We start from the raw sequence: 57671 nt of genomic DNA, 5'->3' as shown, positions 1-57671 counted from the left end.
AGCGCTTGTCCCCCGAGCAGATCAGCGGCAAGCTCAAGCGTATGAATATCCCTGACCTCCGAGACTCCTACGTCTGCCGTGAAACGATCTACAACGCCATCTATGCGTTGCCCGTCGGCGAGCTACGAAAAGAGTTGATCCACTGCCTACGGCAAGGAAAAGCGACTCGCAAGCCGCGGCGTGGGCAAGTTGACCGGCGCAACAAGATTCCTGATATGGTCAGCATCCACCTCCGCCCTCCCGAGGTAGAGAAACGTGAATTCCCAGGGCATTGGGAAGGTGATCTGATCAAAGGCAAGGGCAATGCATCGGCTATCGGCACCCTTGTCGAGCTGAAAAGCGGTTACCTGATCCTGGCCAAGATGCACGATGCGACCGCTACCTCTGCCGTGGAAGGCTTTAGCGCTGCGCTGAACCGCATGCCGTTGGCTGCACGGAAGAGCATGACGTATGACCAGGGGCGCGAAATAGCGCAGCACGCTCAGATTACCCAGAATACCGGTGTTGCCATCTATTTCTGTGACCCGCATAGCCCGTGGCAGAGAGGTGCCAACGAAAATATCAATGGGCTCATACGGCAGTACTTGCCCAAGGGAACGGATCTATCGGTCTACAGCCAGCAAGAACTGGATGAGATAGCGCTTGAACTCAATATGCGCCCGCGGAAGCGCTTCGACTTCACATGTCCCATTGAAATGATGAGCGAACTGATGGCGCAGTACCATGAGGCTCCGTCATCAATGCATTGACGGTGTTGCACTCAGAAGCTGCATCCGCCCTGCTTCTCTATAATCTTCCGTTCATCCGGAAAACTAAACTCAGATAAGCTAGAGTCGTTCGGGTCAATCTCTAGATGTAAATCGTAGAATCTTTTCGTGGTCTCAAAAAAAACTCACGCCAGTAGTACCTGCCTATCTTTGATGTTGCACCATGCATGGGAGCCTTTGGAGCAGCTTCGGGCTTTTCTCCTCTGCACTCCGGACACGTGTTCTCTTGGAATCCAAGTGTGACGGGCACCCTCTCTCTGGAACCATACCAAGAGCCAAATTTAAGCTGGTGAGGCAAGAACCGCTCGCCGTGCTCCCTGTCACAGGTGCAAATCATTATCGCTTTACAAAACTCGCACTGGTATTTGCGAATCAAGTCGTATTGATTTAGGCATTTCAGCGATGGATGCGTGCAATTCTTATTCATAACTTATGCATAACAGGTATTAGATTTCATTAAACCTCATAGCTGGAGCTCTCCATAGCGTTTTCCTCTTGCTACATTCAACCAACATACCCGCACCCCACCGAGGAATCCTGACAGATCCTTCTATGGATTCGGGATACAGAACTTACATTCATCCCATACGCCTGAAATCCACTTTTATTGCCTCCGCTTCGGATTTCCATGCTTGAAACCTCTGTTGGCTTTCGCGGCTCTGATTGAGCATCTGCTCTACCTCCGCGACTTTCTGCCGGAGCTCAAGATAGTTCCCAAAGAACATTTCCTTGAACTGGTCCGAGTTGATTAGTGTCAGCAGCTCCTCCCGCTGCTTCTCGAAATTACTCACCATTTTGGCAATTGCGTTCTGGAATTCGGTCTGGCGCTTATGTTCTTCCCAGCTATCCCATAGCTCAAACGCCAAACCTACTGCAGCAAGAGCCCCGTTCGCACCTTTGGCAAATTTGGTGGCCCCCCAGGGCTTGAAATTAAGATACTTACCAAGATCGACCCCAACGGACTTCGCAACATTCACAACTCCGTCCCGGGCCGCAAGGACCGAGTCTCTATTGATGAAATTTCCGTTCAGGACATGGTTTACACCCTGCTTGCCCATCGACTTGATCGTGGTATTGAAGTGACTGACCTCGTTGTCAAAGCCAATCTGCATTTTTTCAACTTCCAGCGTAATCGGCTGAACCTGACGGCTAAATTCATTCTGTAACCGAGTGGCGATCACAATACCTTCAGAGCCAATTTCCCGCTCAAAGAAATCACCGAAAGTTTCGAGACTACAACCTTTCGCTTTGAGGATCAGATCGGAAAAATATCGGGCAACGAACTCCCGTAGCCCTATCCTCGCGTCTTCGATATCCCGCTCGGTGGTCGCCAGCTGCAGCTTTAGATGGTTATTAAGCTCGTCCAGCTTAGTGACTTCCTGTGAGATCTTCTGGTCGTTCTCTATCGCTATCGGCAACTGCTTACTCAAAACATCGCGGATGACACTGGCGCGCATTTCTTCTGCAAGGGCCGCTGCGCCGCCGCTGTTATGAATCTTCTGCGCCGTCTCCACCTGAAGCTCAGCAATATGCGACAGCTTTTTAAACTCATCGGGGTTCTGAAGCCAGTGGTCAACGCCCAGGTCAAACGGATTTGCCGCCACAGCAACTACCGATAGTTTTTTCTCTTCTTTATCGTCAAGCTCTATTGCCGTGCGAAGTCTACCAACGACATTGTCATATTTAACTTTGAGGTTATCCCGGTAATCATCTTCATCTTCCACATCCGCCACTTCGTCGAAGCGGCTGAGTACGAACACTGTCCTGGACAGGAGCCCCAAGGTGCGGAACAGCCAGGGCAGATCATCCTCGTGGCTCTCCTTGATCGGGTTAGTCGGGTTCATGACATACAGAACCAAGTGTGCTTCACTCACGTATTTTCTGGTGATGTCCTTATATTTTTCTATAGCCTGCTTCTCGGCGTTGTACTTTTCCTTGAAGCCAAACAGACCCGGGGTATCAATAAGAACAAAGTCCTCACCCACCTCGTAGACCTTTACCTCATTAGAGGATTCACTGTGACTGATTTTCATACTGGACTTATCGAGCTGCTCCATCCATGCGGCGGCAATAGACGTTTTGCCCTCTGAAAAACCGCCTATGAGTGCGACCTTGAGCCGTTCGCCAGACACGGATTGGATGGCTGCCTGAAGCTTTGATCGCAACTCCTGATCAATCGGAACCCCGGCCTTCTCACCTTGCGTCAAAAACTTCGAAAGTCTGTTCAACAGCTCCAGAGAATCGTTCTGCTGGTCTTTGAAGGTATTGAGTGTGTCTTTCATTACAGAGCTCCTGAAGCTTCGATCATGCTCGACAACGTCTTGATTTTTGTATTCGACTGGTTAATCAGGTCTGCGTGTGCCCTCGCCTTGCCCGCAGGTATGGCGAGTGCCTGCTCAATCTCAGTGACTTTTTCTTTCATCTCCGGGAGACCTTGTTCGAGACTTTCTTGCAGTGATTCGCGCAATTGGCCGGTAATGTTTCTGAGGTTTTCATCAGCAGCTTTTCGTTGCTGCGATTTTTTGTAACTGGAACTCAGAAATCCACGTACGGCCTTGTATGCACCGATTGCAATACTGGCTGCTCCCATACCAATAACTAACCAGCCTGCTGGGTTCCACCAAAGCAATGCTCCACCAGCGATGACTGCCAGAAGGTTCGTCAATCGCAAACCATTGTCGATATCCAGTTTGAGGTCGAAATCACGATCAATATCGGCACTAGCAATCGTGGTGTAAATATCCGTCAACTCGCGACTTTTATCCTCGAAACGCTTGACTATGTTCTCGGTCTCTTTTTTAAAACGCTCGATCTGCTGCGCCATCGCCTTCTTCAAACTTTCATTCAGCCGCTCCTGATGAGTTTTAATCAGCTGTTTCAAAATCGCTTTAAAGGCATCATTGCTGATATCGTCGTCAATTTCTGAATACACTTCGTTCAGAACATCGCTGCTGAAGCGTTCAATTGAGGTCTCGGCGGAAGATTCAAGACGCTTCCTGAATGACGAAAAGCCACTTCTGATTTGCTTCTTCGAACTCTGCTCGCCGAGGCGGAGATCCGCCGCCAACTCTGAAATTCCCTGTCTTACGTGGTCGAGGACGACGGTGGTCTTGTCCAGAGCATCCTTGACCTTGAAGAGATTGGCCCTCTGAATCTTTTGCTGACTATCCTCGAGCACGCTGTCCTGAATAAAGCGGATAAATGCCTCCACCCCGGATAACTCGATCAGCAGGTCTGTTTCAAACTCGGATAGAGCTTTCTTGCGGCGTCTCGCGTTCTGCGAATCGGGAGCAAAATGATCTGTTGCTGCCAGGAAGGCCGGGAGCGAGGTCAACGGGCGCACACCCTGAAAATGCGACCCGAGCTGTTCTTCCATTTTCTCTTCAAGTTCTTGCAAGCTGGCATGTTCATCTTCAGAGATAAGCGGGCGATCTTTCAGCGCATACCTGGAATTTATAACTTTTTTATTGAAAACACACCAGACCTCTGTTGAGGCCCCAAGGTGCATTTTGATTTTCTCGAGAGTACCTTTCCTTCGTTCCTGGTCCCCCGTTTGTGGAGGTGCGGGCTGGTTCGTGACGTAGAACACAGCATGGGCTGCCTGAAGGGCTTTTTCAATCTCCTCCGCGATCAGGCGCTCAGTGCCTTCTATTCCCGGTACATCGAGTAGTGTAAATTCTTGGCCAGCTACGCTGAAGTCGAATCGTTGCGTCCTTCGAGTGAAATCTGAGCGGCCATCTCCTATGATTCCGCCGTCAGACAAAGCTTCAAGCTCCGGCAGGTGTTCCCTGAACTCCTGCAGCTTGTCCCTGGTTTCTGCCAGCTGGTTTTCCAGTCCTATTTTCTGTTCGTTTAGAACCGACAGCTCGCTCTCGCGTTCTGTTTCGATCTTGCATAACTGCTGTTCTTCACGGGCAAGAGCCAGCTCCTCTTCCGTTTCCCTGAACAAGTGCAGAAACTTCTGCCACAAGGACGCCGTCCGTTTTCGCTCCAGTACCAGCTCACGATATTGGACAATCTTGTTCCTGGACTCCGCACTTAGCTGCTCATAGTTCGAAGACGTTTCTTCACATTTTTCGCGGAGATCTTCAATTTCCCGGCCAAGTCGCTCTGCCTCATACTGGAGCGCACCCAGCCTGTCACCTGTCAGCTCGTATTTGCCCTGAAAATCCCGGAAGGCTTTTTGATCTTTCAGCTTGCTGTCTTCTTTAAGCAATATCCTCATGGTCTCTATGATTGTGGATTTTCCCGCCCCCGTTTCGCCATAAAACGCGATAGTGAAGGTATCCCACTCAGCGTTGGCCTCAAGAGCTTCCAGCTGATCCTGAAGGTTCGACCGATGCTCCCGCAGTAACGAATGGGCCTCACGCTGGGCGCCGTTCAATTGCTCATCGTCTGACTCGGTGGCTAGCTCACTGATTATGTCATCTAGTTCAGCGTTAACCCCGCGATACAGTTCACGTGGATCATCTATGTTCAGCTTCATGTAGTCATCTTCTATTTTTACCGCCTTCCAAAGTACTGCTTGCTGGCTACGATACAGATTGTATCCGCACCGGTAGTTAGAGGTTGCAACCGAGCCGTGTCGTGAAATCTAACGCGAAGCTTTGCGGCAATTTGGAGCCGCAAAGCGGTGTAAAAATTATCCAACAACAGCGCTTTGTTAGGGGTTTTCAACCTGAGCTACCGCATTTAACTGATCGAACAGCAGTCTGAAACTCTCAAACTCTGCAGGGGAAATATTGGAACAGATTTCAGAGAAGCTATTTTTATTACCCTTAATATTGAACACATCAGTTCCTTGAAGTATTGGGTCGTCTTTCAAGTTATTTGCATCGAGAATTTCGTCAGAAAAATAGTGCTCCATTACAAAATACCTTTGTGTTAGCACGGCTTCATTTACAAAATGGGAGCGAAAGGCAGGAACAGGCAATGTCACACCATATATTTCTTTTGTTCGGTGTTTTCTTACCTGCTTGGCTATTTCATGATCTTCAAATATTTGTTTATTTAGCCCTCGAAAACACTCATTTCCCTCGCGATCGTTATCAAACAACCCAATTACTTTGTGGTCAACGATATTTGCAAGATACTCAAGTGATCTTCTTACTGTATCAGCATTTCCTGTTCGGCTATTTTCATCAAAATGAATCCCGGATGAAACAATTGAAAAAGGCATTTCAGCGTCGCCGTTCAACTTGCCCCATGCCACTTCCAAGATTTTTTGATCAGTTTTACCCTCAGTTAAAACAATTGGCTTATCTCTGGAATTTTCAATTTCATTTAAAACGCTAGCAAGGCCCTCTTTAACGGTGGAAAAATTATCAATACGCAATGCAGATAGTACTCCTTGATTTTTAACGGTCTTATTAAGGTAAAAAAGCTCTCCCTCATCAACTTTATTAATTAGCCGGTCATTATGGCTTATAACATAAACTTGACTTTCATCATGAGATTTCAATTCATCAATTAGATGTGATTGTAAATCCGAATGTACATGAGAGTCAGGTTCATCAATCAGTATAAGGCAAATTCCACCTTTGCTTTTCTCTATGTATTCAATAGTTGAGAAAATTTCAACAACCTGCAAAAAACCACTACCCATCATTGAAATTTCTAATTCTCTATGGGATGAGCACTGGGCTGTTATCCTAACATACTCCTCATCAATTCTATTTTTGTTTTTAAACCTTATCTGATAATCAGATTTGAGAACTTTGTTTATTCTACCTTCAAGCTTATCGAACTTTTCAGCAACTTTACTAGCTTGAATGTTTTCTGTTTTTAATATTTTATTTCTTAAAACATCATGAGATTTACCGATGCTTATTTTTTTCTCAATCTGAGCATCATTATAAAAGGGTTCGTTTTTGAATATTGTTGAAATTGGTCGTGTTTGATAGATAAATATTGCATTTTTAAGTGAGCATTCCTTGCTCTCTATATGTGCCGAAAAACGTTCAAACTCAGAAAACCCTTCACTGTTGAAAACTCTAAGATATGAGTTTTTTATCCCTGGCTTTTCAAACCTTATTTTGAGTGAAAAACTCTCATTGCCATCAGCAATGGTTAATGTTATCGAAGCATTCCCCAAGCTATGATCATAAAAAATATCATCATCATTGACGAGTCTAATTTGACTCAGCTCAGAAAAAGGTATGTAATAATTAGCGTTTGCTTTATAAAACTTTTTGCTATTCCGCGTCTGTATCAGCGTATTATAAGCATACTTCCATAAGTTTAACGCCTCAAAAATAGTACTTTTTCCAATATTATTCTCACCTACTATAACATTAAAATTCTCACTGCAATTAACCTCGATTTTTTTAAATGACTTAAAGTTATCAAGCTCAATTTTTGATATGTACATTTACTACCTACAAATTCGGTGTTGAACTTTTGCCTAACGCCAGCCAGCATGCGCGGCTACGGAATGGAGGCGAAGCCGCAATGCAGTAGGCGTCGCGTGCCAGGCCTTGTTATATGTACTTGGACACGTTTAAGTCCATGACTCGGACCGATTCAATAATCTTTCGAAACATTGCATACTCCTGACCATGAACTGTATCCCAATCGATACCCTTGCCCCGAAATGCCGGATCTGTACCGACTTCCATGTAAGTGCGGTAGTTACTCAATTTAAACTGAGCTTTATCGACTTTTTCTAAAAGGGGCAGATGGCTATTGGGCTTGATGTGAAGAGCCTTTGGCAGTTCATGAGCCACCTCATTTCTGTGCCGACGAAGTGCTTGAATTGTCAACACATCCTCAGAATCTAAAGCCTCCATGAAATCGCGCAAGTAAAGCAGAAAAGCCTGTAACTCACTTTTATCTCTGTAGCTTACATCGTCTTCATAGGAGCGAAATGGCATGCCCTCTCCGAACGAGGTGTCGGCATAAAAAGCTTTTATTGGACAGACAACTAGACTAGTCACCAGCTCGAAAGCTAATAGTATAAAACCGGCGTAAGTTAAGCCTTGAGTTAGTTCACTCTCGGACCAGTCATCCACCCTATTCATCAAACCTTCCTCTGTTTCTCCAGAACATATAAAAGGTATTAGACAGCTTGCTCTGATAACAACTTGAACGCGCGCGCTCGTTCAAGCTTCTTATATTGCACGGCCAAACCATTGATTTTTTCAAGACTATCCGATGGATCTCGCTATATAGCACCAATAAAAGCGCCTACCACCTTGCCACTATGCGGGCCTCGGACCGGCTTCCTACCCCACAAGCACCGCTACCATTTCCCCACGCTACCGCCAGGCGAAGCATTGAACGCTCCACCGTCTGGGCCATTAGGTTGTATCGGCAAGATCAAACGATACTTAACCTATCGCGGCTCGGCGTCGAGCGACAGTTGGTCGCATGAACGGTGCGTACACGAAAACACCCGCGCCGCCTGGGCGGCGCGGGCGTGGGGGTCAGGCTTGCGGGCTTGGGTTACGAGGGGAAGTTGAACTGCGCGCTTTCCTGGGCGCTGTGCTGCGGCCAGCGTTGGGAGATGGCCTTGCGGCGGGTGTAGAAGCGTACGGCGTCGGGACCGTAGGCGTGCAGGTCGCCGAACAGCGAGTCCTTCCAGCCGCCGAAGCTGTGGAAGGCGACCGGCACGGGCAGCGGCACGTTGATGCCGACCATGCCGACCTCGATGGCATCGGCGAAGCGCCGCCCCGCCTCGCCATCGCGGGTGAACACGCAGGTGCCATTGCCGTACTGGTGGGCGTTGATCAGGGCGATGGCTTCGTCGAGGGTTTCGACGCGCACCACGCACAGCACCGGGCCGAAGATCTCGTCACGATAGATGCTCATTGTCGGCGTGACGCGGTCGAACAGCGTGGCGCCAAGGAAGTAGCCCGGCGAGCCGTCCACCAGCGGATGCTCGCGGCCGTCGACCACCAGCTCGGCACCGGCGGCGGCGCCCTGCTCGATGTAGCCGGCGACCTTGTCGCGCTGGCCGGCGTTGATCAGCGCGCCCATGTCGAGGCGCTTCTCGGTGCCCGGGCCGATCTTCAGCTCGCGGGCCTGGGCGGCCAGGCGCTCGACCAGGGCATCGGCGGTGGCGTCACCCACGCACACGGCGACGGAGATCGCCATGCAACGCTCGCCGGCACTGCCGGATGCGGCACCGATCAGCGTATTGGCGGCGTTGTCGATATTGGCATCCGGCAGGACCACGGCATGGTTCTTGGCACCACCGAGAGCTTGCACGCGCTTGCCCTGTTGGGTGCCGCCCTCGTAGATCCTGCGCGCCACCGGGGTGGAGCCGACGAACGACAGCGCCCGCACCTCGGGGGCCTCGATCAGCGCGTCGACGGCCTCGCGGTCGCCGTTGACGACGCTGAATAGCCCCTTGGGCAGCCCGGCCTCGTCGAGCAGCTCGGCCATCTTCACGGCGGCCGAAGGCGCCTGCTCGGAGGGCTTGAGGATGAAGGCGTTGCCGCAGGCCAGCGCCATCGGATACATCCACAGCGGCACCATAGCCGGGAAGTTGAACGGCGTGATGCCGGCGACCACGCCCAGCGGCTGGTGGTTGGACCAGGTGTCGATGCCCGGCCCGGCGTTGTGGGAATACTTACCCTTGAGGAGTTCCGGCACGCCGCAGGCGTACTCGACGTTCTCGATGCCGCGCTTGAGTTCGCCCATGGCGTCCTCGTGCACCTTGCCGTGTTCCTCGCTGATCAGCGCGCAGATCTCGTCGGCGCCGCGTTCGAGCAGGCTCTTGAAGCGGAACATCACCTGGGCGCGCTTGGCCGGCGGCATGTCGCGCCAGGCGGGCTGGGCCTCGCGGGCGGCGTCGATGGCGCGCTGCACGGTGGCGGTGTCGGCCATCGCCAGGCGGCGTACCGGCTCGGCGGTGGCCGGGTTGATCACGTCTATGGTGCGCTCACCCGCCAGGCGTTCGCCGGCGATCCAGTGGCATACGTCTGTCATAGCGTCTCTATATTCTTGCGAATAGTTGCGAATCGTTGGCGTCGGTCAGGGGTACGGGTCAGCCTTAGAATTCTCTGCCGAGCAGCGCCTCATCGAACGGGTAGCGAGAGAGCTTCTCGATGCCGGTCTCGGTGACCAGCACCTCTTCCTCCAGCTTGACCCCGTCGGCGGCGCCGACCTCGCCGATGTAGCTCTCCACCGAGACGACCATGCCCGGCTCGAGGATGCCGTCCTTGGAGAAGCGGTCGAAGTCCATGTGATGGGCGACCAGCGGCGTCTCGCCGTGCATGCCCACGCCGTGGATGATCGACGGATAGCGGCGGTCGAGGAAGCGTTCGGGGATCTTCCAGGCGCGCTCGGCAATCTCGCGATAGTTCATGCCCGGGGCGAGGATCGCCATGTTGTGATGGACCTGCTCGTAGGCCATCCGGTAGAGGCTCTGCTGGTAGGCGGTGGGCCTGCCGGGGCCGACGTGGAAGGTCCGCGAGAAGTCGGAATAGTAGCCGTGGCAACCGATGGTATCGGTATCCAGCGCCACCAGTTCGCCGGGGCGGATCACCCGGTTGCTGGCCTCGTTGAACCAGGGGTTGGTGCGCGGGCCGGACGACAGCAGGCGGGTCTCGATGAACTCGCCGCCCTGCTGGATGACGTTGCCGTAGAGGATCGCGAACAGGTCGTTCTCGGTCACACCCGGCTTGATCGCCGCCTCGACCTCGGCCACCGCGGCCTCGCTGCCGGCCATCGACTGCGCCAGACAGGCGATCTCTTCCGGGGTCTTGATGCGCCGGCAGTGCAGGGTGTCCTGCATGCAGTCGAAGACCTCCAGCCCCTGGGCCTCCAGCGAGCGGGCCAGGTTCAGGGCGCAGCGATCCAGGCCGATCTTCTTGTTGCCCTTGCCGTGTTCTTCCATCAGCTCGGCGATCTCGATGCCGAACGGGTCGGAGGACAGGTTGTCGCGCTGGTTGACCGCCGACCACACCACCTTGGAGGTGCGCGATTCGTCGATGGTCTCGAGCCAGGTCGAGACGTGGGCGCTGCCGGGGTATTCGAAGAGGATCACCGGCCCTTCCAGCGGCACGTAGATGTAGCGCGTGGAGTTGCGCAGGAAGTAGCCGAACATGTTGCGCGAGCCGGTCGCGTAACGCTGGTTGTAGGGGTCGAACAACACCACGGCGGCGTAGCCCTGCTCGGCCATCATCGCGCGCAGGCGTGCCAGCCGCCCGGCGCGCAACTGCCTGGGATCGAAGGCGGTGGGAATACTGTCGCCGTTGGCCATCGGCGCGGAGGGCACGACCGGGATGCTGTCCGGTTCGTTGTCGGTCAGTCGATCGGATTCGATGGTGTTCATGGTCGGTCCTTGCAGACAGACACCCGGCACGCCGCAAGACGTGCCGGGTGTCTCGGAATGGGGATCAATCGGCGAGGCTGTCGCTGCGCCGTGTGGCGCCCTCTTCGAGCAGGCGCTCGTGCACCGGCGCCATGCGCCCGAAGATGCGCTGGGCGCGCTCGGGCCGGCCGACGAAGCCCGGCTCCTTGGCGTAGGCGAAGATCACGGTGTGGCGCTCGCGGTCGCCGACCACCGGGGTGACACGGTGCAGGGAGTAACGGCCGAAGAAGACCTGCAGGTCGCCCGGCTGGAGAGCCAGCGACTTCAGGCGCGACCGGTCGCCGTCGAGCACCTCCTGCACACCCTCGAAGTTCTCGCCCTCGGGGCTGCGGATGCCGGGGGCGTATTCGAAGCGTCCGCCACCCTGCGACTGGCGGGTCATCATGGTGACGATGAACTCGTTGGTGTCGTAGTGCCACGGGTGCTGGCAGCCCTCGCGCAACACGTTGACCACCAGGTCGGCCAGCGGGTCGGCGTATTCGTGAATCTCGTCGACGCCCACCACGGTGGCGATGAAGCGCTGGAAGTCCGGGTTGCGATAGATCTGGCGGATGATCGTGGTCTCGTCGATCCGGTCGCCGGCGACGAAGCCGTTGGTACGATCGTCGAAGCGGTTGCGCGGATGCGAAGCCGGCAGGCTCGGATCGCCCGACGAGTTGTAGGGGTTGGTCTCGTTCTGGTTGTAGTGCGCCTCGGGCGAGAGCCGCTCGGTCTCGCGTTCGAGACGCGCCAGCGCCTCTTGCGGCACGAACTGCTCGAGCACCACGCAACCATCCTCGGCGAGTTGCCGGCGGCAGCGTTCGATCAGCGCCTGACCGTCAGCCTGGTCGAGCCGGGCGATGGGGTACTGCGCGAGGTCGACGAGCCCGTCCAGCGACGTCTCGCGTCTTTCTGCCCCGGCGGTGGCGTGCATGGTGAAATCTCCTTTACATCGTGGTTTCACCTGGACAGCCTAGAGCCGGCAATTTCATAATGAAAATGAATGATTAAGATATAATTAATTACGGGGTCTCATAGATCATGGATACCGACCTGCTACGCGCCTTCGTCACCGTGGCCGAGTGCGAAGGCTTCAGTGCCGCTGGTAAGATCCTCTGCCGGACCCAGTCGGCGGTCAGCCTGCAGATCAAGCGCCTCGAGGACCGCATGGGCGAGGCGCTGTTCGAGCGCACCAGTCGCAGCGTGCTGTTGACCGCGGCCGGGGGGCGACTGTTGCCCTATGCGCGACAGATCCTCAAGTTGCAGGACGAAGCACAACGGGTGATGGGCGCCGACCGCAAGGGTCAGTCGATTCGGCTGGGCATATCCGAGGAACAGGCCAGCGCCTACCTGCCCGGGCTGCTGCCCCAATTCGCCGAGAGTCATCCCGACGTGCGCATCGAGATCGTCTGCGACATCAGCGCCAGCCTGGTGGAACGCTTTCAGGAAGGCCTGCTGGACGTGGTGCTGGCGATTCGCCACGCCCCGACGCACACCGGCGAGCTGCTGGGCCGCGAGCCGATGGTCTGGGTGGCCGCCGAGCACGTCGACCCCACCGGCTGGTCACGCCTGCCCCTGGCGCTGAACCCCGAGGGCTGCATCTTCCGGGCCCACGCCTTCGCCGCGCTGGGCCGGGAATCGCGCACCTGGGACGTGCGCTACACCAGCCCGTCCCCCACCGGCATCAACCTGGCCGTGCAGGCGGGCCTGGCGATGACCGTGAAGACGCCGCGCAGCGTCCCCGCCGGGTGTCGCGTCCTGGGTATCGACGAGGGCCTGCCCGAGCTGGGCCACGTGGAGATCGAGATCCACCGCAGCCCGGGGCAGATGAGCGAGGCCTTCGACAGCTTCTGCAACGCCCTGCGCGCGACGGTGACCGGCACCGACTGCGTGGAAGACGTCGGGATGTTGAGCGAGGAAACACCCCGCTAGAGGTAGGTCCCCTGCCGATTGGTTGGCCTCTGTGGGAGCGAATTTATTCGCGATGGCGGCGGGCATTGTAGTTTCTCCGGCCATGCCGGGCGCCTGCGGCGCCAATCGGGAACGAGTTCCCTCCCACAGGAGACCCCATGCGCCAGTGGGCCATCCAAGCTGGTTTTCGCGGGAGGGATTTCATTCTCCGTAGCGGGGCCTTGACGTTTCACGCTGTCCGCGAAGAACCCGGAGTTAGCCCGAAGCCCGCAGGCGTTCGATTCCGGTCTCCCCGGCCCGCGCCAGATAGATACGCAACCAGGGCGTGAAGGCGTCCGGGTTCATCGCCACTTCCTCGCGCAGCGTCGTCACGTCGACCCAGCGATAGGCGTCGACTTCCTCGGGGTCGGGAGCCACCGTCGGCGCCGGCGTCGGCCAGTCGGCCGCGAAGAAATGCACGCGTTCGTTCTCCACCAGGCCACCGCCCACCTCGGCGCGATAATCCATCACGGCGGCGGGCCTCAGCGGCAGTTCCAGCCCCATCTCCTCGCGCAGCCGGCGTGCCGCGCAGGTGGCGATAGCCTCTTGCCAGTCCGGGTGGGAGCAGCAGGCATTGGCCCACTGGCCCGGCGAATGATACTTGCCCGGGGCGCGGCGTTGCAGCAGGGTCTGCCCGCCGCGGAAGACGAACACGGAAATCGCCAGATGCGGCAGGGCCCGACGGTGTGCCTCGAGCTTGCCGACGGGATAGACGCCTCCGCGTTCATCGATGGCGGTGATGAGTCGCTCGCTCAAGGGTAGCCTCCCGCTTCGTCCGTGAGGTGCCAGTGTAAACCACCCGTGCGCGACAAGCTCCGTGACTGGCCGGCAACGCCGGCGATGACTAAGCTCGGGGCTCGGCAATCGCAACGCAAGCAAGGAGGCTCGAATGACCGTACTGCTGGGGTGCCTGCTGGTGGTGGCACTGATTCCCTACGCCCTCGCCATGCTCGGCGGGATCTGCCGTCGCCGTCAGTTGGGCAGCTTCGACAATCACTACCCGCGCGCCCAGTATGCCGAGATCACCGGGCTGGGCGCCCGGCTGTGGGCCGCCCAGCAGAACGCCTGGGAGGCGCTGATCCTCTTCACCGCGGCGATCGCGGCCGCGCTGCTGGCCGGCGTTCAGGGCGCCGTGGCCGAGGGCGCCGCCCTGCTGTTCGTGGCGGCCCGGCTGCTGCATGCCCTGTGCTACGCCGCCGACTGGGCGACGGCCCGCTCGCTGGTGTTCATCGTCGGCTTTCTCGCCGCCATGGCCCTGTTCGCCCTGGCGCTATCGTGAATGGCGACTCACCGTAAGAACCCCCAGCGAAGGGCAACCTTGCGCTAGGATGGGAGAACAACGACGCAAGAGGCGACCAACGCCCGATAACGACGAGCCTGGGTACGCCGGGGCGGGAACCGTAAAGCAAGGAGGCCTGCATGGGATACGACATTCGCCTCAAGCGAATCTACGCTGACGCCGACACGGAGGACGGCGCGAGGGTGCTGGTCGACCGGCTGTGGCCACGCGGCAAGCGCCGCGAATCGCTGCAACTCACCGACTGGTACCGTGACGCCTCGCCCTCCAACACCCTGCGGCGGCAGAAGCATCAGGGCGAGATCAGCGACGCGGTCTTCGCCCGGCGCTATCGCTGGGAGATCCAGGATGCGCCGGACTGCCTGCTGCCGTTGATGCGCTGGGCCCGGGAGGGTCGGCTGACCCTGCTGAGTGCCGCGCGGGATCTCGACGACTCGCACCTGCCGATCCTGCGCGACATGGTGAGCGAGGCCCTGGAACACGAGGACGACGCCAGCCGGGATTCACCGAGTTCGTCGCCCTGCTACGCCAGCCATCGATAGGTAGGCGATCCCACGAAAAAGGCGACACCCGTCACGGGTGTCGCCTTGTCGTTTGGGGCGGGCCGTGCGCCGAATCACGCGGGCGCGGGCCGCGGGAACTCGCCCACTGCCAGACGATGGGCCTCGGGGCCGGCCAGCGTCGCCGCCAGCCGCGCCAGGAAGCGCTCGCAGCGGTCCAGCTGGTCGCGGGTCACGAACTCATCGGGCTGATGGCCCTGGTCCATGCTGCCGGGCCCGCAGACCAGCGTCGGAATCCCCAGCTCGCGCTGGAACAGCCCGCCTTCGGTGCCGTAGCCGATGCGTGTCAGGGCCCGGTCGTCGAGCAGCGCCATGATGAAGTCCACCAGGGCATGATCGTCGGCCATCGACAGTCCCGGGTAATCGCCGAGCCGTTCCAGGCGAATGTTCGCCTCCGGCGCGGTCTCGGCCATTTCGGTTTCCAGCGTGGCGGCGACGGCCATCAAGCTGTCGAGCAGCGCCTCGGGGTCGTCGGCGGGGACGTTGCGGATCTCGATATCCAGCTGGCAGTCCTGCGGCACGATATTGAGCGCCGCCCCGCCCTGGATGGTGCCGACCTGCAAGGTGGTGTGGGGCACCGCAAAGCGCGCGTCGAAGGGGCCCTGACTCGCCTTGGTTGCGGCCGTCTGCTCGACCCAACCGATCAAACGGGCAGCGGCGTGGATGGCATTGACGCCCTGGGGCGCCATGCCGGAATGACAGGCCTTGCCCCGCACATGCAGGCGCACCGCCAGTTTCCCCTTGTGGGCGGTGGCCGGTCGCATGGACGTCGGTTCACCGACCAGGCAGGCGACCGGCAGTACCGGCTGCTGGGCCAGGTCCGCCAGCAGCGTGCGCACGCCCAGGCACCCCACCTCTTCGTCATGGGAGAACGCCAGGTGCACCGGCACCGCCAGTTCGGTCGCCACCAGCGTGGGGACGGCGGCCAGCACGGCGGCCAGGAACCCTTTCATGTCGGCCGTGCCACGGCCGAACAGGCGCTCGCCCTCGACGCTCAAGCGAAACGGATCGAAGCGCCACTGCTGGCCGGTCACCGGCACGGTATCGGTGTGCCCGGAGAGCATCACGCCGGGACGATCCGCGGGGCCGATGGTGGCATAGAGATTGGCCTTTTCCCCGCTCGCGTCGGGCACGCGGCGTGACGCCACGCCGTGACGGGCCAGGTAATCCTCGATGAAGGCGATCAGCGCCAGGTTGGAACGCTGGCTGGTGGTGTCGAAGGCCACCAGGTCGGCAAGCAGGTCGACGACGGTGTCTCGGGCCATGATATCCCCTCGAACGCGGTCAGGATGGGCATCGCCCGGCACTGTCGGACGACCGTGCGCGGGATGCGAGGCGTCGGCGCTCGTCTCCCGGCACCCCGGCGTTGGGTGACGACCATCATAGAAGGCGCGCCCGAGTCGTTAAATGATAGTTATCGACGCCAGAGGATCAGAAAAACCGATTCAAGGCCGCCCCACGAACGCCAACGGCGCCCCGCGGGGCGCCGTTGGTGTCTGGCTGGCTAGACAGGCCGCAGCGGATTACTTCAAGCGCTCGAAGACCGTCGCCACGCCCTGGCCCATGCCGATGCACATGGTCGCCAGGCCCAGGGTGGTGTCCTGCTGACGCATGACGTTGAGCAGCGTGGTGCAGATACGCGCCCCGGAACAGCCCAGCGGGTGGCCCAGCGCGATCGCCCCGCCGTGCAGGTTGACCGCCTCGTCGAGCCGGTCGATCAGCTTGAGATCCTTGAGCACCGGCAGCGACTGGGCGGCGAAGGCCTCGTTGAGTTCGACGGTCTGGATGTCCTCGATCTTCAGCCCCGCCGCCTTGAGCGCCTTCTTGGTGGCGGGCACCGGGCCGTAGCCCATGATCGAGGCGTCGCAACCGGCCACGCCGGTCGAGACCACCCGCGCCAGCGGCTCCAGCCCCAGCGCCTGGGCGCGTTCGTAGCTCATCACCGCCAGGCCGGCCGCGCCCACCGACAGCGCCGAGGAGGTCCCCGCGGTCACGGTGCCGCTGCGCGGATCGAAGGCCGGCTTGAGCTTGGCCATGTCGTCGAGGTTGGCGTCGGTGCGCACCACCTCGTCGCGATCCACCCGGCAGCGGAAGCCGTCAGCGTCGTGGCCCTCGACACCGATGATCTCGTCGTCGAAGTAGCCCTTCTCGTTGGCGGCGAGCGCGCGCTGGTGTGAGCGCACGCCGAACTTGTCCTGCTCCTCGCGGGTGATGCCGTGCATCTTGCCCAGCAGTTCGGCGGTCAGGCCCATCATCATCGCCGCCTTGGCGGCGTACTTGCTGGCCGCCGGGTTGACGTCGACGCCGTGGGTCATGGGCACGTGTTCCATGTGCTCGACGCCGCCGATGATGTAGAAGTCGCCCATGCCCGCGCGGATGTTGGCGCTGGCGATGTGCAGGGCGCTCATCGACGACCCGCACAACCGGTTGACGGTCTGCGCCGGCACGCTGCGCGGTATGCCGGTCATGATCGCGGCGTTGCGGGCGATGTTCATCGCCTGCTCGAGGGTCTGGTTGACGCAGCCCCAGATCACGTCGTCGACCTCGGCGGGGTCGAGCCGGTCGTTGCGATCGAACAGCGCCTGCATCACCGCCGCCGACAGGTTCTCGGCGCGAACGTGACGGAAGGCACCGTTCTTGGCCTTGGCCATGGCGGTACGCACGGCGTCGACCACCACGATATCCCTGGGATTCAAACTCATCGTTGCTCTCCTGAAAATCGGATCCGAAGTGGTGGTCAGGCCGAGGCGTCGGCCGGGTCGGCGTAGAAACGCTCGCCCTTCTCGGCCATGTCGCGCAGGCGCTGGGTGGGCCGATACAGGGCGCCGAGTTCATCGGCGAGACGGTCGGCCAGGGCCACGAACTCGGCGAGTCCGGTGGCATCGATGTAGCGCAGCGCGCCGCCCCGGAACGGCGGGAAGCCGATGCCGTAGATCAGCGCCATGTCCGCCTCGGCGGGGCTGCCGACGATGTCGTCTTCCAGGCAACGCACCGTTTCCAGGCACAACGGCACCATCAACCGGGCGATGATCTCGTCGTCGCCGAATTCCTGCTTGCCCTTGGCGTGCTCGGCGACCAGCGAGCGGGCCGCGTCGTCGGAGACCTTCCTGGGCTTGCCCTTCCTGTCCTCTTCGTAGCGATAGAAGCCGCGGCCGTTCTTCTGGCCCAGCCGGTCGTTGTCGACCATCACCTTGATCACGCTCTCGCCGTCCTGGGCCATCCGGTCCGGGAAGCCCTCGGCCATCACCTCGCTGGCGTGCAGGGCGGTGTCCATGCCCACCACGTCGAGCAGGTAGGCCGGACCCATCGGCCAGCCGAACTTCTCCATCACCTTGTCGACGCGTTCATAGTCGGCGCCCTGCTCGACCAGCTTGGTGAAGCCGCCGAAATAGGGGAACAGCACGCGGTTGACCAGAAAGCCCGGGCAGTCGTTGACCACGATCGGTGTCTTGCCCATCTTGCGGGCATAGGCGACCGTCGCCGCCACCGCCGCGTCCGAGGTCTTCTCGCCGCGAATCACCTCGACCAGCGGCATGCGGTGCACCGGATTGAAGAAGTGCATGCCGCAGAAGTTCTCGGGGCGCGTCAGATTCTGCGCCAGCCGCGAGATCGAGATGGTCGAGGTGTTGCTCGCCAGGACGGTGTTCTCGCCGACGGCCTGTTCCGCCTCGGCGAGCACCGCGCCCTTGATCTTGGGATTCTCGACCACCGCCTCGACCACCAGGTCGACGTCACCGAAGTCGCCGTAGGACAGCGTCGGGCGGATGTTGGCCAGCCGCTCGCCCATGCCATCGGCATCCAGCTTGCCGCGCTCGACCTGCTTGGAGAGCAGCTTGCGTGCCTCCTTCAGGCCCAGCTGGATCGCCTCCTCCTTGATGTCCTTCATCAGGATCGGCGTGCCCTTGTAGGCGCTCTGGTAGGCGATGCCGCCGCCCATGATCCCGGCACCCAGCACCGCGGTACGTTCCACCGCGGCGGCCTGCTTCTCGTAGGCCCCCGCCCGCTTCTTGACCGCCTGGTCGTTGAGGAACAGCCCCACCAGGTTGAAGCAGACATCGGTGAGCGCCAGCTTGGCGAAGGCCTTGGCCTCGATCGCCTGGGCCCGCTCGCGGCTCTCGCCGGCGCCCTTCTGGATCACCTTGATCGCCTCGATCGGCGCCGGATAGTGCGGCCCCGCCTTGCCCGCCACGTAGCCCTTGGCGGTCTCGAAGGCCATCATCTGCTCGATGGCGTTGAGCTTGAGCGGCTCGATCTTCTCGGCGCGCCGGGCGCGATGGTCGAGTTCGCCGCGATTGGCGCGGGCGAGGATGTCGCGCGCCGCCGCCTCGAGCCGTTCGCCGGGGACCACGGCGTCCACCGCGCCGATCTTCAGTGCCGCCTCGGCGTCGTTCTGGCTGCCGGCGGCGATCCACTCGATGGCATTGTCGGCGCCGGTGATGCGCGGCAGGCGGACACAGCCGCCCCAGCCCGGCAGGATACCCAGCTTGGTCTCGGGCAGGCCGACCTGGGCCGAGTCGGCCATGACCCGGAAATCGGTGGTCAGGGTGATCTCGAAACCGCCGCCCAGCGCCAGCCCGTTGATGGCGGTGACGGTGGGGAACGCCAGGTCCTCGATACGGTTGAACAGCGCATGAACCCGCTGGTTCATGTCGACCAGATAGTCCTCGCCCTTGGCGAACAGGCCATGGAACTCGGTGATGTCGGCACCGACGATGAAGGCCGGCTTGGCGCTGGCGATCACCAGGCCCTTGAGCCCTTCGTCGGCCTCGATGGCCGTCACGGCCTCCTGCAGCTCGCCGATGACGCCGCTGGATAGCTTGTTGACCGACTCGTCGGCCAGGTCGAAGGTCAGCGTGGCGATGCCATCGCTGTCTTTGGCCACCGTGAGGGCACTGCCTTGGTAGATCATGGACCTATCTCCACGGGTTGGAGGGGAACGGTATTCATACAAGCGTTTGAATACGGCTAGCTTGAGCCAAGCCCGGCCACGCCGTCAAGCACGGATCGCGGATTTCATCGCGGCCGGATCACGGCGAGAGTGTAGCGATCCGGCGACTCCCGCCGCTTCCCGACACCTGTTAGCATGCGCTGCGTCCTGGCCCCGGAGACTGCAGTGAGACTTCATCGATGACGACCGCCACTTTTTCGCGGCTGCTGCGCCTGCAACGCGTCACCGAACGGGTCGTAAAGCGGCTGCGCCCCTACGCCTGGCTATGGCCGCCGCTAGCATTCCTGATCGGCGCGTTGAGCTTCTTTCTGGTCGATCGTCAGCAGTCGCTCGGTGCCCTGCTGGCGCTGGGGTTGCTGGTCGCCTGGATCCTGCTGCTCTCCGAGAGCATGATAGGCCGTCTTCTGGCACGCCGCGGCTACCCGACGCTGCCACGCGGCGTGACCACCTTCATCGCCCAGATGATCCACCAGGAGACGCTGTTCTTCACCCTGCCGTTCCTGCTGGCGACCACGGTCTGGGCCAGCGGCCAGGCGTTTTTCACCCTGGCGATGATCGCCTGCGGGATCGTATCGATCCTCGACCCGCTCTACTTCCATCTGGCCGAACGCCACCGCTGGCTGTACTTCGGCTTTCACGCGCTGTGCGTGTTCCTGGTGATCCTGGTCACCCTGCCGATCATGCTCCAGTTGACCACCGGCGAGACGCTGCTGCTGGCGGTGCTGGCGACCATGGTCTTCAGCCTGCCCAGCCTGATCCATCTGCTGCGTCCCAAGGGGCTGTTACGGTGGCTGGCGATGATCGGCCTGGCCATGCTGCTGGGTGGCGCCGCCTGGGCGGGGCGTGCCTGGATCCCGCCGGCGACGCTGTGGATCACCGGCAGCGCCCTGTCGCCGGGCTTTGACACCGGGCAGCGTCGGCCCGAGGGCAGCCTGACACTGACCCAGTCCGCCCTCCAGGCCCAGGGGCTGTATGCCTACACCGCGATTCGCGCCCCCCGGGGGCTGCGCGAGAAGATCTATCACGTCTGGCGCCACGAGGGCGAGGTGATCGACCGCATTCCGCTGATCATTCACGGCGGTCGCGACAAGGGCTATCGTGCCTGGACCCACAAGCAGCACTTCCCCGGCGATTCCGCCGGTGACTGGCGTATCGACGTGATGACCGCCACCGGCCAGCGGCTCGGCGTCATGCATTTTCGTGTCGCCACCTCGCCCCAGGGCGCCGAACGGGCCGACGGCGCCATCCGTCCGCCGCCCGGGATTCCGGGTCTTGACGTTCGTCAGCTTTTGCCCGGCGGCGATTGATTCATGCACCGTGCAGGGGGTTGCAATGCACGGTGGTTCACGGACAATCTAGGATGATATTAGCCTGCGAAACGACAACTCCAATGCCTGAGACTATCGGATTCAAGCTCACACGCCTGCCTCGCCTCTGGCGCGCCATCCTCGATGAACGCCTGGCGCCGCTCGACCTCACCCAGACCCGCTGGGTGACGCTCTACCATCTATGGCAGATGGGCGACGGCCAGCCCCAGTGCGACCTGGCTCGCGCCATCGGCGTCGAGGCACCGTCGCTGGTGCGCACGCTCGACCAGTTGACCGACCAGGGGCTGATCGAACGCCGCCCCTGCGCCAGCGATCGACGCACCAAGCGCGTCTACCTGACACCCCAGGCAACGCCGCTGCTGGAAAAGATCGATGCCGTCGCCAGCCAGGCGCGCACCGAGATGTTCGCCGGCATCAGCGAGGAAGAACTCGCTACGCTGGACGACCTGCTCTCGCGCATCGAGAAGAACGGCCTGCGCCTGCAGACGCGGACACCCGATCACGACGACTGCTGACTGCCCGGCGGGGCCTGTTGGCCCCGCCAGCCTCTTTCAGGGCGGCGTCGCCGGCCCGCCACGGCGGGGCGCGTCACCCTCCAGCGCATCGCGCAGCCCGGCGATCGCCGGCTCGTGATGGGCGAACTGTGTCGCGTTCCATGATTCCCTCCACCAGACCCAGAGATGATCGCGGGTCGACTCCAGCACCAGCGCATCCTCCGGCAACGCAGCCAGCACCGCCTCGAAGGCATGACGGGCCGATTCGCCCATCGGCCGCAGCGGTTCGATGCGCCAGCGCCAGCCGTCGGCGCAGGGCTTGAGCGCCTCGCTGGCGTGAGCATCGCGCACCGCGACGAAGCGCGACCCCGGGCGGGTCTGCGGATAACGCCAGCGATAGGCCACCAGCCCGCTCGATTCGTGCAGCGGCGCCTTGCCGAAATCCACGCTCACCCCCGCCTCGCGCGCGGCCCGGCGCAGGTCGATCAGCCGCCGATCGCGCGGCGAGGGACGCAGCCACAGGACCGGCGAGAGGATCGCCAGGATGGTGAAGGCCAGAACCAGCCAGAATGTCATCGACATGTCCTAAAACGTTGATATGGATCGTTGTGAAGCGCAAAACCACGCCTTAGAGTGAAGGCATGTTTCGTCGAAAGGGAGGGCTTTCCCATGAGCAGTGAATACCATCACGTCCTGGTGGCCGTGGACCTCACCAAGGATTCCACCCGGGTCCTGGAGCGCGCGATCCCCATTGCCCGCCGCAACCATGCCAAGCTGTCCATCATCCATACGCTGGAGCCCCTGGGCTTCGCCTACGGCGGCGACATCCCCATGGACCTGACCAGCATCCAGGACCAGTTGGATGATCATGCCAAGCAGCGCCTGGCGGAGATCGCCGACCCCCACGACGTTCCCCGCGAGGATCAGCACGTCGTGGTCGGCATGCCGGACACCGAGATTCACCGCTTCTCCAAGGAGAACGACGTCGACCTGATCGTGGTCGGCTCCCACGGCCGTCACGGCTTCGCCCTGCTGCTGGGCTCGACCTCCACCGGCGTGCTGCACGGCGCCGAGTGCGACGTGCTGGCGGTACGTGTCGGCAAGGACGGCGAAACCACCGCCGAGTAACGCCGTCGCGGGCACCGGCATCGACGCCGGTGCCCGCCGCTCAGCCGTCGCCCTAGGCCATCGCCTCCAGTTCCATCCAGCGCTCCATGGCGGCATCGAGTTCCGCCTGCTTGGCGGCCATCGCCTCGAGCGTCGCGGTCACCCTGGTCGCCTCCTGCTGGTAGAAGCCCGGATCCCCGACCGTGGTCTCGTAATCGGCGATCTCCGCCTCGAGCCGTTCGATCGTCGCCGGCAGCGCATCCAGTTCGCGCTGCAGCTTGTAGGAGAGCTTGACCGGCCGCTTGGGTCGCTTGCCATCGTCCGCCGCCTGCGCTTCGCTCGCCGTGTCGTTCGCTTCGCCGGCCCCTGCCTGAGCGCCCTGACGCGCCGAGCCCTCGATCCCCTGCGCGTCGAACGCCCAGGGCGCCGGCGGCAGCTTGCCGCCCTGACGAATCCAGTCGCTGTAACCGCCGACGTACTGGTGGACCCGGCCCTCGCCCTCGAAGGCCAGCACCTCGGTGACCACGTTATCCATGAACACCCGGTCGTGGGAGACCAGCAGCAGCGTGCCGGAGAAGTCGAGCAGCAACTCCTCGAGCAGTTCCAGCGTCTCGACGTCGAGGTCGTTGGTCGGCTCGTCGAGTACCAGCACGTTGGCCGGCTGAGTGAACAGCTTGGCCAGCAGCAGGCGGTTGGACTCGCCGCCGGAGAGCGCCTTGACCGGCTGGCGCGCCCGCTCGGGGGTGAACAGGAAATCCTGCAGGTAGCTGATGACGTGCTTGTCCTTGCCACCCACGGTAACCCGGTCGCGGCCCTGGGCGACGTTGTCGTAGACGCTCTTCTCCGGCTCCAGCCCCGCGCGCAACTGGTCGAAGTAGGCCACCTGCACGTTGGTGCCCAGACGCACCCGACCCTCGGTGGGTTCGAGCTCGCCGAGCAGGATCTTGAGCAGCGTGGTCTTGCCGGCGCCGTTGCGGCCGATCAGGCCGACCCGGTCGCCGCGCTGGATCTCCAGGTCGAGGTCGCGGATGATCCAGTCGTCGCCATAGCGCTGGCTGACGCCGGTGAGTTCCACCACGCGCTTGCCGCTGCGCTCGCCGGTATCGACACGAATCGTCGCCCGCCCCTGACGCTCGCGCCGGTCGGCACGGTCCTTGCGCATCTGCTGGAGGGCCCGCACGCGCCCCTCGTTGCGGGTCCGCCGCGCCTTGATGCCCTGGCGAATCCACGCCTCTTCCTGGGCCAGCTTCTTGTCGAACTCGGCGTTCTCGCGGGCCTCGACCTCGAGTTCATGGGTCTTGAGTTCCTGATAACGGGCGTAGTCGCCCGGGTAGCGGCCCAGCCGGCCACGGTCGAGCTCGAGAATGCCGGTGGCCAGCCGCGACAGGAAGGCGCGGTCGTGGGTGATGAACAGCACCGCCCCGGTGAAGTTCGCCAACTGCTCCTCGAGCCAGGTGATGGTATCCAGATCGAGGTGGTTGGTGGGCTCGTCGAGCAGCAGCAGATCGGGCTCGGCGACCAGCGCGCGAGCCAGCGCCACGCGCCGCCGCCAGCCGCCGGAAAGCCCGCTCATCGCTGAGTCGGCGGGCAACCCCAGGCGGGTCAGCACGGTGTCGATGCGCTGATGGAACGACCAGCCGTCGATCGACTCGAGTTCGGTCTGCAACTGGGCCAGGCGCGACATGTCGGGGTCGTCGGCCTGGATCAGGTGGTGATATTCGGCCAGCAGGGCCCCCGCCTCCGGCAGTCCCTGGGCGACGACGTCGAAGATGGTCTCGCCGCTGGCCACCGGCAGGTCCTGCTCGAGCACGCCGATGCGCAGCCCCGGGGCACGCCAGATATGCCCGTCATCGGGCAGGTTGTCGCCGGCGACCAACCCCAGCAGGGTCGACTTGCCGGTACCGTTGCGCCCCACCAGGGCCAGGCGTTCGCCCCGCTCGAGCACCAGGTCGGCGCCGTCGAGCAACACGTGCGGGCCATAGGCCAGGTGCAGCTGTTCCAGACGTAGCAGCGTCACGCACTACCTCGCTTCGCGAATGTCAAAAGCCCATTGTAACGCAGCCACCGCGGCGCTGTGGCCCCGCCTTGCATCGCGTTACAATGGTCGGCCCATGCACCGAGGAGCGGCGAATGTCCCCAACGACGCCCGACACCCGCGACGAGATGCCCCTGCCGGAGGCGCTGCGCTTCACGGCGCCGGCCCCGCTGGTCGACATCGGCGCCAACCTGACCCACGACAGCTTCGCCCGCGATCGCGAGGCGGTGATCGAGCGTGCCCGCGACGCCGGTGTCGAGACGCTGATCGTCACCGGCACCGACCTGCGCCATGCCCGCGAGGCCGTCGCCCTCGCCGACGCCCACCCGGGGCTCTACGCCACCGCCGGCGTTCACCCCCACGAGGCCAGCCAGTGGAACGCCGAGCTGGCCCAGGGCTTCGCCGAGTTGTATCGCCGCCCCGAAGTGGTCGCCGCCGGTGAATGCGGCCTGGACTTCAACCGCAACTTCTCCGCGCCGGCCGACCAGGAGCGCGCCTTCGAGGCCCAGCTGGGCCTGGCCGCCGAGGCCGGGCTGCCGCTGTTCGTCCACGAGCGCGACGCCGGCCGGCGGATGCGCGAGATGCTGGCGAGCTGGCGCGACGACATCGCCGATGCGGTGGTGCACTGCTTCACCGGCGACCGCGAGACGCTGCACGGCTATCTGGACCTCGACCTGCACATCGGCCTGACCGGCTGGCTGTGCGACGAACGCCGCGGCCACCATCTGCGCGAGCTGCTCGCCGACATCCCGCTCGAACGGCTGATGGTCGAGACCGACTGCCCCTACCTGCTGCCGCGCAACCTGCCGACCAAGCCCCGGGCGCGCCGCCACGAACCGGCACTGCTGCCCTGGATCGTCGACGAGATCGCCCACTGGCGCGGCGACGACGCGACCACCATCGCCACGGCCACCACCGCCACCGCCCGGCGCTTCTTCCGACTCGAGGCTTGCCACCATGAGTGATTTTCCCGGCTTCATCGCCGTCGAGACCGGCGAGGACGACGCCCTGCCGCTGGCCATCGCCTGGGCGCTGCCCGACGGCCTGATCAAGCACACCCTGATCCAGCCCGACGACGACTGGCTCGACGACGAACTGCTCAAGCTCGGCGACTACAGCCTCGACGAGCTGCGCACCTTCGGCCTGAGCCCCCTGGACGTGCTCAAGGAGCTCGAACAGGATCACTTCAGCGCCACCCTCTACACGGCGGGAGTCAGCGACGACGAGGCGGCGCTCTCGCGGCTGTTCGACGACTTCGGCGTCGACCCGTTCGTCGAGCTGGCCCCGGTGGACGATCTCTATCCCGATCTGGCGCCGGGGGAATGGGCGCGGGCGCGCAACGAGCTGTTCGCCGACCTGGGTCTCGAGCCGCTGCGCCCCGACCACGAGGTGCAGGTGATGCTCTACCTGCACCAGCGGCTGGCGGAGGCTTCCCACGCCTGAGCCGAAAAACGCGGCCCGGCGGGACTCACGGCGATTCGGCCAGGGCGACCCTCAGCCCCTCGCGTCCCGCCGCGATCGCCGCCTCCCGGCGCGCCCCGCGCCGGTAATAGGCGTCGAGAGCGTCGCGAAACGCCGCGGCACGGACCGGCAGCCCTTCGCGCTCGTAGCGCAGCGCCCGCGCCTCGACCCGCGCGCGGAAGGCATCACGATCGACGGGCACGTCGCCGAGGTTGTCGACGCTGACATGAAAGCGCCGCCCGCAGGCCCGCGAGAACAGCAGTTCCAGCGCCTGGGGCGCCACCTCGGCGTTTTCGAAGGCAGCCTGCTGATCGGCGTCGCGCCCGTCGGGCAGGTACCAGTAGCCGTAATCCTCCTGCTGGCGGCGTCGGGCGCCGGCGATGCACCAGTGACTGATCTCGTGCAGCGCGCTGGCGAAGAAGCCCCGGGCGAAGATCACCCGGTGCCAGGGGCAGTCGGCATCCGCCGGCAGATACAGCGGTTCGTCACCGCCGCGCACCAGGCGCGTGTCGAAGGTGTCGGCGAACAGGCCGTCGAAGAGCGCCACGGCATCCGTGATGCGGTGGGGGGTGGAAGGCGTGTCGTTCATGGCGCGCATTATACGGCGCCGGGCGACGCGCGGAAATGTACCGCGGTTGTTAGACTGGCCCTTTCATGACCTGCGTCGATAGGGAGCATCGACATGACCGAAACGTGGCGTCGACACTGGCGAGAGAGCCGCCGCGAAACCCGTGACCTGCTGCGCCTGGCCTTGCCGATCTGTGGCGCCCAGCTCGCCCAGTCGGGGATGAGCGTGGCCGACGTGATCATGGCCGGGCGGGCCAGTGCCCGCGATCTCGCCGCGGTCTCGGTGGGCTCCAGCCTGTGGCTGCCGCTGATGCTGTTCATGACCGGCACGCTGATGGGCCTGACGCCGATCGTCGCGCAATTGCTCGGCGCCCGGCGCGACACGGCGATCCGCCCCTTCGTGCATCAGGCCCTGTGGCTGGCGCTGCTGCTCGGCGGGCTCGCCGCGGTGCTGCTCGTCTGGGGCGTCGCGCCGGTCTTCCGGCTGATGGCCGTCCCCGGCCCCGTCGCCGAGCTTTCCGGCGATTACCTGGCGATGGTCGCGCTGGGCATGCCCGGGGTGGCGATCTACCAGGCCCTGCGCGCCTTCTCCGACGGCATGAACCATACCCGGCCGACGCTGTGGATCAGCCTGGTGGGCCTGGCCGCGAACATTCCCTGCAATTACCTGCTGATCTACGGCGGCGATGGCCTGGTCGCGCTGTTCGGCGACGCCCTGCCCGCCCCGCTGGCGACCCTGCCGGCACTGGGCGCCCAGGGTTGCGGTATCGCCACGGCGATCGCCATGTGGGTGATGTGCCTGACGATGATCGGCTTTACCCGGCGCAGCAAGGTCTTCGCCCCGATTCAGCTGTGGCTGACCTGGCATCGCCCGCAGCGCGAGCAACTGGCCGAACTGCTGCATGTGGGCATTCCCATCGGCGTGGCAATCTTCGTCGAGGTGACGCTGTTCACCCTGATCGCCCTGCTGATCGCCAGCTTCGGCGAGATCACCGTGGCGGCGCACCAGGTGGCACTGAACTACACCTCGATTCTGTTCATGCTGCCGCTGTCGCTGGCGATGGCGCTGACGGTCCGCGTCGGCAACACCCTGGGCGGGGGCGCGCCGCGCCGGGCACGCTTCGTGGCCGCCAATGGCGCGCTGGTCGGCCTGCTGGTGGCGCTGCTCAACGACCTGCTGCTGTGGCTCACCGCGGGGCCGGTGGTGGCGCTCTACACGCCCAATCCGGCGGTCCAGGAACTGGCGCTGTCGCTGATCTACCTGGCCCTGCTCTATCAGGTCTCCGACTCCCTGCAGGTCACCCTGGCGGGGGCGCTGCGCGGCTACAAGGACACCCGGATCATCATGGCCATCACCCTGATCTCGTACTGGCTGGCGGGGTTGGGCAGCGGTTACCTGCTGGCCGGCGGGCACTGGCCGGGAATTCCCGCGCTGGGCGTCTACGGCTACTGGATCGGCATGATCGCCGGACTCAGTGTCGCCGCCGTGCTGCTCGGCTGGCGGCTGTGGCGCATCAGTCGGGAGTGGTGCCATGACGCGCCGGCCATGGCAGGCGATTGAACGGCCGAGGCGTCGCCGGCTGCCGGCCCTGCTGCCGGGTGTTCTGCTGCTCGCTGCCCTGCTCGCCGGTTGTCAGGGCGGCAGCGAGGCCGACCACCGGCTCATCGACTACCAGCAGCGCCTGGCCGCGGCGTTGGGGGTCGAGGCGCCCGCCACGCCGCCGCCCCGCAACATCGCCGCCTTCCCCGGACGAGACGCACGCCGGTTCACCATCGACGAGATCCGCGAGGGGCTGCTCGACGTCTACGCGCTGCGCCGCTGCGGCATCGTCCGCCTGGTCGCCCAGCGCAACAGCCAGCTCGGCAAGGTGGCCGCCCCCAGCCAGCGCTGGCTCTACGAACTCGCGCTCTGGCGCCAGTTGCAGGCCTGCTGGAACGATACCAGCGCCGGCGACCTGGCGAAGGACGACCGCCAGCGACTCGCCGACCTGCTCGCGCGCAAGACGCGCCAGTTGCCACGGGCGAGCTGGAACGGCCTGTTCGACTCCAGCGAATGGACGGGCAGCTTCTCGCGCGCCAGCGCGCCGCTGCCCCTCGGTGGAACGCCTTCCCTCGAGGCACAACTGGCGGCGCTGGGCTATCTGAGACGGATGGTGCTGCATCAATACGATCCGCGCTGGACGCCCGACTCCGCCACGCTCGAGAACCACCTCAAGGCGCTGCGCGACGCGCCGCTGACCGCACGGATCCTGCGCAGCCTGCTGCTCGCCACGCGGCGCCTCGATGACCTCGACCCGGTGATTGCCGCACGGCTCGCCGACCCGGCATTCTGCGCGCCCGACACCGCCGCCGAGCCCCCGGCGGACGAGCGTCTGGCCGCCGCGCTCGACGGGCAGGAAAGCCAGCGCCTGCGGGCCGACCTCGACAGCCTGGCCCGGGATGCGCAGCGCTGGCTGACGGCCGTGGACGCCCTGCTGAGCGCGTTCACGGTCTCGCGCCCGGCCATCGACGCCTATCGCCGTCACTGGCTGTCGCTCACCCATCCGGAGGCGCCATGGCCGGCCTTTCGTACCGCCCGGGCCCAGCACGCCGCGCTGCGTGAGCGCCTGCGGCAACGCTGTCTCGCCCCCGCCGGGCCGAGCGGCGATCGCGGGGCTTAACTTTCCGGGTCGAGCTGTGCTAATAGTGAGGCGAGGCCCTGGCCGAAACATTGCCGATGAGGAGGATAACCATGGGTAGCCCACTATCCCCCCGCTCCGCCCAGGTCATCGACCTGGACGCCATGCGACACCGGCTGAGGGCCAAGCGTCGCCTGATCCGACTGGCGCCCGAGCTCGACGGCCTCGAGATGGTCTACCATCTGGCCTCGGATCCGGAGACGCTCTACGGCATGCCCGTGCTCGCCTGGGGCTTGCGCGAGGACGGCGAGGTGGTCGGCATGGTGCCGTGGATGGAAGCGCTGACCCCGTGTCACGATCTCGACGATCCCGAGCATGGGCATTTCGTCGGCTATCGCGACCCGGAGACCGAGGAAGTCTTCCTCAGCCCGCCCGAGCACAAGATCTACGAACTCGAGCACGCCGCCGCCTACTTCGATTACGAGGAGAGCGGCGAGACCACCCTGCTGCAGCAGCTTCCCGAGACGCTGGGCACGCATGCCCTGTGTCTCGACGACCAGCAGTCCACCTGGCAACTCAAGCTGGTCTTCGGCTGGCGGCTCTACAGCAATGGCGAGGTCGAGGCGCTGCTGGTCGATGAAAGCCGCGTCGAATCGACCCCGGTGGTCGCCGGCGACGACTGTCTCTACGCCGGCCACAGCCGCCATGCGGTGGTGTACTTCTTCCAGCGCGCCATCGCCAATCGCATCCGCCAGGAGGATCCGGCCACGCTGGAGGCCCTCGCCTGCATGGTCGCTCAGGACGACTGACCCCGTCCGGGCGGCGCTCAACCCAGCCTGATGAAGTACCGGTAGGTATTGTCGGCCTGCGTTTCCTGGGCCAGCAGTTCGTGGCCCAGGAAGGTACAGAACTGGGGGATGTCGCGAGTGGTCGCCGGGTCGGTGGCGATCACCTTGAGCACCTCGCCGGGCTGCATGTCGCGGACCCGGTTGTGCATCAGCATTACCGGTTCCGGGCAATACAGCCCGCTGGTATCGAGTTCGGCATCGAAACGGGGGGAAGACTCCATCGCAATTCTCGCGTAGATGATCCGGTCTTAATGTAGCCGTACGTGAACGGTGACTTCCTCGCGGTCATGGTAGAGCTGCTTGCAGGCGATCTCCGCGGCGACGCCGACCGCCTCCAGCGACTGCGCCAGCCGCGTCAGGCAGCGCTCGACCTCGTCCCAGCGGCGTTTCATGGGCAGCTTGAGGTTGAAGATCGCTTCGCGGCACCAGCGCCGGATCAACCAGCGCTCCACCATGTCGATCACGCGCATCGGCTTGTCGACGATATCACACACCAGCCAGTCGAGCCGCTGGGGCGGTTCCCAGGTGAAGCCATCCTCGCGCAGGTGCTCGACCAGCCCGGTGGCCATCAGCGCCGGCGCCATCGGCCCGTTGTCGATGGCGTAGGTGTGCATGCCGCGCCGCACCAGTTGATAGGTCCAGCCGCCCGGCGCCGCGCCGAGATCCGCCGCCTGCATGCCCTCGTGCAGCCGTGCCGGCCATTCGTCACGCGGCACGAAGACGTGCCAGGCTTCCTCCAGCTTGAGCGTCGAGCGGCTCGGCGCCTCGCGCGGGAACCGTAGCCGCGGAATACCGCCGGGCTGTTCGCTGCGATTGCCGGGGAAGCTCATGCCCGCCTGGACCCGATCGCCGCGCGTCCAGTACAGGTGCAGGCGCCGCCCCTGGGCCTTGCGACGCAGCGCGCCCCGCTTGCGCAGGGCCGACTCGAGCGGGCGCTGCAGCGCCTTGGTCAAGCCGCTCAGCGCCTTGGCATCGTTGTTGTCGGGGGTCTCCTGCCACAGCGATTCGAAACTCCAGCCGCTGGCGACGACCTGCTCGACGATCGGCGTGACCCGATCATCGCGGGACAACGCCTCGAGCACCGGCAACGCCACCAGCGACTGGCGGGCGAAGATCAGCGCGTCCAGCGGCAACTGCCGGTGCAGTAGGTTGGCGGGTTGTTCGTCGAGGGTCACGAAGCGCACGTGCGACTCGTTCGCGGCGGCGATCGGGTAGCCGGGATGGCCGAGCGCCTCGGCCTTGGCCTGCAGCTCGGCACTCAGATCGCCTTCGAATCCGGCGCGGCAATACAACAGCAGCTCGCGGGGGGCGAGCCGGCTCTCGGACGTCGCGGGCGACGACTTCGGCGAACGTGACATGGGGCCTCCTTGGAAGGCCAAGCAGTCTAGCCGGACGACCCGCACGGAGACAACCCGGCACTCCCTCGTGCCCGGCGACGCCCTCGCGTAAACTGAGCCCCTCCCCGACCAAGGCAAGTCCGATTCATGCTCGACAACATCCGCATCGTTCTCGTCCAGACCTTTCACCCCGGCAACATCGGTCAGGCCGCCCGGGCGATGAAGACCATGGGCCTGACGCAGCTCACGCTGGTCAGTCCACGCTGCTTTCCCGATGACGAAGCGACCCGACTGGCCGCGGGCGCCGACGACGTCGTGGCCTCGGCCCGCGTCGTCGACGGCCTCGCCGAGGCGGTGAGCGACTGCGTCCAGGTGGTCGGCGCCAGCGCGCGGCTGCGCAGCCTGCCGCTGCCCCACTACGACGAACCGGACCTAATGGCCGACGAGGTCGTCGACAACGCCGACCAGGGGCCGGTCGCGCTGGTCTTCGGCCGCGAGCGCTTCGGGCTGACCAACGACGAGATCCGCCACTGCACCCATCAGGTGAGCATTCCCGCCAACCCCGATTACGGCGTGCTCAATCTCTCCCAGGCGGTCCAGGTGCTGGCCTACGAGGTCCATCGCACCTGGCGACAGCGCCAGCGCCTGACCGGCGCGTCCCCCGGCCGCGGGCCGCTGCCCACCCAGCAGCAACTGACGCATTTCCACGCGCACCTCCAGCGGGTCATGGAAGATGCCGGTTTTCTCAACCAGCCCCACGCCCGCACCTCGGACCACCTGCACGCGCTGTTCGCCCGCGCCCAGCCCAGCCGCAAGGAGCTCTCGCTGCTGCGCGGGCTGCTCAGCGCGCTGGAGCGCCATATCGACGCGCCGCTCGACGGCGAGTAATCGGCCCCGTCACCTAATGCTGGGGCTAGCCCGAGCGAGCGTCAGTCATAAAAAGGTTCTTCGCGGATCAGCGTGAAGCGTCAAGGCCCCGCTATGGGGAATAAATTCCCCACGAAAACCAGCCTGGATGGCCCCCTGGAGCATGGGGATTCCTGTGGGAGGGAACTTGTTCCCGACTGGCGCCGCAGGCGCCCGGCATGGCCGGGGGAGGTACAGTGCCCACCGCCATCGCGAATAAATTCGCTCCCACAAGGCCAAGCCAACCGGCAGGGGGGTGTGGAAGGAAGCTTGTTCGCGATGATCCGTGCCGCATTTCCCGGCACAATGCGATGAACCTAAAAAAACCGCGGCCCGTAGGCCGCGGTTTCATGGAGCGCTCGGCGCTCGCGTTCAAACAGCGCGTTCGATCAGTCCTGACCCATCTGCTGCTTGATCAGGTCGCCGATGGTGGTCGGGCCACCGCCGGTCTCGGGCTCCTGATCGCGCAGACGGCTCAGATTGCGACGGGTGTCCGCCTGGTCCTTGGCCTTGACCGACAGGTTGATCGCGCGGTTCTTGCGATCGACACCGACGATGCGGGCTTCGACGCTGTCGCCTTCGTTGAGCACGTTGCGGGCATCTTCGACGCGATCGGCGCTGATCTCGGAGGCCTTGAGGACACCGATGACATCGGTCGCCAGCTCGACGTGAGCTTCCTTGGCGTCGACCTCGACGACACGACCGGTGACGATCGCGCCCTTGTCGTTGACCGCCAGGAACTCGGAAACCGGATCGGTCTCGAGCTGCTTGATGCCCAGCGAGATGCGCTCACGCTCGGGGTCGATCGACAGGATGACGGCTTCCGCCTCGTCGCCCTTCTTGAACTGGCGCACGGCTTCTTCGCCGGTCTCGGACCAGGAGATGTCGGACAGGTGCACCAGGCCGTCGATGCCGCCTTCCAGACCGATGAAGATACCGAAATCGGTGATCGACTTGATGGTACCGGCAACGCGGTCGCCCTTGTTGTAGCGCGCGTTGAAGTCTTCCCACGGGTTGGTGGTGCACTGCTTGATACCCAGCGAGATACGACGACGTTCCTCGTCGATATCCAGCACCATCACCTGCACCTCGTCGCCGACCTGAACGACCTTGGACGGGTGGATGTTCTTGTTGGTCCAGTCCATTTCGGAGACGTGGACCAGACCCTCGACACCCTCTTCCAGCTCGGCGAAGCAGCCGTAGTCGGTGAGGTTGGTGACGCGGGCGTTGACCTTGGTGCCTTCCGGGTAGCGATCCTTGATGTTGACCCAGGGATCTTCGCCCAGCTGCTTGAGGCCCAACGAGACGCGGTTGCGCTCGCGGTCGAACTTGAGCACCTTGACGTTGATCTCGTCGCCCACGGCAACGATCTCGGAGGGGTGCTTGATGCGCTTCCAGGCCATGTCGGTGATGTGCAGCAGGCCATCGACGCCGCCCAGGTCGACGAACGCACCGTAGTCGGTGAGGTTCTTGACAATACCCTGGATCTGCTGACCTTCCTGGAGGGTCGCCAGCAGCGCTTCACGCTCGGCGCTGTTCTCGGCTTCGAGCACGGCACGGCGAGAGACGACGACGTTGTTGCGCTTCGGGTCGAGCTTGATGACCTTGAAGTCGAGTTCCTTGTTCTCCAGGTGCGTGGTGTCGCGCACCGGACGCACGTCAACCAGGGAACCCGGCAGGAAGGCACGGATGGAGGACACGTCGACGGTGAAACCGCCCTTGACCTTGCCGTTGATCACGCCCTTGACGATCTCGTCCTTCTCGAAGGCCGCTTCCAGCTCTTTCCAGGCTTCGGCGCGCTTGGCCTTCTCGCGAGACAGACGCGTCTCACCGAACCCGTCCTCGACGGCTTCCAGTGCGACCTTGACTTCATCGCCAACACCGATGGTCAGTTCGCCGTTCTCGTCGCGGAACTGAGCAGCGGGGATCTGCCCTTCGGACTTCAGACCGGCGTTGACGGTAATCCAGTCACCTTCGATGTCCACCACGGTCGCCATGACGATGGCACCGGGTTCCATGTTGATGTCCTGGAGGGACTGTTCGAACAGTTCAGCAAAGCTTTCGCTCATGAGCATCCTACGTGATCAACGTTAATGGCGATTATTCGCCCTCTCCGCACCACCAGCGAGTGCGGGCCTACTCTACATATCCCCGGGGACGTTGGCGCTGGTTCGACCTGGACCGGCTCTCGGAAGCAATCGTCAGGTTGCCGGTGCCACGTCATCACGTCGGGCCGGGGGCGCCGGAAGCGTTATCGCATCGGGACACGTCAAAGCTGGGTCGCGAGACCCCGATCTTCAAGCAGTCGCAGAATGTGATCGACCACATCCGGTATCGTCAGCTCGGTGGTGTCCAGCTCGACGGCATCGTCTGCCGGTTTGAGTGGCGCCACGGCGCGCTGGGTATCGCGCGCGTCACGAGCCTGAATCTCTTTCAAAAGACTCGGTAGACTAGCATCCACGCCCGCTTCCTGCAACTGAAGCAGGCGTCGTCGGGCACGTTCCTCGGCGCTCGCGGTGAGGAAGATCTTCAGCGCGGCGTCCGGAAAGACCACCGTGCCCATGTCGCGGCCGTCGGCCACCAGGCCGGGCGGCTGGCGAAAATCGCGCTGGCGCGCCAGCAGCGCGCTGCGCACCTCGGGGATAGCCGCCACCTGGGAGGCCCGCTCGCCGACCGCCTCGGTGCGGATCGTCTGCGCGACGTCCTCGCCCTCGAGCAGCACGTTGGCGCGCCCCTGTTCGGCGATGAAGGCCACGTCCAGGGTCTCGGCCAGCCGCGCCAGCCCGGCGACGTCGTCCAGCGCCACGCCATACTTGGCCGCGGCCTGGGCGGTGAGTCGGTACAGCGCGCCGGAGTCGAGCAGGTGCCAGCCCAGCCGCTCGGCGACCCGCCGGCTCACCGTGCCCTTGCCGGCGCCGCCCGGCCCGTCGATGGTGAGCACCGGGTGCTGCGCTCGGGATGCCGTCATGCCGTCTCCTCCTCGAGTTGTAGGCCGACGCGGCGCGCCAGTTCGACGAAGCCGGGGAACGAGGTGGCGACGTTGTTGCAGTCGTCGATGACCACGGCTTCGCCGGCGCGCAGCGCGGCGACGGCGAAGGCCATGGCGATGCGGTGATCGCCCAGGCTGTCGATCCGGCCACCGCCGTAGTTGGCGCCCTCGCCCGAACCGCCACGACCGACGATGTCGATGCCGTCGTCGTGGAGCGTGTTGACGACGCCCAGGGTCGTCAGGCCGTCGGCCATCGCCGCGAGACGGTCGGATTCCTTGACGCGCAGCTCGGCGGCCCCGCGCAGGCGGGTGGTGCCCTCGGCGTTGGCGGCGGCGACGAACAGCGCCGGGAACTCGTCGATCGCCAGCGGCACCTGATCGGCGGGGATCTCGATGCCCTTGAGGGCCGAATGGCGCACGCGAATGTCGGCCACCGGTTCGCCGCCCACCTCGCGCGGGTCGAGCAGTTCGAGGTCGGCGCCCATCGCCTCGAGGATATTGATCACGCCGATCCGCGTGGGATTGATGCCGACGTGTTCGAGCGTCAGGTCGGCGCCCGGGGTGATCGCCGCGGCGACCAGGAAGAAGGCCGCCGAGGAGATGTCGGAGGGCACGTCGATCGGCCCGCCACTGAGCGTGCCGCCGCCCTCGAGCCAGGCCAGATCGCCGTCGCGCTGCACCGGATAGCCGAAGCCGTTGAGCATGCGCTCGGTATGGTCGCGGGTCGGTGCCGGTTCGCGCACCCGCGTGGTGCCCTCGGCGTACATGCCGGCCAGCAGCAGGCACGACTTGACCTGGGCACTGGCCATGGGCATGTCGTAGTCGATGCCGACGAGCCGCTGCCCGCCCCGGATCGTCAGCGGCGGACGGCCGCCCTCGGCGGTCTCGATCACCGCGCCCATCCGGCGCAGTGGATCGGCGACCCGGCCCATCGGACGCTTGGTCAGCGAGGCATCGCCGGTGAGTTCGGTATCGAAGGCCTGCCCGGCGAGCAGCCCGGCAAAGAGCCGCATGGCGGTGCCGGCATTGCCCACGTAGAGCGGCCCGGCGGGCGCCTGCAGGCCGTGCATGCCCACGCCATGAATGGTCACGCGGCCCTGGTGCGGCCCTTCGATCGCCACGCCCATCTCGCGGAACGCCTGCAGGGTGGCCAGGCTATCCTCGCCTTCCAGAAAGCCCTTGACCTGGGTCACCCCGTTGGCCAGCGCGCCGAGCATGATCGAACGGTGCGAGATCGACTTGTCGCCCGGCACGCGAATGGTGCCCTGGACGGCACCCCCGGGGCTGACCCGGTAGCGGATGTTGCGTTGTTCCATCGCCTGATATCTCGTCTGATTCAGAAGGGTGTCGAAATAGTGCCGGGCATGGCTGGCCCGATCCAGGGTCGCCAGCATGGCATCGCCGTCGCTCTCGACGATCGCCGTGCGCAGCCGCGCCACGCCCGCCTCGAAATCGTCCAGCGCCGCCAGCACGGCGTCGCGGTTGGCGGTGAAGATGTCGCGCCACATCACCGGATCGCTGCCGGCGATCCGCGTGAAGTCGCGAAACCCGCCGGCGGCATAGCGAAATATCTCGAGACGTTCGTCCTGGCGCGCCAGGGTGTCGACCAGCGAAAAGGCCAGCAGGTGCGGCAGGTGGCTGGTCCGCGCCAGCACCTGATCGTGGCGCTCGATCGCCATTTCCAGCACCTCGGCACCGCAGGCCGCCCACAGGGCACGGACACGCCTCACCGCAGCCGGATCGCTGTCGGGCGCGGGGGTGAGAATCACCTTGTGATGGCGGTACAGCGCGGGATCGGACGCCGCCACCCCGCTCTTCTCGGACCCGGCGATCGGATGGCCGAGCACGAAGCGCGACGGCAGCGCGCCGAAGACCCGCTCGGCGGCGGCGCGAATCGCCACCTTGGTGCTGCCCACGTCGGTGACCACCTGGTCGGTGAGCAGCGCACCCAGTTCGCGCATCACCGCTTCCATGGCCAGCACCGGCACGGCGAGCACCACCAGGCTGCTCGACGCCACCCAGTCGGCGAGCCGCGTGCCGCCGTCATCGACCACGCCCATGGCGATGCCACGGGCGATCTCGTCGGGGTCGCGATCGCAGGCGACGATCTCGCCGACGAAGCCGTTCGCCTTGAGCGCCGCGGCCAGCGAGCCACCGATCAGGCCCAGGCCGACGATCAGGATGCGCGGCTCGTCGGGCGCCGCCGGGCGCCGCCGTGCCTGGCTCGATGCCATCTACAGCACACCCTGCGGGTAGGAACCCAGCACCTTCATCTCGGCGGCGCGCAGGCGCACCTCGTCGAGCACGGCGGCCACCTCCGGCTGGTCGAGATGGCCCTTGAAGTCGATGAAGAACACGTAGTTCCAGACGCCGGTCCGCGAGGGCCGGGTCTCGAGACGGGTCAGGTCGATCTGGTGCCGGTGGAAGGGCTCGAGCAGGTCGTGCAGCGCCCCGGGCTGGTTGCGCATCGCCACCACCAGCGAGGTCTTGTCGTCGCCGCACATCGGCACCGCCTCGTGGCCGATGATCAGAAACCGCGTGGAGTTGTCGGGGCGGTCCTCGATCTTCTCGGCGATTCTCTCGAGGTCGTAGAGCTTGGCGGCCATGTCGCCGGCGATCGCCGCGCTGTGCCACTCGCTCTTGATCAGCCGCGCGGCCTCGGCGTTCGACGACACCGGTACGCGCTCGGCGTGCGGGTAGTGGCCGTCGAGCCACTTGCGGCACTGGGCGAACGACTGTGGATGCGAGTAGATGCGCGAGATCTTGTCGCGGCGCGTGGTATTGGCGACCAGCAGATGGTGGTGAATGCGCAGCACCACCTCGCCGCTGATGTGCAGACCGGAGTCCATGAACGAGTCGAGGGTATGGTTGACCACGCCCTCGGTGGAGTTCTCCACCGGCACCACGCCGTAGTGGACCGCGCCGGCCTCGACCTCGCGGAACACCTCGTCGATCGCCGCCATGGGCAGGCTCTTGGCGCTTTCCCCGAAGTGCTTGAGCGCCGCCTGCTGGGTGAAGGTGCCCTCGGGACCCAGGTAGGCGACCTTGACCGGCTGTTCCAGCGCCAGGCAGGCGGACATGATCTCGCGGAACAGGCGCGCCATCTCCTCGGCATCCAGCGGCCCGCTGTTCAGCGCCATGATCCGGCGCAGCACCTGGGCCTCGCGCTCGGGACGATAGAACACCGCCTGGGGGTCCTCGGCGGTCTTGACCCGCGCCACCTGCTGGGCGCATTCGGCACGCTCGCTGATCAGGCGCAGGATCTCGCCGTCGATCTGGTCGATACGGGTCCGCAACGCATCGAGATTGATGGGGGTGTCGTCACTCATAAGCTGGCTCCGCTCAACCGTGGCGTTTCTCGAAATCGCCCATGAAGTCCACCAGGGCGTCCACCGCCTGCTGGGTCACCGCATTGTAGAGGCTCGCCCGCATGCCACCGACACTGCGGTGGCCCTTGAGGTTGAGCAGCCCCGCCGCCTCGGCCTCGTCGAGGAAGACGCCATTGAGCGCATCGTCGGCCAGCGTGAACGGCACGTTCATGCGCGAGCGATTGGCCGGCGCGATCGGGTTGGCATAGAAGTCGCTGGCGTCGATGGCGTCGTACAGCGTCGCCGCCTTGCGCCGGTTGATCGCCGCCATGGCGTCCAGGCCGCCGATGTCGTTCTTCAGCCAGTCGAACACCAGGCCCGCCAGGTACCAGGCGTAGGTCGGCGGCGTGTTGAGCATCGAGCCGTGATCGGCGAAGGCCTTGTAGGTGAGCAGCGTCGGCGCCGTGGCCAGCGCGCGGTCGAGCAGGTCGTTGCGCACGATCACCACGGTGATCCCGGCCGGACCGATGTTCTTCTGGGCCCCGGCGTAGATCACCCCGTAACGCGACACGTCGAGCGGGCCGGAGAGGATCGACGAGGACATGTCGCAGACCAGCGGCACCTCGACCTCGGGCACGTAATCGTAGGCCAGGCCGCCGATGGTCTCGTTGTGGCAATAGTGCAGATAGGCGGCATCGGCGGAGAGCTGCACGGCCTCGCGCCCCGGCACCCGCGCATAGCCGGCATCCCGCGAGCTGGCGGCGAGGTGCGCGCCGGCCAGGTGCTCGGCCTCCTTGATCGCCTTGGTCGACCAGATGCCGGTGTCCAGGTAGTTGGGCGTGCCGCCCGGCCCCAGCAGGTTGAGCGGCACGCAGGCGAACTGCAGCGAGGCTCCGCCCTGCATGAACAGCACGCTGTAGTCGTCGGGAATCGCCAGCAGGTCGCGCAGATCGCGCTCGGCACGGGCGGCGATGGCCTCGAAGGTCGGACTGCGGTGGCTCATCTCCATGACCGACAGGCCATGGCCCCGATAGTCGAGCATTTCCTCCCGGGCCCGCTCGAGCACCGGGGTCGGCAGCGCCGCCGGTCCGGCGCAGAAGTTATGGTGACGTGTCATCAGCGTTGGGTCTCACTGGTTCTTGAAGAACGACCGCCGCAGAGGCGGCGGTCGCAATCGGTCAGGCGATCACTCGGCGTCGTCCGGCGCCCCGGTCGGCGTCTGTGCATCGGCGCCATTGGCATCGTCTTCGCCGGTGGTCTCTGCCACCTCGTCGTCGCCGTCGTCGCTGGGCTCGTCGACCCGCACCGTCTTGACCAGCGTCTCGGCCTCGCCCAGGCGGATCAGCATCACCCCCTGGGTGTTGCGCGAGGTCACCGAGACTTCTTCGACGCGGGTGCGCACCAGGGTGCCGCGATCGGTGATCAGCATCATCTCGTCGCAGCCGTGGACCTGGATCGCCGCGACCATCGCGCCGTTGCGGCTGCTGGTCTGCATGGCGATGACGCCCTGCCCGCCACGTCCGCGCAGCGGAAACGCCTCGAGCCGGGTGCGCTTGCCGTAACCGTTTTCCGAGGCGGTGAGGATGTAGATCTGTTCCTGGTTCGCCGCCTCGTCGGCAGCGGCAACGTTCGACGCCGCATCGCCCTCGCCGTCACCTTCGCTGTCGATCAGCGTCGAGCGCGGGATGATCAGGCTGATCACCTCGGCGCCCTCGGTCAGGCGCATGCCGCGCACGCCGCGGGCGGTACGTCCCATGGCGCGCACGTTGGTCTCCTCGAAGCGGATCGCCTTGCCGTTGGAGGACAGCAGCATCACGTGGTCGTTGCCGGTAGTGACCGCCGCGCCCACCAGGCGATCGCCCTCGTCGAGATCGATGGCGATCAGGCCCACGCTGCGCGGCCGCGAGAACTGATCCAGCGAGGTTCGCTTGACGGTGCCGTTGGCGGTGGCGAAGAAGATGTAGCTGTCGGGGTCGTAGTCGCGCACCGGCAGCATGGCGTTGATCGACTCGTCCTCGTCGAGCGGCAGCAGGTTGACCAGCGGCTTGCCGCGCGAGCCGCGACTGGCCGCCGGGATCTCGTAGACCTTGAGCCAGTAGACCTTGCCCTTGTTGGAGAACAGCAGCACGGTGTCGTGGGTCGAAGCCACCAGCAGATGCTCGATGACGTCCTCGTCCTTCATGCTGGTCGCCGACTTGCCGCGACCGCCGCGACGCTGGGCCTGGTAGTCGCTGATCGGCTGGGTCTTGGCATAGCCAGAGCGGGAGATGGTGACCACCATGTCCTCTTCGTTGATCAGGTCCTCGATGGTCAGGTCGAGGCGGCTGATCTGGATCTCGGTCTTGCGCTTGTCGCCATACTGCTCGCGCACCGCGATGAGCTCCTCGCGGATCACCTCGAGCAGGCGGTCGGCCGAGGCGAGGATCTCGCTGAGTTCGGCGATCTTCTCGAGAATGCCCAGGTACTCGTCGAGCAGCTTCTCGGTCTCGAGACCGGTCAGGCGATGCAGGCGCAGTTCGAGGATCGCCTGGGCCTGGGCCGGCGAGAGACGGTATTGCGCGCGGTCGTCGGACAGCCCGAAGCCCGCCTCGAGATCCTCGGGCTTGCAGGAGTCCGCGCCGGCGCGTTCGAGCATGCCGGTCACCTGACCCGGCTGCCAGGCACGCTCGAGCAGCTTGTCCTTGGCTTCCGCGGCGTTCGGCGAGGCCTTGATCAGCTCGATCACCTCGTCGATGTTGGAGATCGCCACCGTCAGGCCTTCGAGGATGTGGCCGCGCTCGCGGGCCTTCTTGAGCTCGTAGAGGGTACGCCGGGTGACCACCTCGCGGCGGTGGCGGACGAACGCCTCGAGCATCTCCTTGAGGTTGAGCGTCTTGGGCTGGCCGTTGTCCAGCGCCACCATGTTGATGCCGAACACCGTCTCGAGCTGGGTGTGGGCAAACAGGTTGTTGACCACCACCTCGCCGGCCTCGCCGCGCTTGACCTCGATCACCACGCGCAGGCCTTCCTTGTCGGACTCGTCGCGCAGCTCGGCGATGCCCTCGACGCGCTTGTCCTTGACCAGCTCGGCGATCTTCTCGATCAGCCGCGCCTTGTTGACCTGGTACGGCAGCTCGGTGATGACGATGTGGTCGCGACCGGACTTGTCGTCGTGCTCGATGGAGTGGCGGGCGCGCACGTAGATGCGTCCGCGGCCGGTGCGGTAGGCGTCGAGGATGCCCGCCTTGCCGTTGATGATGCCCGAGGTCGGGAAGTCCGGGCCCGGGATGTACTCCATCAGGTCGTCGACGCTCAGGGTGTAGTCGTCGATCAAGGCCAGGCAGCCGTCGATCACCTCGGCCATGTTGTGCGGCGGGATATTGGTGGCCATGCCCACCGCGATGCCCGAGCCGCCGTTGACCAGCAGGTTGGGCACCTTGGTCGGCAGCACGTCGGGAATGCGCTCGGTGCCGTCGTAGTTGTCGACCCAGTCGACGGTGTCCTTCTCCAGGTCGGCGAGCAGCTCGTGGGCCAGGCGCGCCATGCGCACCTCGGTGTAACGCATCGCCGCCGCGCTGTCGCCGTCGATCGAGCCGAAGTTGCCCTGACCGTCGACCAGCACGTAGCGCATCGAGAAGTCCTGCGCCATGCGCACGATGGTGTCGTAGACCGCACTGTCGCCATGCGGGTGGTACTTACCGATCACATCGCCGACGACACGCGCGGACTTCTTGTAGGGCTTGTTCCAGTCGTTGCTCAACTCGTGCATCGCATAGAGCACCCGGCGGTGCACGGGCTTGAGCCCGTCACGCACGTCCGGCAGCGCTCGGCCGATGATCACGCTCATCGCGTAATCGAGATACGACTGCTTGAGCTCGTCCTCGATATTGACTGGCAGAATCTCTCTGGCGATGTCACCCATGTGTGGTCAAATCCTTTGCACTGCGACTGGTAAGCCCCGGCGTTGCAGCCGGCGAACGACATCCGCACGCCGGGTGCGCCCGACGAAGGGATTCGCGGTAGCCCGGGAATCGCGAGATTATACCATCGTGACGGCGATTTAGGCAGCGCCGGGGCGACTCACTCGGTGCCGGCGGGGGCGTCGAGCACGTGGCGCTGCAGGGTCTCGCGCAACTCGCCGTCGATCGCCATGGCACGCCCGCTGCGGGTATCGAGCAGCACGAAGGTGAAGTCGGCATCGGCGATGCGCTTGCCATCGGCGATCCGGTTGATGACCTGATGAATCACCGCGCTGCGGTGGTTGAGCGACGACAGCGAGGTGAGGATCTCGAGTTCGTCGTGCATCACCGCCGCCCGCCGGTAATTGATGTTGAGGTTGACCGCCACCGCCGCCAGGCCCTCGTTGAACAACTTGGCCAGATCGAACTGCTTCTCGAAGTAGGCCCAGCGCCCCTCCTCCAGGAACTCCAGGTAACGGGCGTTGTTGACGTGCTGATAACCGTCGAGATGAAAGCCGCGCACACGAAGGGTCGAGCGGGCAATGCGTTGGTCCATGACGAGACGATCCTTTGCCGGGTCAGTAAATGTCACGATTCTAGCCAGCGCCCCGCCCCGTAACAAACGTTGGTTTCAAACCCCGGCCACCCTCGACTTCCGTGGTAGGTCGGCGCATGACGACTGGTAGGGAAGGGACCAATTCGCCATAATGTGCGTCCTTTGCCTGGGGACGACGCCATGTGGTTCAAGCACTTGCATTTATATCGCCTGCACGACGCCCCTTCGCTGACCCGCGACGAGCTGGAGTCGGCGCTCGACGAGAACGGTTTCCGGCCGCTGGGCGGCAGTGAAGCCAAACGCCTGGGCTGGAGCACGCCGGCCGGCCGCAACGGCCAGCAGCACGTGCACGAACTCCAGGGGCACCGCCTGCTCGCCGCACTGCGCCAGGAACGCCTGCTGCCGGCGTCCGTGGTCCGCGAGGAACTCGAAACGCGCGTCGCCGACCGCGAGGGTCAGGAAGGCCGCCCGCTGCGTCGTCAGGAAAAACAGGCCCTCAAGGAGCAGATCTACGAGGAGTTCCTGCCGCGCGCCTTCGTGCGCACCCAGCGCGTCGACCTCTGGTGGGACACGCGCAACGCGCTGATCGGCGTCAACGCCTCCAGCCGCGCCCGCGCCGAGGACATCCTCGACCTGCTGCGCCAGACGCTCGGCTCGCTCAAGGTCACGCCGCTCGCCACCCGGACAACACCGGTGCGCGCCATGACCGACTGGCTCAAGCAGCCCGACGAACGCCCCGCGGGGCTGGAGCTCGGCGATCAGGTCGAACTCAAGGCGACCGGTGACGAAAGCGTGCTGCGGGGCCGCCAGGTCGACCTCGACGGCGAGGAGATCCAGACCGCCCTCGAGGCTGGCCGTCAGGTCACGCGCCTGGCGCTGACCGTCGACGAGTCGCTCTCGCTGGTGCTCCACGACGATCTCGCGCTCAAGTCGCTGCGCTTCGCCGACGCGGTGCTCGACGAGGCCGCCGATACCGAGACCGACGACGACCCCGTGCTGCGTCTGGAAACCGACTTCCTGCTGATGGCCCAGGTGCTGACCCGCACCACCGAACAACTCATCGACTGGCTGGGCGGCGAGGCCGCTCCCGCCGCGACGACACCATGACACGACAGCTCACCCCCGATACCTTCGACAAGATCCGGCCCTATCACGACGATGAGGTGCCCGGCGTGCTCGACCGGCTCGCCCACGACCGCGAGTTCCTCGACGCCATCACCCGCTACCGCCTGCCCCGCCTGTCACGCCATGCGCCCTGGCTGGCCCGGCGTCTGGCCGGCTTCGGCCTGCAGCGGCAGATGCGCGGCATCGCCAGCGTGGGCGATTTCCAGGATCACATCGCCCATTACATGCGGCGCATGCTCGCCAACACCACCGATGCCTTCGAGGTCGCCGGGCTCGAGGCGCTGGACCCGCAGCGCGCCTACCTGTTCATCGGCAACCATCGCGACATCGCCCTCGACCCGGCCTTCGTCAATTACGCGCTCTATCAGGCCGGGCGCAGCACGGTGCGCATCGCCATCGGCGACAACCTGCTCCAGAAGCCCTTCGTCACCGACCTGATGCGTCTCAACAAGAGCTTCATCGTACCCCGCTCGGCCCGCGGCAAGCGCGCCATGCTGGCCGCCTACCAGACACTCTCCAACTACATCCGCCACTCGATCAGCGTCGACAACCAGCCGGTCTGGCTGGCCCAACGCGAGGGGCGCGCCAAGAACGGCATCGACCGCTCCGATGCGGCGATCATCAAGATGCTGACCATGGCGCGCCGCCAGGAGGACAAGAACGCCGATTTCGCCGAGGCCATCCGCGAACTGCGCCTGGTGCCGGTGTCGATCAGCTACGAGTACGACCCCTGCGACCTGCAGAAGGCGCGCGAGCTGCACGCCGTCCATACCGCGGGCCGCTACGAGAAGGTCGAGTTCGAGGACATCCGTTCGATCGTCGCCGGCATCACCGGCTACAAGGGGCGCATCAAGCTGACCTTCGGCACCCCGCTGGAGAGCGAGTTCGCCAGCCCGGATGCGGTGGCCGCCGAGATCGACCGCCAGGTGCTCAGTGGCTACCGACTATTCCCCAGCCACCAGATGGCCCTGGAAGCCAGCGGCCTGGCACCCGACCTGGTCGATCTCTCCGAGGTGACCGACGCCGACCGTCGGCGCTTCGACGAACGCCTGGCCGGCGTACCCGACGAACTGCGCGACTGGTGGCTCGCCCAATACGCCAACCCGGTGCTCAACCGCGCCGGACGAGCCAACAGCAACGACTGAAGGCTAACCGCTAGAGAACTTGGCGAGCGACGGTCAGGCGAGGCAAAAATCAGCGAGGATGCGGAGTTTACTGGGTGTTAAATGAGCAATCCGAGCTGATTTTTAACGACGCATGACCGAGCGCAGCCAGTTCCGGCTATTTCCTCCAGAACATCGGCGTCAGCAGCACCAACACCGTCAGAATCTCCAGCCGCCCCATCAGCATGCCCACGCACAACAGCCACTTGGCGGCGTCGGGCAGCGTGGCGAAGTTGCCGGCCGGACCGATGATGTCGCCGAGTCCGGGGCCGACGTTGGCCACCGCGGTCGCCGCCCCGGACAGCGCCGTCACCAGATCGAGCCCCAGCATCGACAGCCCCAGCGCGATGCCGGCCACGGTGAGGAAGAAGAAGAACGAGAACGCCACCACGCCACGGCCGATCTCCTCGTTGAGGATGCTGCCGTTGTAACGCTGGGCGAACACCCCGTTGCTGTGGATCAGGAAGCGCAGCTGGTTGCGCAGGGTCAGCAGGGCGATCTGGAAGCGGAAGATCTTCATCCCACCGCTGGTCGAACCGCTGCAGCCGCCGACGAAGGTCAGATAGAAGAAGGCGACGATCGGAAACGCGCCCCACTGGGTGTAGTCGTCCGAGGCGTAACCAGTGGTGGTGACCACCGAAACGACGTTGAAGCTCACCTGGGTCAGCGCCTCGAAGGCCGGCGTGCCCTGCAGCACCCGGTAGAGGGTCAGCGCCACGATGGCCAGCACCAACAGCAGCAGCATGCCGCGCACCTGCTGGTCGTTCCACAGCACCCCGGGCGAGCCGCGCGCCGCGCGAATGTAGAGCACGAACGGCAGCGCGCCGCTGAGCATGAACAGCGTGCCCAGCCACAGCAGCACCGGCTGCTGGGCATAGGCGCCGAACGAGGCGTCGGAATTGGCGAAGCCCCCGGTCGACAGCGAGGTCATCGCCAGCACCACCGCATCCAGTGGCAGCATCCCCGCCAGCCAGTAACAGAGCACCGCCGCGCCGGTCAGCCCCAGGTAGACGCTCATGGTCGCCTTGGCGATACCGCCGGTGCGCGGCATCACCTTGTCGGACCAGTCGGAGGACTCGGTATGGAACAACCGCATGCCACCGACCTTGAGAAACGGCAGTATCGCGATCGCCATGACGATGATGCCGATGCCGCCCAGCCACTGCATCATGCCCCGCCACAGCTTGAGACCATCGGACAGCCGCTCGATCCCCACGAGTACCGTCGAGCCGGTGGTGGTGATCGCCGAGATCGACTCGAAGACCGCATCGGCGAACGACAGCTGCGGCGCGCCCAGTACCAGCGGCAGGCTGGCGAAACCGCTCACCGTGACCCAGCTCAGTGTGGTCAGCACGAACATCTGGCGCGGCTTGAGCTCGATCGGCACCCGCCGGGTCAGCAGCAGCGCCATGGCCACCGTGGCCAGAATGATCGCCAGCGATACCGCAAAGGCCCGCGCATCGGGGTCGCCCTCGGTGATCAGCACCAGCCAGGGCATCACCATGAAGGCGGCCAGCACCAGCCACAACACCGCCAGTACCCTGACCACCGGTGCCCACGGCGCAAGCGCCATCCGCGGCATCGCGAGTGAAGCCATTCGGTCGATCCCTTGATTCCCTGTGTTTGGGCGGCAACTATAACGCAGAAATTTTTCGCCTTCCCGGACCACCGCGCATGAATTCGACATCGCCCCAGCCCGACGGCCTCCGCGCCGCCCACCGCATCACCCTCATCGGGGGTGTGCTGAACACCCTGCTGGGCATCGCCAAGATCGTGGTCGGCCTGCTGGTCGGCTCGGCGGCGCTGGTTTCCGACGGTATTCACTCCTTCTCGGACCTGGTCACCGACGCCTTCGTGATCGTCGCCACCCATTTCGGGCGCCAGGAACCCGACTACAACCACCCCTACGGCCATGGCCGCATCGAGACGCTGGGCACCCTGCTGCTCGGCAGCGTGCTGCTGTTCGTCGCCGGCGGCATCGCCTGGGCCAGCCTCAGCCGGCTGATCGCCGGGGCTCCCATCCCGCCGGCCGGGCCGGTGGCGATCGGCCTGGCGGTGATCGCGCTACTCGCAAAGGAGTGGCTGTTCCGCTATACGCTGACCACCGCGCGGCGCATCAAGTCGCCCCTGCTCGAGGCCAACGCCTGGCATCACCGCAGCGACGCCCTGTCGACGGTGGCGGTCCTGGCCGGGCTGATCGGCACTCAGTTGGGGCTGGGCTGGATGGACGCCGCGGCGGCGGTAGTGGTGGGCCTGCTGGTCGGCAAGATCGGTGCCGCACTGCTCTGGGATGCCGGCAAGGAACTCATCGACACCGCACTGCCCGAAGACGACCAGCGCCGCATGCGCGAACTGGCCCTGGCCGTGCCCGGCGTGCACGACCTGCATCAGTTGCGCACCCGCAAGGTCGCCGAGCGGGTGCTGCTCGACCTGCATCTGGTGGTGGCACCGCGCCTCACCGTTTCCGAAGCCCACGAGATCGGCAACGAGGTCTGCCGCGACCTCTACGACGCCTATCCGGAGCTCGCCGACATCACCTTTCACATCGACCCCGAGGACGACTCCCACGACGAGGTGCCGGCCCGCGACGCCGCCCTGCCCCTGCGCGAGGACGTCGAGCAGGCCCTGGACGACGCCTGGGGCAGCCTCGACTGCTGGCAACGCCGTGTCGCGCTGGATCTTCACTACATCGGCAACCGCATCGACATCTCGCTCTACGTCGCCGAACGCACCACGCCCGGCAATCTCGACAGCCAGGCCAGCCGGCTGCGCGAAGCCGGCCGGGAACTGCCCTGGCTGGGGCGCCTGCGCGTCTGGGAGGGCCCGGGGCGGGCGTGAAACGCGTGGCGCTCACATCCGCTGCGCGACAGACTCATCCAAGGCCACTGCCAGGAAATGGCCGGCGTTAATACCGCATATGCTGGCTTCGCACCTGGCGTTAATCGCTTATTCTGCTGGGTGAGCAAAATCGCGCACCACCTCGGATTCTTGACTTGCCTAGAGCCAGACGCCAACGAGAGCCTGCTTCCGCCGCATTACGGTGGCGCGCGTTGCTGTTCTTCATGATCGTGCTGCTCTCGACCGGCGGCGTCTTGAGTCTGGCCAGTGCGGCCATGGATGTCTCGCGAATGCGAACGTTCATGACCGGCGAATATGGCCAGGATGGCACGCGCGTTCTGGACGCCTGGCTGCAATTGCTCGATACGCTCGACGGGCAGCCGACCTCCCGGAAGCTGAGAGACGTCAACGACTTTTTCAACCGGCATGTACGTTGGCTGGACGACATCGACGTGTGGAAGGAAAAGGACTACTGGGCGACCCCCCTCGAAACACTCGGGCGCGGCGCGGGGGACTGCGAGGACTACGCCATCGCCAAGTACGAGACACTCAAGAAGCTCGGCATACCCGGAGAACGGTTGCGTATGATCTATGTCCGTGCGCGCATCGGCCTCGGTGGCCGCTCCCAGGCACACATGGTCCTGGGTTATTATGAGTCTCCCGAGGACGAGCCCGTGGTACTCGACAATCTGCTTCCCACCATCCTGCCCGCCAGCCAGCGCGATGATCTGACCCCCGTGTTCAGTTTCAACAGCGACGGCCTGTGGGCCGGTGGGGCCACGCGCTCGCTGGCCGACCCGACACAGCGCCTGTCCCGCTGGCGACGCGTTCTGCAACGCATGGCGGCACAGGGTTTCCTATGAGCATCAGGTGTCGCGGCACTCACATTCCCGGGCCCGGCAGGAGCACGCTTCAATGTCCTTGATCAAGCAATTATGGCTGACCATCCTGGTATTACTCCTGCTCACCCTCGGCGGCAGCCTTTTCATCGGCACGCTGACCAGCAAGCAATACATTGAGCAGGAACTGCGCATCAAGAATGCCGACAACGCTCATGCCCTGGCACTCTCTCTCAGCCAACTCGACAAGGACCCCGTCACGGTCGAACTGCTGGTGTCGGCCCAATTCGATACCGGCCACTATCGACGCATCGAGCTGACCTCACCGGAGGGTGAGAAACTCGAGCAGCGAGTCAGCGATGCCGTCACCACCGACGCCCCGGCGTGGTTCGTCGATCTCGTCGATTTCGATGTTCCGCCGGGAACAGCGGTCGTTCAGGACGGCTGGAAACAATTTGCCACCATAACCCTGGAAACCCATGTCGGTTATGCCTATAGCGCGCTATGGCGTAATGTCCTGGATCTCATGGCGTGGTTTGCCGTCGCCGCCCTGGTCAGTGCCGTGCTGGCCTGGTGGATCGTGCGGACCATTCGTCGCCCCCTGCAGACCGTGGTCACCCAGGCCCGCAACATCGGCGAGCGGCGTTTCACCATCAGCAGCGTGCCACGCACCCGGGAACTGCGCGATGTCGTTCAGGCCATGAACCAGTTATCCACGGTGGTCAGTCGCATGCTCGCCGAGGAAACGCATAAGCTGGACAAGCTACGGCGACGCTTGCAACACGACGAGGTGACCGGTGTGGCAAAGCGCGACACCCTCATCCACCGGCTCGATGCCATGCTGACCAGCGACAGTCAGCGTTCGGCGGGTCATCTGGTCATGGTTCGTATCGCCAACCTGGCTGCTCTCAACGATCGCCTGGGATACCTGGCCACCAATCAGTTGTTGGTCGAGGTAGCGGACAGGCTCCGCCGCCTGGCCGACGACTACGACGATGGCCTCGTCGGTCGACTCAACGGCACCGATTTCGGCATGATCCTGCCGGGATGCGATGACTCGGTTCAGTTGAGGGCGGCCATAGCGCACCGGCTGCACGAGCAATCCATCACCGAACACGGTGATGTCGAACTGCCCGTCTCGCTGGTCGCCTATACCCGCGACAATACCCGCGGTGAATTACTCAGCGCGCTGGATGGCGCACTCGCCAAGGCCGAGGCCCGGGGCGACATGGCCATCGAGATCGCCACGACCGACGCCGGCCAATTGCCTTACCATACCCATGACGACTGGCGCCGGGCTCTCGACGAAGCCCTGACGACCCACGGTGTCCAACTGGCCCGCTATCCGGTACTGGATGACCATAGACGATTGCTCCACCATGAGTGTCCGGCACGCCTCATGCTCGGCGGCGACTGGCAACCGGCCGGCCTATTCCTGCCCTGGGCATCACGCGCCGGCTTGAACCAGGCTATCGACCTGGCCGTGGTCGACACCGCCTTGCACACCATCGCGACCGACGCCATTCCGCTGGGCATCAATCTGTCCAGCGAATCCATCCGTGACACCGGGTTCGTCGCGGCACTGCGTCAGCGACTGCAAGCACACCCGCAGTCGGCAAGCCGCCTCTGGATCGAAGTTCCCGAGTCGGCAGCGGTCCGGCACATGGCCGCCTTCCGCGCCCTGTCGCAAGAGATCCGTCCCTTCGGTTGCCGGCTGGGTATCGAGCATGTCGGCCCGGAGTTCGCCAAACTCGAGTCTCTCCATGACCTGGGACTGGCCTATCTCAAGGTCGATTCGTCCTTGGTCAGGCATATCGACAAGGACGATCAGACCCACCCCTTCCTGCGCGGCATCGCCACGCTGAGTCATTCCATTGGCGTGTTGGTCATTGCCGAGGGGGTCGGCAATCGCGCCGAGCAGGAGACGCTCTTCGATCTCGGTTTCGATGGGGTTACGGGGCCAGGGGTCACCGACCGGCAGGATTGAGCGCGCCCCTCACCCGCCAGGCCGACACAAAGGGGGGCGGAACCCTATCGGCGAATGTCAGCCCGACAGGCAGCGAGCAAGGCGCCCCGGCATAGGCTTCGCGCCGGGGCCGGGGTCGAAGTCAGATCAACCACTCATCGTCTTCATCGCCGAGCAACTCGACACTATTGACCTGCCGGCGAAGTGTTTGGCGCTTGAGGAGCTTTTCACGGGCGGCCTCGGGCAGTTCCGTAAAGCTTATGACGCCCTTGGCAATCAATAACTCGATGACGTCTTCCAGGACGCGCACGAATGCCAGATCGGTATCGCGAAGCTTGCGATGCTGCCCCATCAGGCCCTCTCGTTCGAAAAAGGCCAGGATTTCAGGATCATTGGCTTCCAGGGCTTCATGACAATCTTCACCAGGTTCACGCGCCACCATGACGGGCGTGCCTGACGCATCTCGTTTTACATAAAACACAGCAGCCTCCCTGGCGGCATGCAATGCCACCTTACAGACGCGTTCACGATGGCTTCACCGGGTGCTTCTTCTCGCGCGGGGCAACCAGAACCGCCCCTTCAGGTAGAGCAGACCTGGCAGCCCCGCCTTTCTCGCGCCGCGCACGTTCCCTGTCGAGTGCCTCGAGATAGCCGCCATAGGTTTCACGGTGCGTCATCAGGCGTATCTCTTCGGCCACCTGGCGGGCCCATGCCGCGCCGCCAAGCAGATACGCAGACTGGGTCACGAGATCCACATAAGAGGAGCGCAGAATGAACGCAATGCTTCGTTCATAATCGTCCCCCTCACGCTCCATCTTGTTCGCCGCTTGCCAGTTCGCTATCGCCGTGGTGAGGATGGCATGCAAGCGATCGAAATGTTTCACATAGAACGCATTGCGAGGCAGATCGATCAACATGTTCGAAAAGACACGGTCGATGGTCTCGTCATCGACAGGATGGTCGCGATCGATCAGGTCATCCCAGACATGCGCGATATCGCTGATGATGCCGATGAACTCGACGGCATCTCGATCCCCTTTCAGCCATGTTTCCAACACGCCGTCATCAAAATACATGCTTCCCCCTACCGGTTCACCCCCTTCCCGGCCAAGCCGGGAAGGGGGCAGGACTCGCTCAGCGAACGGCCATCACTGGTCCAGCATCAACTGGCCACTGTCCAGCATCTGTTGGACGATATCGCTACTGTAGTTCATGCCCTGCATGTGAATCGTCTGGTCGGCAACATCCAGGGAACTGCCATCACCAAAGCTTCCCGATGTACTGACATGCAGCACGGTACCGCCTTCGCCGTCGTCGCTGGCACGCAGGTAAGCATCCAGAGAGTCCGACCTGTCCTGCAGCAGCTCCGACAGATCCAGCGTGTCACCTTCGGCCGTATTGAATGACATGACGGTATCCTGAGCAGCGCTACCCGACGCCCCCTGGTCGCCCAGTGACCACTTGAACGTGTCCGCGCCCATGCCACCGTAGAGGATGTCATCTCCCGAGCCACCCTGCAGCAGATCATCGCCACCTTGGCCGTAAAGGATGTCGTCACCGGCTCCACCACGCAGGATGTCGTCACCGCCCGACGGATCGAGCTGATTGAATTCGGCGTGATGGTTCACGATGAACCCCTTCAATGCTTCGGTGGACAGCGAATCGGGGTCCTCGACGCCCAGCCTGCCCGCGACATACGACTTGAGAGCCGTCAGGCCGTTACCCTCGACCCCGTCGAAGTCCAATTTGTCACCAAAGATGATGTCGTTGCCGCCACCGCCATCGACGACATCGTCACCGGCAGGGAGCTCCACGTTCTTGCCGAGAATGGCATCGGCTAGGCTCTCGGGAGAGATACTCGTCTGCACCGTGCCGTCACTATCGAAACGGCTCAATTGCGATTCCTGCAGAGAATCACCCAGGCCGATCGAGTCAACCGTACTGACGTCCTCGAGCAGCGCAAACGCCTCGAGTGAATCATTCACGAGCGAGCTGGGAGTACTCTGCCCATCCCCGTCCAGAAGCGATATTTCATGACCACCCCGACCATCGTCCTGGACCTGGCCGATGACCTCGTCATACCAGCCGCTACTGCAACCGCCGCTGTGATAACCCCATTGATGCACATTACCCGAACTGTCCACCACGAGCCGGTCTTCGCCGGCAATGTTCATGTAATGGTTCTGGCCGGGTTGGTAGTCCTCGGCGTCGAAGGTCCAGGTTTGCCCGCCATAAGTGCCCACGACGGCGCTCTTGGCTTCATCGCTCTGGTGGTACGTCGGCAAGCCATCGGTGATGAAGTAGGTCAGATTCGTCCCGGGGTTGGACGTCACGAGGTCACTGTAGAACCAGTTGGCCGTTGTCTTGAAGGCATCCTCGTAGTTTGTGCCACCACCACTTTGCATGGAGTCGAGCACGGATTTCAGCCGGACCAGGGCATCAGGATCGGACAGGTCGACACTGACATTCCTGCCAGCCTGCCTGTCGAAATCCAGCAGGAAGACATTGACGTTACCAGCACCTTCCTTACTGACGATATGACTGAGCGAGTCGAACATGTGGGTCAATGAATTCTTTGCAGAATTCACGTCTGACTGCGACACACTGCCTGATGTATCGACGATGAAGGCCACATTGTAGTTCGCACCCGGTACCAACTGCAGGCCGGTGGCGTCACCGACGATGATATCGCTGGCGTTGGTCCCTTCGATGGTGTCGTCCACCGGGGTACCCATGGTCACGGCGTACTGTTCGACACTGGCGCTATCGACAGCCGATGCCGAGTCGACGATGGCCCCGTCGACGATTTCACGGGACTCGACGGACGCCTGTATATCGAAGCTACCGCTATCGAGCGGAATCTTCATGGTAAGGTCGAGATCGTCCAGTGACGTGCCCTGGCTGTTCTCGACATACCAGTCACCATTATCCAGTGCAGTGACGCCATCACCGAGAATCTTCACCCCCTCGGGAATACCCGACAGCGTGATTCCCGTCAGTACCTCGCTGCCGTCCACGTCCACCAGTGCGGCAGACAGATCGAGAGCCACGATGTCGTGACCGGTGGGCGTAATGGTCGTCGACACCTCGGGCGGCATCATGGTGACGCCATCGCCGAAGATCAATCCACGGATATTGTTGAGCGTGATCGTCACTCCGGTGTCGAGATCGGTGATGCGGCCGTCATAACCCGAGTTCTGGTGCAGCTCCCCCAATGCGACGCCGTAGCTGGCATACGACTTGCTCAGATAGAGGTAATCCTTGTCCTGACCGTCGATCGAATTGACAGGCTGGTTGCCGTTGACGAGCTTGTTGAAATCACCGGAAAGGACGATGACATCCGCGTTCTGAGAATTGCCCGCACTGCCCGGGTTGAGATTGCCGTTTGAGAAAGGCGGTTCGAAGACACGACCACTGAGCCCCTGGGCAGAGATAGTACCTGCATCGACGGTGATGGTGACCGAGGAATCCTCGACGGTCAGCCTGGTACCGCGCTCGGAGGACACCAGGTCGCCGACCGAGATACTGACCTCGGGGGCATCCGCGACAGGCGTGACATCGATCGTCAGAGTCGACTCGTCACCCATGCCGCTCGCATCGGTCGGCCTGAATGACAGGTGCGCATAGTCGGCCTGCTGGTCGCCGAACCCGTTACCCCCGTAGCCATCGAAGCCAGACTCGTTGGACGCCGGCATGAAGCGCAGTAACCCCGCATCGACATCGGCCTTGGTAAAGGCGTCGTCGACGGATACCGCGACCCATTGTCCGTCGGCATTCTGATGCTGCAACTGGCCGGAATCCGGCAGGCCAGTGACGACGATACCCAGGGCCGCATCGGACGAGTCGACATCGGTGACCCCAAGATCACTCCAGGCCAGGGTGATCGCGGTATCTTCCTGCCCCGTAACACCCGCCGGTTGGGCGGAAGGCGCATCATTGATACCGGTGACCGTCACCGTCAGGGTCGAGCTGGCCGTACCATCCTGGCCATCACTGATGGTGTAGGTGAACTGATCGCTTCCCTGCTCGTCCTCGGACAACGCTCGGGTAGCCGCACGATTGGCGTCCAGTACATAGTGGTAGCTACCATCCGCCTCGAGCGTCAGCGTGCCGTAGACTCCTTGAAGGGTCGCGCTCGCACCACTGGCAACGCTGGATTGAGTGCCAGCTTGCGTATTGGCGACGCTGGTCACCGTCAGTGGATCACCTTCGGGATCACTGTCGTTGGTGAGAAGGTTACCGCTGGCCAACGTCGAGCCGGGATCGACGATACTGGCGCTACCGTAAATCGTTTCGCCACTGGGTACCGCGAGCGTGGTCGGCGTTCCGAGCGTCTGAGTGTCGACGTTCATCGGCGTGGCGAGGTTGTCGGTGGTGATGATCAGCAATTCGCCCTGGGCATTTTCCGCCAATCCATACACCGGCGCATTCATGGTTGCTACCACAGTCGTGGTCGCGTTGCCGGTGGCATCGGTGCGAATACTGCCGTCATCGTTCAACGCGACCTCGAGGACACGCTCGTCCGAATCGGCAACGTAGAGATGGTTGCCGACATACTGCAGGTCCCCGCCCGATGTGAAACCGGTCGAGGCAATCTTGGTAGCCACCAGCGTCGTCGGGTCGATCGAGAACAACCCCTTTGTGCTGGCACTCGCAGCGATCAGGTTGCCATCCGGCATCAAGCCGAGGGCGTTGATACCGTTCAGGCCCGACACGGCGCCCACGGCGGTTGCCATCCCGGTCTCAGCGTCGATGCTGTAGAGCGTCGTCCCGGCAAAGGCGACACCGTAAAGCATTCCGGACGTCGCACTGGGGGAAATATCGCCCAGATAAGTGACCTCATTGCCGGCGGCGTCCTTGATCGTGACACTGCTCTGCCCTCCTGTGGTCAGATTCCAGGCTTCCAGCGTCCCCTGTGCCGTGGCGAGGTAGACGATATCCGGCGCTGCGGAGACCCCCGCTGAATCCGGGTTCGCCACCGGTGCATCGTTGACCGGGGTGACGAACAGCGTGACCGTTGCCGTATCACTGCCGCCCTGACCATCGCTGATCGTGTACTCGAACGTGGCAGGACCGTTGTAGTCGGTGGCCGGCGTGAAGACGATGGTACCGTCGGCGTTGAGCACGACGCTGCCGTGGCTGGCATTGCCGACACTCGTGACAGTCAGCGTATCGCCATCGGCATCGGTATCGTTGGCCAGCAGATCATCGGTACGCAGGTAGATCGAAGTGTCTTCCGCGGTAGTCAGCGGTGAATCCACAACGAAGTCACCGAGTGGCGAATAATCACCGTCGCCGAACTTCAGTTCGGGCTGGAAGATCGCCCGCTCTGCTTGATCCCAGTAGACGATCTCGATGGCGTGCGTGCCGCCCTGGGCCACCGTAAAACTGTGCTCGTTGGTCGCCGGGCTCTGATTGTGGTCAACCGTGGCCACCGGCTTGCCATCGATCGATACCTGATAGCCATCGTCCGAGAGGATCTTGAACGTGTAACTGCCCGCTTGCAGCTCGACGACCCCTTGCATCCGCAGAATGGCATCGGTTCCGGTCGTCGGCATCTGCGTGCTCAGCGAATCGGCGTCGGCACCGAGGAACGTCTTCAGATTGTCGGGATTGGCGAGGTTGCCAGTGATGTAGTTGTAGAACAGCGAGCTTGCCACGAAGGTCGCATCGGGCGTGCCTTTCTCGGCGATGAAGGCCTGAACCTGCGAGACACTCGCCAGATTCGGGCCGTCGGCGTCAGCCCCCTCTTGATAGGCGAAATACTCCGAGTAAAGCCCGCCAAGCTTGCCATGAGTGGTATAGCTGTCGTCGTTCGCCACCGGGTCGTCGTTGACCGGGGTGACGCGCACGCCGACCGTGGCCGTGGCGCTGCCGCCCTGGCCGTCGCTGACGGTGTAGTCGAAGCTCGCCGCGCCGTTGTAGTCGGCGGCCGGGGTGAAGGTGATGCTGCCGTCGGCGTTGAGCACGACGCTGCCGTGCTCGGCACCGCTCACGCTGGTGATCGTCAGGGTGTCGCCGTCGACGTCRCTGTCGTTGGCCAGCAGGGTCGCCGGGTCGATGGTCAGCGCGGTGTCTTCGGCGGTGGTCAGGGCGTCGTTGGCGGCGTTGGGGTCGGCGTTGTCGTCGCCGGCACTCGGGTCGTCGTTGACCGGGGTGACGCGCACGCCGACCGTGGCCGTGGCGCTGCCGCCCTGGCCGTCRCTGACGGTGTAGTCGAAGCTCGCCGCGCCGTTGTAGTCGGCGGCCGGGGTGAAGGTGATGCTGCCGTCGGCGTTGAGCACGACGCTGCCGTGCTCGGCACCGCTCACGCTGGTGATCGTCAGGGTGTCGCCGTCGACGTCRCTGTCGTTGGCCAGCAGGGTCGCCGGGTCGATGGTCAGCGCGGTGTCTTCGGCGGTGGTCAGGGCGTCGTTGGCGGCGTTGGGG

General features: G+C 63.6%; 44 protein-coding genes and 1 pseudogene (1 of these 45 running past the window's edge). 18 read left to right on the top strand and 27 right to left on the bottom strand.

Features of this window, described 5'->3' with window-relative positions; translation table 11 throughout:
• Positions 1 to 749, top strand: a pseudogene (locus D0901_RS06980) (IS30 family transposase) (it extends 260 nt beyond the left edge of the window).
• A gap of 596 nt (positions 750 to 1345) precedes the next feature.
• Here the strand turns inward: D0901_RS06980 and D0901_RS06975 are convergent.
• The 7 genes from D0901_RS06975 to D0901_RS06945 all read right to left on the bottom strand — a co-directional run bounded on the left by D0901_RS06975 (position 1346) and on the right by D0901_RS06945 (position 11998).
• Positions 1346 to 3049, bottom strand: coding sequence for a LeoA/HP0731 family dynamin-like GTPase (locus D0901_RS06975; RefSeq protein ID WP_129139584.1), 1704 nt, complete (start codon positions 3047 to 3049; stop codon positions 1346 to 1348).
• Complete coding sequence (locus D0901_RS06970) at positions 3049 to 5253, bottom strand: AAA family ATPase (RefSeq protein WP_129139583.1); 2205 nt, start codon at positions 5251 to 5253, stop codon at positions 3049 to 3051. Before D0901_RS06970 ends, D0901_RS06975 begins: the two co-directional genes overlap by 1 nt.
• A 177-nt stretch (positions 5254 to 5430) precedes the next feature.
• On the bottom strand, positions 5431 to 7137 hold the full coding sequence (locus tag D0901_RS06965; protein ID WP_129139582.1) for an ATP-dependent nuclease: 1707 nt from the start codon (positions 7135 to 7137) through the stop codon (positions 5431 to 5433).
• A gap of 109 nt (positions 7138 to 7246) precedes the next feature.
• A complete protein-coding gene (locus tag D0901_RS06960) occupies positions 7247 to 7786 on the bottom strand; it encodes a hypothetical protein (protein WP_129139581.1) in 540 nt (179 codons plus the stop codon).
• A gap of 424 nt (positions 7787 to 8210) precedes the next feature.
• Entirely contained in the window at positions 8211 to 9698 is a 1488-nt protein-coding gene (locus tag D0901_RS06955) for a CoA-acylating methylmalonate-semialdehyde dehydrogenase (RefSeq protein ID WP_129139580.1), read from the bottom strand.
• 64 nt (positions 9699 to 9762) lie between these two features.
• On the bottom strand, positions 9763 to 11046 hold the full coding sequence (locus D0901_RS06950) for a M24 family metallopeptidase (protein WP_129139579.1): 1284 nt from the start codon (positions 11044 to 11046) through the stop codon (positions 9763 to 9765).
• Positions 11047 to 11110: 64 nt separating this feature from the next.
• Complete coding sequence (locus D0901_RS06945) at positions 11111 to 11998, bottom strand: HalD/BesD family halogenase (protein WP_129139578.1); 888 nt, start codon at positions 11996 to 11998, stop codon at positions 11111 to 11113.
• 107 nt (positions 11999 to 12105) lie between these two features.
• Here D0901_RS06945 and D0901_RS06940 point away from each other — a divergent pair, with 107 nt between their 5' ends.
• A complete protein-coding gene (locus tag D0901_RS06940; RefSeq protein WP_129139577.1) occupies positions 12106 to 12996 on the top strand; it encodes a LysR substrate-binding domain-containing protein in 891 nt (296 codons plus the stop codon).
• A 234-nt stretch (positions 12997 to 13230) separates the two neighbouring features.
• Here the strand turns inward: D0901_RS06940 and idi are convergent, their stop codons facing one another.
• Positions 13231 to 13770: an isopentenyl-diphosphate Delta-isomerase gene (gene idi, locus D0901_RS06935; protein WP_129139576.1), complete on the bottom strand. Its 540-nt coding sequence runs from the start codon at positions 13768 to 13770 to the stop codon at positions 13231 to 13233.
• A 133-nt stretch (positions 13771 to 13903) separates the two neighbouring features.
• Here idi and D0901_RS06930 point away from each other — a divergent pair, with 133 nt between their 5' ends.
• Positions 13904 to 14293, top strand: coding sequence for an MAPEG family protein (locus tag D0901_RS06930; RefSeq protein WP_129139575.1), 390 nt, complete (start codon positions 13904 to 13906; stop codon positions 14291 to 14293).
• A 140-nt stretch (positions 14294 to 14433) separates the two neighbouring features.
• Positions 14434 to 14853 carry a DUF488 domain-containing protein gene (locus D0901_RS06925; RefSeq protein ID WP_129139574.1) on the top strand — a complete coding sequence of 140 codons (420 nt, stop codon included), beginning with the start codon at positions 14434 to 14436 and terminating at the stop codon, positions 14851 to 14853.
• 74 nt (positions 14854 to 14927) lie between these two features.
• Here D0901_RS06925 and argE read toward each other — a convergent pair whose 3' ends face one another.
• The 3 genes from argE to fadB form a co-directional block, all read right to left on the bottom strand.
• A complete protein-coding gene (gene argE / locus D0901_RS06920) occupies positions 14928 to 16136 on the bottom strand; it encodes an acetylornithine deacetylase (protein ID WP_129139573.1) in 1209 nt (402 codons plus the stop codon).
• A gap of 258 nt (positions 16137 to 16394) precedes the next feature.
• Positions 16395 to 17573, bottom strand: a complete 1179-nt coding sequence (gene fadA / locus D0901_RS06915) for an acetyl-CoA C-acyltransferase FadA (RefSeq protein WP_129139572.1) — start codon at positions 17571 to 17573, stop codon at positions 16395 to 16397.
• Positions 17574 to 17608: 35 nt separating this feature from the next.
• Entirely contained in the window at positions 17609 to 19780 is a 2172-nt protein-coding gene (gene fadB / locus D0901_RS06910; protein WP_129139571.1) for a fatty acid oxidation complex subunit alpha FadB, read from the bottom strand.
• A gap of 218 nt (positions 19781 to 19998) precedes the next feature.
• Between fadB and D0901_RS06905 the strand changes: the two genes are divergently transcribed.
• Positions 19999 to 21126: a DUF5924 family protein gene (locus D0901_RS06905; RefSeq protein WP_129139570.1), complete on the top strand. Its 1128-nt coding sequence runs from the start codon at positions 19999 to 20001 to the stop codon at positions 21124 to 21126.
• Positions 21127 to 21209: 83 nt separating this feature from the next.
• Positions 21210 to 21662 (top strand): transcriptional regulator SlyA, encoded by a 453-nt coding sequence (gene slyA / locus D0901_RS06900; RefSeq protein ID WP_129139569.1) that lies wholly within the window; start codon positions 21210 to 21212, stop codon positions 21660 to 21662.
• 36 nt (positions 21663 to 21698) lie between these two features.
• On the opposite strand, the gene D0901_RS06895 is transcribed toward slyA, so the two are convergent.
• Positions 21699 to 22223, bottom strand: a complete 525-nt coding sequence (locus D0901_RS06895) for a preprotein translocase subunit YajC (RefSeq protein WP_129139568.1) — start codon at positions 22221 to 22223, stop codon at positions 21699 to 21701.
• 87 nt (positions 22224 to 22310) lie between these two features.
• On the opposite strand from D0901_RS06895, the gene D0901_RS06890 reads away from it, so the two are divergent.
• Entirely contained in the window at positions 22311 to 22769 is a 459-nt protein-coding gene (locus tag D0901_RS06890) for a universal stress protein (RefSeq protein WP_129139567.1), read from the top strand.
• Positions 22770 to 22821: 52 nt separating this feature from the next.
• Here D0901_RS06890 and D0901_RS06885 read toward each other — a convergent pair whose 3' ends face one another.
• A complete protein-coding gene (locus tag D0901_RS06885; protein WP_129139566.1) occupies positions 22822 to 24765 on the bottom strand; it encodes an ATP-binding cassette domain-containing protein in 1944 nt (647 codons plus the stop codon).
• Positions 24766 to 24878: 113 nt separating this feature from the next.
• Here D0901_RS06885 and D0901_RS06880 point away from each other — a divergent pair, with 113 nt between their 5' ends.
• Positions 24879 to 25748 carry a TatD family hydrolase gene (locus D0901_RS06880; RefSeq protein WP_129139565.1) on the top strand — a complete coding sequence of 290 codons (870 nt, stop codon included), beginning with the start codon at positions 24879 to 24881 and terminating at the stop codon, positions 25746 to 25748.
• Positions 25741 to 26226, top strand: coding sequence for a hypothetical protein (locus D0901_RS06875; protein ID WP_129139564.1), 486 nt, complete (start codon positions 25741 to 25743; stop codon positions 26224 to 26226). Before D0901_RS06880 ends, D0901_RS06875 begins: the two co-directional genes overlap by 8 nt.
• A 25-nt stretch (positions 26227 to 26251) precedes the next feature.
• Here D0901_RS06875 and D0901_RS06870 read toward each other — a convergent pair whose 3' ends face one another.
• Entirely contained in the window at positions 26252 to 26833 is a 582-nt protein-coding gene (locus tag D0901_RS06870; protein WP_129139563.1) for an elongation factor P hydroxylase, read from the bottom strand.
• Between the two features lie 93 nt (positions 26834 to 26926).
• Between D0901_RS06870 and D0901_RS06865 the strand changes: the two genes are divergently transcribed.
• The 3 genes from D0901_RS06865 (at position 26927) to D0901_RS06855 (ending at position 30238) form a co-directional block, all read left to right on the top strand.
• Entirely contained in the window at positions 26927 to 28372 is a 1446-nt protein-coding gene (locus D0901_RS06865; RefSeq protein WP_129139562.1) for an MATE family efflux transporter, read from the top strand.
• The gene (locus D0901_RS06860) at positions 28344 to 29471 is read left to right on the top strand and encodes a DUF3080 family protein (RefSeq protein ID WP_129139561.1); all 1128 of its coding nucleotides are present in this window, start codon (positions 28344 to 28346) and stop codon (positions 29469 to 29471) included. Before D0901_RS06865 ends, D0901_RS06860 begins: the two co-directional genes overlap by 29 nt.
• 71 nt (positions 29472 to 29542) lie before the next feature.
• Positions 29543 to 30238 carry a hypothetical protein gene (locus tag D0901_RS06855; RefSeq protein ID WP_129139560.1) on the top strand — a complete coding sequence of 232 codons (696 nt, stop codon included), beginning with the start codon at positions 29543 to 29545 and terminating at the stop codon, positions 30236 to 30238.
• 17 nt (positions 30239 to 30255) lie between these two features.
• Here the strand turns inward: D0901_RS06855 and tusA are convergent, their stop codons facing one another.
• Positions 30256 to 30498, bottom strand: coding sequence for a sulfurtransferase TusA (tusA, locus tag D0901_RS06850; RefSeq protein WP_129139559.1), 243 nt, complete (start codon positions 30496 to 30498; stop codon positions 30256 to 30258).
• A 27-nt stretch (positions 30499 to 30525) separates the two neighbouring features.
• Positions 30526 to 31635, bottom strand: a complete 1110-nt coding sequence (rlmM, locus tag D0901_RS06845) for a 23S rRNA (cytidine(2498)-2'-O)-methyltransferase RlmM (RefSeq protein WP_129139558.1) — start codon at positions 31633 to 31635, stop codon at positions 30526 to 30528.
• 126 nt (positions 31636 to 31761) lie between these two features.
• Here rlmM and D0901_RS06840 point away from each other — a divergent pair, with 126 nt between their 5' ends.
• A complete protein-coding gene (locus D0901_RS06840) occupies positions 31762 to 32502 on the top strand; it encodes an RNA methyltransferase (protein ID WP_129139557.1) in 741 nt (246 codons plus the stop codon).
• A 407-nt stretch (positions 32503 to 32909) separates the two neighbouring features.
• On the opposite strand, the gene rpsA is transcribed toward D0901_RS06840, so the two are convergent.
• From rpsA to D0901_RS06805, 7 genes are all read right to left on the bottom strand, one after another.
• A complete protein-coding gene (rpsA, locus tag D0901_RS06835) occupies positions 32910 to 34589 on the bottom strand; it encodes a 30S ribosomal protein S1 (protein WP_129139556.1) in 1680 nt (559 codons plus the stop codon).
• A 200-nt stretch (positions 34590 to 34789) separates the two neighbouring features.
• Entirely contained in the window at positions 34790 to 35488 is a 699-nt protein-coding gene (gene cmk, locus D0901_RS06830) for a (d)CMP kinase (RefSeq protein WP_129139555.1), read from the bottom strand.
• Positions 35485 to 37743 carry a bifunctional prephenate dehydrogenase/3-phosphoshikimate 1-carboxyvinyltransferase gene (locus D0901_RS06825; protein WP_129139554.1) on the bottom strand — a complete coding sequence of 753 codons (2259 nt, stop codon included), beginning with the start codon at positions 37741 to 37743 and terminating at the stop codon, positions 35485 to 35487. The genes cmk and D0901_RS06825 overlap by 4 nt, the downstream gene beginning before the upstream one ends.
• Positions 37744 to 38838 (bottom strand): prephenate dehydratase, encoded by a 1095-nt coding sequence (gene pheA / locus D0901_RS06820; protein WP_129139553.1) that lies wholly within the window; start codon positions 38836 to 38838, stop codon positions 37744 to 37746.
• Between the two features lie 13 nt (positions 38839 to 38851).
• The gene (gene serC / locus D0901_RS06815) at positions 38852 to 39934 is read right to left on the bottom strand and encodes a 3-phosphoserine/phosphohydroxythreonine transaminase (RefSeq protein ID WP_129139552.1); all 1083 of its coding nucleotides are present in this window, start codon (positions 39932 to 39934) and stop codon (positions 38852 to 38854) included.
• Between the two features lie 69 nt (positions 39935 to 40003).
• On the bottom strand, positions 40004 to 42718 hold the full coding sequence (gene gyrA, locus D0901_RS06810; protein ID WP_129139551.1) for a DNA gyrase subunit A: 2715 nt from the start codon (positions 42716 to 42718) through the stop codon (positions 40004 to 40006).
• A gap of 158 nt (positions 42719 to 42876) precedes the next feature.
• On the bottom strand, positions 42877 to 43311 hold the full coding sequence (locus tag D0901_RS06805; RefSeq protein WP_129139550.1) for an acyl-CoA thioesterase: 435 nt from the start codon (positions 43309 to 43311) through the stop codon (positions 42877 to 42879).
• A gap of 180 nt (positions 43312 to 43491) precedes the next feature.
• Between D0901_RS06805 and D0901_RS06800 the strand changes: the two genes are divergently transcribed.
• Complete coding sequence (locus D0901_RS06800) at positions 43492 to 44418, top strand: recombination-associated protein RdgC (protein WP_129139549.1); 927 nt, start codon at positions 43492 to 43494, stop codon at positions 44416 to 44418.
• A complete protein-coding gene (locus D0901_RS06795) occupies positions 44415 to 45581 on the top strand; it encodes a 1-acyl-sn-glycerol-3-phosphate acyltransferase (RefSeq protein ID WP_129139548.1) in 1167 nt (388 codons plus the stop codon). The genes D0901_RS06800 and D0901_RS06795 overlap by 4 nt, the downstream gene beginning before the upstream one ends.
• A 136-nt stretch (positions 45582 to 45717) precedes the next feature.
• Here the strand turns inward: D0901_RS06795 and D0901_RS06790 are convergent, their stop codons facing one another.
• Complete coding sequence (locus tag D0901_RS06790) at positions 45718 to 47196, bottom strand: TrkH family potassium uptake protein (RefSeq protein WP_129139547.1); 1479 nt, start codon at positions 47194 to 47196, stop codon at positions 45718 to 45720.
• Positions 47197 to 47273: 77 nt separating this feature from the next.
• Between D0901_RS06790 and D0901_RS06785 the strand changes: the two genes are divergently transcribed.
• From D0901_RS06785 to D0901_RS06775, 3 genes are all read left to right on the top strand, one after another.
• Positions 47274 to 48437 carry a cation diffusion facilitator family transporter gene (locus tag D0901_RS06785; protein WP_129139546.1) on the top strand — a complete coding sequence of 388 codons (1164 nt, stop codon included), beginning with the start codon at positions 47274 to 47276 and terminating at the stop codon, positions 48435 to 48437.
• Between the two features lie 212 nt (positions 48438 to 48649).
• A complete protein-coding gene (locus D0901_RS06780) occupies positions 48650 to 49300 on the top strand; it encodes a transglutaminase-like cysteine peptidase (RefSeq protein WP_224419745.1) in 651 nt (216 codons plus the stop codon).
• Positions 49301 to 49352: 52 nt separating this feature from the next.
• Positions 49353 to 51263 (top strand): bifunctional diguanylate cyclase/phosphodiesterase, encoded by a 1911-nt coding sequence (locus tag D0901_RS06775; protein ID WP_129139545.1) that lies wholly within the window; start codon positions 49353 to 49355, stop codon positions 51261 to 51263.
• Between the two features lie 121 nt (positions 51264 to 51384).
• On the opposite strand, the gene D0901_RS06770 is transcribed toward D0901_RS06775, so the two are convergent.
• The 3 genes from D0901_RS06770 to D0901_RS06760 form a co-directional block, all read right to left on the bottom strand.
• Entirely contained in the window at positions 51385 to 51753 is a 369-nt protein-coding gene (locus D0901_RS06770) for a tryptophan synthase subunit beta like protein (protein ID WP_224419743.1), read from the bottom strand.
• 13 nt (positions 51754 to 51766) lie between these two features.
• Complete coding sequence (locus D0901_RS06765) at positions 51767 to 52318, bottom strand: hypothetical protein (protein ID WP_203234813.1); 552 nt, start codon at positions 52316 to 52318, stop codon at positions 51767 to 51769.
• A 72-nt stretch (positions 52319 to 52390) separates the two neighbouring features.
• The coding region (locus D0901_RS06760; protein WP_129139544.1) for a tandem-95 repeat protein at positions 52391 to 57671 on the bottom strand (5281 nt) is incomplete at its 5' end.

Origin of the sequence: Modicisalibacter coralii, from assembly GCF_004117855.1 — a bacterium.
Taxonomy (GTDB): Bacteria; Pseudomonadota; Gammaproteobacteria; order Pseudomonadales; family Halomonadaceae; genus Modicisalibacter; species Modicisalibacter coralii.
Note: the sequence above shows the minus strand (reverse complement) of the source record. Positions and strands in the feature narration are given on the sequence as shown.

Coding starts and splice junctions, on each gene's coding strand:
- D0901_RS06975 (WP_129139584.1), bottom strand. CDS start 3,049: ATGAAAGACACACTCAATACCTTCAAAGACCAGCAGAACGATTCTCTG.
- D0901_RS06970 (WP_129139583.1), bottom strand. CDS start 5,253: ATGAAGCTGAACATAGATGATCCACGTGAACTGTATCGCGGGGTTAAC.
- D0901_RS06965 (WP_129139582.1), bottom strand. CDS start 7,137: ATGTACATATCAAAAATTGAGCTTGATAACTTTAAGTCATTTAAAAAA.
- D0901_RS06960 (WP_129139581.1), bottom strand. CDS start 7,786: ATGAATAGGGTGGATGACTGGTCCGAGAGTGAACTAACTCAAGGCTTA.
- D0901_RS06955 (WP_129139580.1), bottom strand. CDS start 9,698: ATGACAGACGTATGCCACTGGATCGCCGGCGAACGCCTGGCGGGTGAG.
- D0901_RS06950 (WP_129139579.1), bottom strand. CDS start 11,046: ATGAACACCATCGAATCCGATCGACTGACCGACAACGAACCGGACAGC.
- D0901_RS06945 (WP_129139578.1), bottom strand. CDS start 11,998: ATGCACGCCACCGCCGGGGCAGAAAGACGCGAGACGTCGCTGGACGGG.
- D0901_RS06940 (WP_129139577.1), top strand. CDS start 12,106: ATGGATACCGACCTGCTACGCGCCTTCGTCACCGTGGCCGAGTGCGAA.
- D0901_RS06930 (WP_129139575.1), top strand. CDS start 13,904: ATGACCGTACTGCTGGGGTGCCTGCTGGTGGTGGCACTGATTCCCTAC.
- D0901_RS06925 (WP_129139574.1), top strand. CDS start 14,434: ATGGGATACGACATTCGCCTCAAGCGAATCTACGCTGACGCCGACACG.
- argE (WP_129139573.1), bottom strand. CDS start 16,136: ATGGCCCGAGACACCGTCGTCGACCTGCTTGCCGACCTGGTGGCCTTC.
- fadA (WP_129139572.1), bottom strand. CDS start 17,573: ATGAGTTTGAATCCCAGGGATATCGTGGTGGTCGACGCCGTGCGTACC.
- fadB (WP_129139571.1), bottom strand. CDS start 19,780: ATGATCTACCAAGGCAGTGCCCTCACGGTGGCCAAAGACAGCGATGGC.
- D0901_RS06905 (WP_129139570.1), top strand. CDS start 19,999: ATGACGACCGCCACTTTTTCGCGGCTGCTGCGCCTGCAACGCGTCACC.
- slyA (WP_129139569.1), top strand. CDS start 21,210: ATGCCTGAGACTATCGGATTCAAGCTCACACGCCTGCCTCGCCTCTGG.
- D0901_RS06895 (WP_129139568.1), bottom strand. CDS start 22,223: ATGTCGATGACATTCTGGCTGGTTCTGGCCTTCACCATCCTGGCGATC.
- D0901_RS06890 (WP_129139567.1), top strand. CDS start 22,311: ATGAGCAGTGAATACCATCACGTCCTGGTGGCCGTGGACCTCACCAAG.
- D0901_RS06880 (WP_129139565.1), top strand. CDS start 24,879: ATGTCCCCAACGACGCCCGACACCCGCGACGAGATGCCCCTGCCGGAG.
- D0901_RS06875 (WP_129139564.1), top strand. CDS start 25,741: ATGAGTGATTTTCCCGGCTTCATCGCCGTCGAGACCGGCGAGGACGAC.
- D0901_RS06870 (WP_129139563.1), bottom strand. CDS start 26,833: ATGAACGACACGCCTTCCACCCCCCACCGCATCACGGATGCCGTGGCG.
- D0901_RS06865 (WP_129139562.1), top strand. CDS start 26,927: ATGACCGAAACGTGGCGTCGACACTGGCGAGAGAGCCGCCGCGAAACC.
- D0901_RS06860 (WP_129139561.1), top strand. CDS start 28,344: ATGACGCGCCGGCCATGGCAGGCGATTGAACGGCCGAGGCGTCGCCGG.
- D0901_RS06855 (WP_129139560.1), top strand. CDS start 29,543: ATGGGTAGCCCACTATCCCCCCGCTCCGCCCAGGTCATCGACCTGGAC.
- tusA (WP_129139559.1), bottom strand. CDS start 30,498: ATGGAGTCTTCCCCCCGTTTCGATGCCGAACTCGATACCAGCGGGCTG.
- rlmM (WP_129139558.1), bottom strand. CDS start 31,635: ATGTCACGTTCGCCGAAGTCGTCGCCCGCGACGTCCGAGAGCCGGCTC.
- D0901_RS06840 (WP_129139557.1), top strand. CDS start 31,762: ATGCTCGACAACATCCGCATCGTTCTCGTCCAGACCTTTCACCCCGGC.
- rpsA (WP_129139556.1), bottom strand. CDS start 34,589: ATGAGCGAAAGCTTTGCTGAACTGTTCGAACAGTCCCTCCAGGACATC.
- cmk (WP_129139555.1), bottom strand. CDS start 35,488: ATGACGGCATCCCGAGCGCAGCACCCGGTGCTCACCATCGACGGGCCG.
- D0901_RS06825 (WP_129139554.1), bottom strand. CDS start 37,743: ATGGCATCGAGCCAGGCACGGCGGCGCCCGGCGGCGCCCGACGAGCCG.
- pheA (WP_129139553.1), bottom strand. CDS start 38,838: ATGAGTGACGACACCCCCATCAATCTCGATGCGTTGCGGACCCGTATC.
- serC (WP_129139552.1), bottom strand. CDS start 39,934: ATGACACGTCACCATAACTTCTGCGCCGGACCGGCGGCGCTGCCGACC.
- gyrA (WP_129139551.1), bottom strand. CDS start 42,718: ATGGGTGACATCGCCAGAGAGATTCTGCCAGTCAATATCGAGGACGAG.
- D0901_RS06805 (WP_129139550.1), bottom strand. CDS start 43,311: ATGGACCAACGCATTGCCCGCTCGACCCTTCGTGTGCGCGGCTTTCAT.
- D0901_RS06800 (WP_129139549.1), top strand. CDS start 43,492: ATGTGGTTCAAGCACTTGCATTTATATCGCCTGCACGACGCCCCTTCG.
- D0901_RS06795 (WP_129139548.1), top strand. CDS start 44,415: ATGACACGACAGCTCACCCCCGATACCTTCGACAAGATCCGGCCCTAT.
- D0901_RS06790 (WP_129139547.1), bottom strand. CDS start 47,196: ATGGCTTCACTCGCGATGCCGCGGATGGCGCTTGCGCCGTGGGCACCG.
- D0901_RS06785 (WP_129139546.1), top strand. CDS start 47,274: ATGAATTCGACATCGCCCCAGCCCGACGGCCTCCGCGCCGCCCACCGC.
- D0901_RS06775 (WP_129139545.1), top strand. CDS start 49,353: ATGTCCTTGATCAAGCAATTATGGCTGACCATCCTGGTATTACTCCTG.
- D0901_RS06765 (WP_203234813.1), bottom strand. CDS start 52,318: ATGTATTTTGATGACGGCGTGTTGGAAACATGGCTGAAAGGGGATCGA.